The organism is Stenotrophomonas sp. PA-6-5C (assembly GCF_021605635.1).
Lineage (GTDB): Bacteria > Pseudomonadota > Gammaproteobacteria > Xanthomonadales > Xanthomonadaceae > Stenotrophomonas > Stenotrophomonas lactitubi.
Genome location: NZ_WKEE01000002.1, coordinates 1 through 57671, shown reverse-complemented (window position 1 = coordinate 57671; position 57671 = coordinate 1). Strand labels below are relative to the sequence as shown.

The 57671-nt window shown below is 67.1% G+C and carries 40 protein-coding genes and 2 pseudogenes (1 of these 42 running past the window's edge); 22 read left to right on the top strand and 20 right to left on the bottom strand.

Annotation, left to right across the window (positions count from 1 at the left end):
- The 4 genes from GIW57_RS01000 to GIW57_RS00985 all read right to left on the bottom strand — a co-directional run.
- On the bottom strand, positions 1 to 9376 hold the 5' portion of the coding sequence (locus tag GIW57_RS01000; protein WP_236508906.1) for a filamentous haemagglutinin family protein. 4247 nt of this gene lie to the left of the window's left edge; 9376 of the gene's 13623 nt are visible here — the first part of the coding sequence; it begins with the start codon at positions 9374 to 9376; its stop codon lies off the left edge, out of view.
- 268 nt (positions 9377 to 9644) lie between these two features.
- Positions 9645 to 10688: a DUF4880 domain-containing protein gene (locus tag GIW57_RS00995; protein ID WP_236508905.1), complete on the bottom strand. Its 1044-nt coding sequence runs from the start codon at positions 10686 to 10688 to the stop codon at positions 9645 to 9647.
- On the bottom strand, positions 10685 to 11215 hold the full coding sequence (locus GIW57_RS00990) for a sigma-70 family RNA polymerase sigma factor (protein ID WP_176022236.1): 531 nt from the start codon (positions 11213 to 11215) through the stop codon (positions 10685 to 10687). The genes GIW57_RS00995 and GIW57_RS00990 overlap by 4 nt, the downstream gene beginning before the upstream one ends.
- Positions 11212 to 11865, bottom strand: a complete 654-nt coding sequence (locus GIW57_RS00985; protein ID WP_236508904.1) for an STN domain-containing protein — start codon at positions 11863 to 11865, stop codon at positions 11212 to 11214. Before GIW57_RS00985 ends, GIW57_RS00990 begins: the two co-directional genes overlap by 4 nt.
- A gap of 176 nt (positions 11866 to 12041) precedes the next feature.
- Here GIW57_RS00985 and GIW57_RS00980 point away from each other — a divergent pair, with 176 nt between their 5' ends.
- Entirely contained in the window at positions 12042 to 12401 is a 360-nt protein-coding gene (locus GIW57_RS00980; protein ID WP_236508903.1) for a hypothetical protein, read from the top strand.
- Between the two features lie 103 nt (positions 12402 to 12504).
- Here GIW57_RS00980 and GIW57_RS00975 read toward each other — a convergent pair whose 3' ends face one another.
- The 8 genes and pseudogenes from GIW57_RS00975 to GIW57_RS00940 all read right to left on the bottom strand — a co-directional run bounded on the left by GIW57_RS00975 (position 12505) and on the right by GIW57_RS00940 (position 27277).
- Positions 12505 to 13134 carry a hypothetical protein gene (locus GIW57_RS00975; RefSeq protein ID WP_236508902.1) on the bottom strand — a complete coding sequence of 210 codons (630 nt, stop codon included), beginning with the start codon at positions 13132 to 13134 and terminating at the stop codon, positions 12505 to 12507.
- Positions 13135 to 13182: 48 nt separating this feature from the next.
- Positions 13183 to 13557, bottom strand: a complete 375-nt coding sequence (locus tag GIW57_RS00970) for a hypothetical protein (protein ID WP_236508901.1) — start codon at positions 13555 to 13557, stop codon at positions 13183 to 13185.
- Positions 13558 to 13616: 59 nt separating this feature from the next.
- Positions 13617 to 14003, bottom strand: coding sequence for a hypothetical protein (locus GIW57_RS00965; protein WP_236508900.1), 387 nt, complete (start codon positions 14001 to 14003; stop codon positions 13617 to 13619).
- Between the two features lie 640 nt (positions 14004 to 14643).
- Positions 14644 to 17958 (bottom strand): annotated as a pseudogene (locus tag GIW57_RS00960) (RHS repeat-associated core domain-containing protein); the annotation flags it as partial.
- A gap of 213 nt (positions 17959 to 18171) precedes the next feature.
- Positions 18172 to 18501 (bottom strand): annotated as a pseudogene (locus GIW57_RS00955) (DUF6531 domain-containing protein); the annotation flags it as partial.
- Positions 18502 to 19389: 888 nt separating this feature from the next.
- A complete protein-coding gene (locus GIW57_RS00950) occupies positions 19390 to 20745 on the bottom strand; it encodes a Gfo/Idh/MocA family oxidoreductase (protein ID WP_236508899.1) in 1356 nt (451 codons plus the stop codon).
- Between the two features lie 64 nt (positions 20746 to 20809).
- A complete protein-coding gene (locus GIW57_RS00945; protein ID WP_236508898.1) occupies positions 20810 to 23785 on the bottom strand; it encodes a TonB-dependent receptor in 2976 nt (991 codons plus the stop codon).
- 132 nt (positions 23786 to 23917) lie between these two features.
- The gene (locus GIW57_RS00940) at positions 23918 to 27277 is read right to left on the bottom strand and encodes a TIM-barrel domain-containing protein (RefSeq protein WP_236508897.1); all 3360 of its coding nucleotides are present in this window, start codon (positions 27275 to 27277) and stop codon (positions 23918 to 23920) included.
- A gap of 321 nt (positions 27278 to 27598) precedes the next feature.
- Here GIW57_RS00940 and GIW57_RS00935 point away from each other — a divergent pair, with 321 nt between their 5' ends.
- The 6 genes from GIW57_RS00935 to GIW57_RS00910 all read left to right on the top strand — a co-directional run bounded on the left by GIW57_RS00935 (position 27599) and on the right by GIW57_RS00910 (position 34909).
- Positions 27599 to 28753 carry an SIS domain-containing protein gene (locus GIW57_RS00935; RefSeq protein WP_236508896.1) on the top strand — a complete coding sequence of 385 codons (1155 nt, stop codon included), beginning with the start codon at positions 27599 to 27601 and terminating at the stop codon, positions 28751 to 28753.
- Positions 28746 to 29684, top strand: a complete 939-nt coding sequence (locus GIW57_RS00930; protein ID WP_236508895.1) for an ROK family protein — start codon at positions 28746 to 28748, stop codon at positions 29682 to 29684. The genes GIW57_RS00935 and GIW57_RS00930 overlap by 8 nt, the downstream gene beginning before the upstream one ends.
- Positions 29685 to 29701: 17 nt before the next feature.
- Positions 29702 to 31036, top strand: coding sequence for a D-tagatose-bisphosphate aldolase, class II, non-catalytic subunit (locus GIW57_RS00925; RefSeq protein WP_236508894.1), 1335 nt, complete (start codon positions 29702 to 29704; stop codon positions 31034 to 31036).
- 33 nt (positions 31037 to 31069) lie between these two features.
- Entirely contained in the window at positions 31070 to 31846 is a 777-nt protein-coding gene (locus GIW57_RS00920; protein WP_236508893.1) for a DeoR family transcriptional regulator, read from the top strand.
- A complete protein-coding gene (locus GIW57_RS00915) occupies positions 31843 to 32958 on the top strand; it encodes an amidohydrolase family protein (protein WP_236508892.1) in 1116 nt (371 codons plus the stop codon). The genes GIW57_RS00920 and GIW57_RS00915 overlap by 4 nt, the downstream gene beginning before the upstream one ends.
- 163 nt (positions 32959 to 33121) lie before the next feature.
- Positions 33122 to 34909, top strand: a complete 1788-nt coding sequence (locus tag GIW57_RS00910) for an MFS transporter (protein ID WP_236508891.1) — start codon at positions 33122 to 33124, stop codon at positions 34907 to 34909.
- 1 nt (position 34910) lies between these two features.
- On the opposite strand, the gene GIW57_RS00905 is transcribed toward GIW57_RS00910, so the two are convergent.
- Genes GIW57_RS00905 through GIW57_RS00895 form a run of 3 tightly spaced genes read right to left on the bottom strand, consistent with a single transcriptional unit; the run spans position 34911 to position 36710 of the window.
- A complete protein-coding gene (locus tag GIW57_RS00905; RefSeq protein ID WP_236508890.1) occupies positions 34911 to 35405 on the bottom strand; it encodes a hypothetical protein in 495 nt (164 codons plus the stop codon).
- Positions 35405 to 35956 carry an HdeD family acid-resistance protein gene (locus GIW57_RS00900; protein WP_100462082.1) on the bottom strand — a complete coding sequence of 184 codons (552 nt, stop codon included), beginning with the start codon at positions 35954 to 35956 and terminating at the stop codon, positions 35405 to 35407. Before GIW57_RS00900 ends, GIW57_RS00905 begins: the two co-directional genes overlap by 1 nt.
- A gap of 58 nt (positions 35957 to 36014) precedes the next feature.
- Positions 36015 to 36710: a ComF family protein gene (locus tag GIW57_RS00895; RefSeq protein ID WP_117311672.1), complete on the bottom strand. Its 696-nt coding sequence runs from the start codon at positions 36708 to 36710 to the stop codon at positions 36015 to 36017.
- 164 nt (positions 36711 to 36874) lie between these two features.
- On the opposite strand from GIW57_RS00895, the gene GIW57_RS00890 reads away from it, so the two are divergent.
- The 6 genes from GIW57_RS00890 to bioC all read left to right on the top strand — a co-directional run bounded on the left by GIW57_RS00890 (position 36875) and on the right by bioC (position 42521).
- On the top strand, positions 36875 to 37297 hold the full coding sequence (locus GIW57_RS00890; RefSeq protein WP_236508889.1) for an H-NS histone family protein: 423 nt from the start codon (positions 36875 to 36877) through the stop codon (positions 37295 to 37297).
- 385 nt (positions 37298 to 37682) lie between these two features.
- Complete coding sequence (bioB, locus tag GIW57_RS00885; RefSeq protein ID WP_236508888.1) at positions 37683 to 38726, top strand: biotin synthase BioB; 1044 nt, start codon at positions 37683 to 37685, stop codon at positions 38724 to 38726.
- A 67-nt stretch (positions 38727 to 38793) separates the two neighbouring features.
- Positions 38794 to 40017, top strand: a complete 1224-nt coding sequence (gene bioF, locus GIW57_RS00880; protein ID WP_236508887.1) for an 8-amino-7-oxononanoate synthase — start codon at positions 38794 to 38796, stop codon at positions 40015 to 40017.
- Positions 40018 to 40035: 18 nt separating this feature from the next.
- Positions 40036 to 40815 carry a pimeloyl-ACP methyl ester esterase BioH gene (bioH, locus tag GIW57_RS00875; RefSeq protein WP_236508886.1) on the top strand — a complete coding sequence of 260 codons (780 nt, stop codon included), beginning with the start codon at positions 40036 to 40038 and terminating at the stop codon, positions 40813 to 40815.
- A 29-nt stretch (positions 40816 to 40844) separates the two neighbouring features.
- The gene (locus GIW57_RS00870; RefSeq protein WP_236508885.1) at positions 40845 to 41624 is read left to right on the top strand and encodes an SDR family oxidoreductase; all 780 of its coding nucleotides are present in this window, start codon (positions 40845 to 40847) and stop codon (positions 41622 to 41624) included.
- A gap of 12 nt (positions 41625 to 41636) precedes the next feature.
- A complete protein-coding gene (bioC, locus tag GIW57_RS00865) occupies positions 41637 to 42521 on the top strand; it encodes a malonyl-ACP O-methyltransferase BioC (protein WP_100462075.1) in 885 nt (294 codons plus the stop codon).
- Positions 42522 to 42568: 47 nt separating this feature from the next.
- Here the strand turns inward: bioC and GIW57_RS00860 are convergent, their stop codons facing one another.
- Both GIW57_RS00860 and GIW57_RS00855 read right to left on the bottom strand, forming a co-directional pair.
- Positions 42569 to 43201: a YdcF family protein gene (locus GIW57_RS00860; RefSeq protein ID WP_099819815.1), complete on the bottom strand. Its 633-nt coding sequence runs from the start codon at positions 43199 to 43201 to the stop codon at positions 42569 to 42571.
- Complete coding sequence (locus GIW57_RS00855) at positions 43198 to 44160, bottom strand: pyridoxal-phosphate dependent enzyme (protein WP_100462074.1); 963 nt, start codon at positions 44158 to 44160, stop codon at positions 43198 to 43200. Before GIW57_RS00855 ends, GIW57_RS00860 begins: the two co-directional genes overlap by 4 nt.
- Positions 44161 to 44319: 159 nt before the next feature.
- On the opposite strand from GIW57_RS00855, the gene GIW57_RS00850 reads away from it, so the two are divergent.
- From GIW57_RS00850 to GIW57_RS00810, 9 genes are all read left to right on the top strand, one after another.
- Complete coding sequence (locus tag GIW57_RS00850; RefSeq protein WP_236508884.1) at positions 44320 to 44787, top strand: hypothetical protein; 468 nt, start codon at positions 44320 to 44322, stop codon at positions 44785 to 44787.
- 563 nt (positions 44788 to 45350) lie between these two features.
- Positions 45351 to 47240, top strand: coding sequence for a tRNA uridine-5-carboxymethylaminomethyl(34) synthesis enzyme MnmG (gene mnmG, locus GIW57_RS00845; protein WP_236508883.1), 1890 nt, complete (start codon positions 45351 to 45353; stop codon positions 47238 to 47240).
- Between the two features lie 176 nt (positions 47241 to 47416).
- A complete protein-coding gene (locus GIW57_RS00840) occupies positions 47417 to 47947 on the top strand; it encodes a gamma carbonic anhydrase family protein (RefSeq protein WP_099819819.1) in 531 nt (176 codons plus the stop codon).
- Between the two features lie 124 nt (positions 47948 to 48071).
- The gene (locus GIW57_RS00835) at positions 48072 to 48761 is read left to right on the top strand and encodes an RDD family protein (protein WP_236508882.1); all 690 of its coding nucleotides are present in this window, start codon (positions 48072 to 48074) and stop codon (positions 48759 to 48761) included.
- Positions 48758 to 49750: a stage II sporulation protein M gene (locus GIW57_RS00830; RefSeq protein WP_236508881.1), complete on the top strand. Its 993-nt coding sequence runs from the start codon at positions 48758 to 48760 to the stop codon at positions 49748 to 49750. The genes GIW57_RS00835 and GIW57_RS00830 overlap by 4 nt, the downstream gene beginning before the upstream one ends.
- Positions 49740 to 51365 carry a DUF4129 domain-containing protein gene (locus GIW57_RS00825; RefSeq protein WP_236508880.1) on the top strand — a complete coding sequence of 542 codons (1626 nt, stop codon included), beginning with the start codon at positions 49740 to 49742 and terminating at the stop codon, positions 51363 to 51365. The genes GIW57_RS00830 and GIW57_RS00825 overlap by 11 nt, the downstream gene beginning before the upstream one ends.
- Complete coding sequence (locus tag GIW57_RS00820) at positions 51362 to 52546, top strand: DUF4350 domain-containing protein (RefSeq protein ID WP_100462067.1); 1185 nt, start codon at positions 51362 to 51364, stop codon at positions 52544 to 52546. The genes GIW57_RS00825 and GIW57_RS00820 overlap by 4 nt, the downstream gene beginning before the upstream one ends.
- Positions 52543 to 53529, top strand: coding sequence for a MoxR family ATPase (locus tag GIW57_RS00815; protein ID WP_089237639.1), 987 nt, complete (start codon positions 52543 to 52545; stop codon positions 53527 to 53529). Before GIW57_RS00820 ends, GIW57_RS00815 begins: the two co-directional genes overlap by 4 nt.
- Positions 53526 to 54824 carry a DUF58 domain-containing protein gene (locus GIW57_RS00810; protein WP_236508879.1) on the top strand — a complete coding sequence of 433 codons (1299 nt, stop codon included), beginning with the start codon at positions 53526 to 53528 and terminating at the stop codon, positions 54822 to 54824. The genes GIW57_RS00815 and GIW57_RS00810 overlap by 4 nt, the downstream gene beginning before the upstream one ends.
- A 129-nt stretch (positions 54825 to 54953) precedes the next feature.
- Here the strand turns inward: GIW57_RS00810 and GIW57_RS00805 are convergent, their stop codons facing one another.
- From GIW57_RS00805 to GIW57_RS00795, 3 genes are read right to left on the bottom strand one after another with little or no spacing between them, the layout of a single operon-like run.
- On the bottom strand, positions 54954 to 55601 hold the full coding sequence (locus tag GIW57_RS00805; protein ID WP_236508878.1) for a hypothetical protein: 648 nt from the start codon (positions 55599 to 55601) through the stop codon (positions 54954 to 54956).
- Positions 55601 to 56779: a glutathionylspermidine synthase family protein gene (locus GIW57_RS00800; protein ID WP_236508877.1), complete on the bottom strand. Its 1179-nt coding sequence runs from the start codon at positions 56777 to 56779 to the stop codon at positions 55601 to 55603. The genes GIW57_RS00805 and GIW57_RS00800 overlap by 1 nt, the downstream gene beginning before the upstream one ends.
- Positions 56780 to 56786: 7 nt before the next feature.
- Complete coding sequence (locus GIW57_RS00795) at positions 56787 to 57356, bottom strand: DUF1190 domain-containing protein (protein ID WP_032976852.1); 570 nt, start codon at positions 57354 to 57356, stop codon at positions 56787 to 56789.
- Between the last annotated feature and the right edge of the window lie 315 nt (positions 57357 to 57671).

Here is a 57671-nt window from a genome sequence, read left to right as displayed (position 1 = left end):
GTGCCAGCGCCCAGATGCGGCCCTGGTTGCCGTCGGCATCGGTGGGCCGCAGGTTCACGGTGGTGGCACCACCGGGCAGCACCACCTCGGTGTCACTGGGGATGAGCGCACCCTTGGCCAGGCCCACGTCGGCCGCCAGCGTGACCAGATTGCCGAGCGGCGAGGCCGGCAGGGCCACGCCAGCCGGCCAGGTCATTGCGGCGATGCGGGCTTCCACCGGCAGGCGCAGGCCGGCCGACAGGCGCGCGCCCTGTGGCAGGATGACCGCATCGGCCAGCACGCTGCCCGCGGCGTACAGCAGCGCACCAGAGGCGTCGTGCACGGCCGCCCCCAGCACGGTGCCCTTGGCCAGCGGCAGCGGCAGCGCCAGGCTGGCCTCGGCCGGCAGCAGGGTGCCGGCCGCCATCGGCATCGCGGCAATCGGCAGGTCGTAGTTCAGCACCTTGCCGGAATTGAACACGGTGCCACTGGCCAGCGTCACCAGGCCGCCGTGCGGGACCACCACATCGCTGCCGAACAACTGGCGGCCAGCGGTGAGGTACCAGCCGCCATCATCGAAGGTACTGCCCAGGCGTCCGCCATCGAAGCCGTCGCTGATGCTGCCGAACACATCCAGGTCGCCCTGTGCGCGCAGCACCAGCGCACCGGCTTCACCGGAGCCGCGCACGCTGCTGCGCTGCGTGGTGGGATTGAGGCTGGCGTAGCGGTGCGCGGACAGGTCCAGGTCACCATCCACGTGCAGGTTGCCGTCAGGGTTGAGGGCAAGATTGGCGACCACTTCCACGCCGGGGCGCAGGTGGAACGCATCGCCATACGTGCGCAGGCCGGCCAAGCGGCCGTCGATCAGCGCACGGTTGCCCAGCGCGGCATCGATGAAGGCCGTGCTCTGCGCGTGCAGGCGATCCAGATAGGCCTGGTCGATGACCTGGTGACTTTCGCCGCTGGTGCTGGTTTCAGTGCCCACCGCCGCGCTGTTGTCGGTGATGAACGCATTGAGCTGGATGGCCTTGGCGCCGTCGATGCGGATCGCACCACTGGCGTCGATGGCCACATCGTTGCTTCCCACGCGCGGTGCATTCAATGCAACGGTGCCGTAGTCCCGGCTGCTGCCGTCCACGCGCAGATCCAGGTGGGCGCCGCCTGCGATGGCCAGCGTACCGCTGCCCGCGTCGATTTCGATGGTGGCGCGGTTGGGGGCTTCGATGGCCACGCCGTAGCTGTCGCGGCGCAGGGTGGTGGCGCTGGCGTCGAGCACCGCAGTGCTGCCCAGGCGAACCCCGTTACGGGCAGAGAGGCGGATGCTGCCCACCTGCTCACCGCTGGCGTCGATGGTGCCGTTGACGCTGAGCTGGCCGTTGTCCAGCGCGATGTCGACCTCGCGTGCCACTACCTCGTCACCGATCGCCAGATCGCCCTGGCCGATCCGGAAGCGGCGACCGCCGGTGATGCCGTCGCGGCTGAGTCGCATGTTGAGCCCGCTGAAATCGGCGATGGTCTGGCCGTGCAGGTCGATGCGGCCGGCGCTGTAGGGCACCTCGGTACCGCCGGCATCGTAGTGGCCGCTGCTGCTGCCGAGCAGACGCCCCGCCAGGTCGATGGCGCCCTGTGCAGCGCTCACGCCCAACGTACCGCCACGGTTGTTCTGTGCGGCCAGGTTGATCTGCGCGCCGGTGGCCTGCACCACATTGCCGCTGTCGCTATCGATGCGCACATCGCCGCCCCAGCTGTACTTGGCGGTGTCGAAGAAGTCGATGCGGCGACCGGCCAGGTCCAGCTGCGCGCCGTCGGCGAGGCGCACATCGCCCTGCGCAGACAGGCTCAGCTTGCCGCTGGGCAGCAGCACGGCGGTATCCAGCAGCAGGTTGCCGCCGCGGCTGTCGAGCGCGATCTCAGCGCCCAGCGCCGCAGCCAGCGTGGCGTTGTCCGGCGTGGCCGCCGCGCCGCTGCCGGTCACCTGCAGGTTGCCGCCGGCGCTGATCGTGTTGACCGAGCCGGCCGCGCCGGTCAGCAGCGGGGTACTGATGAACAGGTCGCCGCCGGTGCGTGCATACGCCTTGTCGGCAACATTCCAGGCGCCCTGCGTCTCGAACACCGCCAGGCTGCCCTTCTGGTTGGCGCTGACCTGCCTGCTGGCATTGAGACGCACGCTGGCAAAACCCAGCGCGAGGCGGTCCTGCGCACGCACGGTGTCCGGCTGGGTGCGCGGGCCGTAGCCGAAGACGATGTCACGCGCGTCCACCACCAGTTGTCCATGGCCGGTACCGGGGCCCTCGGCCACGATGCTGCCCGGCGGGGTCAGCGCACCGCTCCAGATCAGCGTATCGGTACGGATGCGGGCGACATCGCCGGCATCGCCATGGCCGTAGATGGCCGGAGTGCCCAGCACCAGCTGCTGCAGTGCGGATGTACCGGTGATCGGGTTGTAGGTGGACAGCGAGACATCGCCGTAGAAATTGACCGACTCGCGCGCGGTCAGCGACAGCGCTTCCAGCGCCGGTGCGCCCACGCTGGTATCGCCCAACAGAAGGCGGTCCAGCACGTCCTGGTTGAGGGTCATGCCGGCAGGCAGGGTGCCGCGCGCGGTGGCCTCGGCAATGGCCTGTGCGCTGCCGACGTTGATGCCGCCCACGGCCAGGGCCAGGTTGCGGGTGCCATAGCGCACCGCATCACCCAGTACGAAGCGGTTGTCCGTCGCGGTGGCAATGGTGCCTTCCGAGTACAGGCGGGTCTGGCCGCTGCAGGCGGTATCAGCCGCGCAGGCGCCAATCTCGATGCTGCCCGCGCCGTTGCCCTGGGTGTCGGGTGCTTCGGGGGCCAGCAGATTGATCTGGCCATTGGACACCGCCAGCAGCGCATTGCGCCCCGGCGAATAGATGTAGCCCTGGGTTGCGTCGTACGCTGCGGCGCCCTGCCCCAGCGTGTTGATACCAGCGCCCTGTTCCAGGGTGATGCCACCGGCCTGGCGGCCGGTCATCAGGAACACCTCGGCGGCCTGCAGCTGGGCACCGGCGCGCATCACGATGCTGTTGCTGATCGAGCCACCGTCCACGGTGATCACGTTGGCCGACTGCAGCGAGCCGGTGCCGGGGTTGGCATAGGTGCTGCGCAGCTGGCCCCCGATCTCCAGGCGCGCCGCACCGACCCGGTTCAATTCACTGGCGTGCACCGACACGCCGTTGAAGCCTTCGGTGGCGTGCATGCCATCGGCAAGGATTTCGTAGTTGGACGAATTGTTGAGCCGCGCCACCGAGCCCGTGCCGCCGGTGGCCGCAGCCTCCAGCACGTTCGCGTGGAACTGCAGCGCCGGCAGATCCACCGCACCGGCCAGGCTGGGCTGGGTAACGTTGAAGGTGACTGCCTTGGCGTCACGTTCCAGTAGCGGGCGCGGTGCGCCTTCGCGCGCGGCCTGCTGCAGGGCGAAGGTGGCGTAGCTGGTTTCGTTGTACTGCGAGTAGCTGCGCAGTGTGTCGGCCGCGGTGACCACCATCTGGGTCGGCAGGACATCCAGGCTGCCGGTGTTGGCGATGCCCAGTCGTCCCGAGGTGCTCCAGGAACCGTTGCGCAGCGCCTGGGTGGTTCCAAATGCGGTACCGCTGCCGGCCAGGCCATTGAGTTCCACGCGGAAGGCGCCGGGCAGCAACGCGTAGGTGGACGGCAACAGCGTATAGGTGCCGGCCGGCAGCCCGGGCACGCCGGCGCCCACAGTGATCTGGCGGCCGATGGTCGGGTCACCGGCGCCGCGTTCGCCGCCCACAGGGGCCTGCCCGGCCTGCACGCCGGGCACGATGGCGTAGACCATGTTGGTGGACAGGCCTGGCAGGGTGAATCCGTTCGGCCCCATCTGCACCAACGGATGCAGGCGCGCATCGGTGGAGCCGCCGCGGCCGGACAGGAACGCCGCACCGGTCAGTTCGCCGCCACCGGACAGGTCCAGCACCGCGCCGTCCTGCGCGTTCACCGCGTGCGCCCTGAACTCCACCTTCGGTTCGCTGCCGACGCCGCGGTAGTCCACGGCCGCGCCGTTGTAGTTGTAGGACAACCCGTCCACGGTGCCGCCATAGGGCATCACCAGGCCGTTGGCACTGACCGAGGTGACGCTGCCCGGTAGCAGGTTGACCACGCTGGTATAGCCGCTGCCATCGGCGCGGCCCAGGGTGATGTTGCCCAGCGGCGCACGCAGAACACCGCCCTGGTTGAGGGTGGATGCAGCGAACGTCATGTTGCCGAACACGCTGTAGGGCTGCGCCGGCAAGGCGGTGCCGACGCGTTGGATGTCCAGTACGCGGTCGGGATCGAAGTCGGTAGTCAACGCACCCCACTGGTTCACCATGCTGCGCAGACCAACGGTGACGTTGCCGCTGCCGTAGATCTGCGCGGCGGCCAGCGTGGTGTCGCCGGGCGAGTACAGATCGGCACCGCGCAGGCGCAGGTCGCCCTGGCTTTCGATGCGCACGCTGCCGAACGCATCGCGGGTGACCACCAGCGGATTGACCGCGTTCTGCACGATCTCGCCATTGGCACCGAAGCCGACCATGCCCACCACGTCGACCAGGTTGCCGGCCAGGGTGATGGCGGCCGACTCGGCCAGCGGCGCCACACCCAGCGAACCCGCGGCAGGGCTGAGGTTGCGCGAACCGGTAACCGGATTGGGCATCAGCGTGTTGTCTAGCTGGCCCCGCGCCGCGCCCGACAAACGCAGGTACGGCGCGTTGAGCTGCACGTGGCTGTCGCGTGCGGCAGTGCTGGACAGGCCCAGCGCGCTGGCGGTGAGGTACAACGCCTGGCGCATGTTCAGACTGACGTCGCCGTCGAAGTCGAGCAGGCCGTTGACGTACAGCGAGGCGGTATCGAAGCCACCGGCCCGGATCGCATCCACACCGTAGCGGGCGTGGCCGTAGGCCAGAGTCGGGTCGGCCTGGCCGGCCACCACGTCCGCGCCCAGCCCGCTGCCGCCGTAGGTCTGTTCAATCACCAGCTCGCGCGGGATGCGTACGCCGTCATCCACTTCGGCGCCCTTGCTGGTCCAGCGGTCCACCTGCGCATACACCGGGGTTTCCAGGTTCAGCGCCAGGGTGCCGCCGCGGGCGCCAGCGCCGCCGGCGGCCGCGCGCAGCTGCCCGTCCACGAACAGGCCGTTGCTGGCGCTCAGCGCGATCACGCCGCCGTTGCTGGCCACCGTGGTGGTGCCCACGCCCGGCAGGTCCAGCACCGCCTGCGCGCCGGAGGCCTCCAGGCGGGCGCCCTCGCGGACCACCACGAAGGCATCGATGGCCTGGATATCGCGCGACTCCAGATCATGGCGTGCGCCAATCTCCAGCGTGCCGCCGTCCAGCACCTGACCGTGGCGGCCACCGTTGGCAGCCACGCCGGTGTACGCCGCACCGGACACGTCCAGCACGGCCTGTTCGCCGATCCAGATCGAGCGCGCGTTGGGCATACCGTTCGGACGGTTGAGCAGGTTGCCCTCGCCCAGGTCGCCACCAAGCACGCTGATGCGGCCACCGTGCGCCTGCAAGGTGCCGCCCAGGGTGATCTGGGCATTGCCGGTCAGGGTGATCGATTGGCTCGGGTCCACGGCAATGTGGCTGCCCTTGCCCAGGATCAGGTCGGCTGCGTTCTGCGCCGTGCCGGCGGTCAACGCCAGCCCCGCGCCCTTGCGCAGGGTGACCTTGCCGGTGGCCGGCTGCTCCTGCTGCAAGGGCGGCAGCCACAGCGACAGCGCGCCCTCGGGGTCTTCACCGCTGGCCAATGCGCGCGCGGCCGCCATGTCCACCTGCAGCAGCGGCATCGCCACGTCCAGGCGCGCGCCATCGACAACGGTGATGCCATCGCGGCTGGCCACGTTGTAGTTGTTGAAGCCTGATTGGAACAGGTTGCCATCCAGCGCAAGGAACGACTGCACCGGCACCTCGCGCTGCCAGATGGTACCCACCGGAATCCGCGTGCCACCCGGCACGGTGATCGCGCCGGTGGCGATGCTGCCGGCGGTGTAACGCGAGGTCTGCGCTGGAATCGGCAGGCCATTGGGGAAGACGGCGGCCGGCAGCACGTAGCCGGCCGGCAGATCGGTGATGGTCCACAGCGTGCTGCCGGCCGGCAGCACCTGCCCGGCCGAGATCACCGCGCCGTTGTTGGCAAGCTGGACGGTGGCCGGCAACAGCCACGGCGCCTGGGTGGTGACCGGCTTGGAGCTGCTCACCTCCGGGCGTACGGTCACCGGCATCGGCTTGCCACCGGCCACATGGGTGACGGTGACCGAGAAGCTCAACGGAATCACATCGCCCGGCTGCAGCACGACATCGGCGGCCAGACGCACCGGCAGGGTGCTGGCCTGGCCAGCGGCCAGGTGTTCGACCGCGTCGGGCAGGTCGCCGCCGATGCTGATCAGCGTGCCGTTCTCGATGTTGAGCGCGCCGCCGCCTTTCACGCCATGCGCGCGCAGGCGGCCATCCAGCGAGAGCACGCCGCTGCCCATGTTCTGCCCGGCCGCCAGGGTGACGCTGCCGCCCTTGCCGCCGCGCACCTCGCCCTCGGCATCCACGGCCGCGCCGGAGGACACATCGATCAGGCTGTCCCTGCCCAACTGCACGTTGCCGGTGCTGCGCACGGACACGTTGCCGCCATCGACGTACGGCAGCCCGGCGATGGACGCCGGGTCCTGCCACTGGTTGGTCCACATGCCGCGCGCATCCAGGGTGACGCCATCGCCGACGATGACCTGGTGCACAGCGTCAGTGCCGGGACGGATGCTGATCGGCAGGTCCAGCCACGCGGTGCTCGAAGCCGGGCGCTGCACCACCATGTCGCCCAGGGCGATGCTGCCGCCGCGCGCGCTCAAGTTGGCGTTGATGCCAACGTCGCTGGCATGCAGGGCGATGCTGCCGCCGTGGGCCACGTTCAGCGCCTGGTCCACGCGGATGCCGCTGTGTGCGTACACCTCGATACCGCCAAAGGCCTGGGCGTTGAGCCAGGCTGCGTCCAGCCCGAGGGTGCCGGCATTGCCACCAGCGGCACCGTTGTCGATCACGACCTGCTCCACCACCGGGGCCGGGCTGTAGCGCTGCTGGCCGGTGTCCTTGTTGTAATAGGGCAGGTAGCTGCCCACCACCAGCTGGCCCTGCCGGGCAACGGCGGTCTGCGCCTGCTGGTAGCCATCCAGCACAGCGTCGCGGGCGCGTTGCTGGCGGTCGCCCTGGAAGGTGGTGGTGTCCACCGTGCCCTCCAGCTGCGCATCGTGCGTGGCCACGATCAGGCGCCCCGCATCGCGACCCACGGTGTAGCCGTTCTCCAGCCTGCGTTGCGGCGCGATCAGCGGGTTGTAGTAGTAGTCGGTGCTGCCCCAGCGCGCGTGGGTACTTTCAAAGCCACGGTACAGGCCACTGTAGAGAAGATCGCCGGGGGCGGTGGAGGCGTTGTACAGCTGCCCGTCGGCGCCCTTGAGATGGGTCTGGTTGACATAGCCGGTCTGCACGTCCAGCGCACCACCGGACAGGTTGATGCTGGAGCCGCGCACGGTGGCGAGGTTGCCACCGCTGAACTGCACCGTGCCGCCCTGCGCCGACCACTCGCCGATGCCATGCCCGGTGACCCCCAGATAGCCGCCCACTTCAAGCAGGCCACCAGCGGTGTACCAGCGGTCGGTCTCGTAGCCATTGGTGCCGGCTGGCACCAGCACCAGGTCGCGGCGGTCCAGCCAGATGTTCTTGCTGTTGAGGTTCTTTTCATCGCGGTTGAGCGGCGCGTCGCGCTGCTCGTTGCCTTGCACGTTGATCTGGACGTTGTTGGCTTCCATGGCGATCTTGACGCCCACGTAGCCGGCCACGTCGATACGCGCGCCCGCGCCCACCGTGCTGCTGCCCGCCGCATCGACGAACACCTGACCGCCGGTGGCCAGGGTCAGACTGCCGGCGTCGAAGTCGACCTTGCCACCGCTTCTGATCTGCACCAGCGACTGGTCGCGCCGATGGGCGATGCCATCGCCGATCTTGTCCGAGTCGCGTACCAGCGTTTCGCGCTGCACATCCAGTGCAGTGGTGGCGCTGTCATCGAGGATGATCGCCGTGGTGCTGCCCTCGCCCAGGGTCACCTGGCCGGTGGCATCGCTGGCCGCGGTCTGCAGATGCACGGTGCCACGCGTGTGCACCGAGGTGGTTGCCAACAACGTGCCCTGCTGGCGCACGTCGTGGCCGGCCAGGGTGATATCGCCGGTGCTGGCCTGCACCAGGCCAGTGTTGGTGACCACGCCAGCAGCCGCATCGGCCACCTTGCCGGCGGCGAGCGGCGCGTGCAGCACGGTCACTTCGTTGCCACGCGTGGTCGAGGCCTGGTTCTGGTCGGTGCCCATGCCCTTGCGGATCACGAACGCATCGCCCGCGGCCAGCGTCGTCTGCCCGTTGGCAGTGGTGATCTGGCCATGGTTGCTGACCTGGCGCCCAAGCAGCAGCACGTAGCCACCGCCTTCGGTCACCGTAGACGGGTTGTGCGTGGTGATCTGCGCACCGCGCTCGACCACCACGTCGCCGGTTGCCGCAGCATGCGCGAAGCTGTTGGCGGTGGTGGTCAGGTCATTGCCGAACGTAGGCACGAAGCCGCTGCCCTGCGCGTCGCTGTACAGACCTTTGCGGAACTGCGCGTCACTGATGTTGACCGCCGACGCAGCCAGGTTCTTGACGTTGACCTGGCTGCTGCCGTCGAACACCACACCGTTGCGGTTGACCAGCATCACCGTGCCTTGGCCCTGGATGCGGCCGAGGATCTGCGACGGGCGTGCTGATGGATCGTTGATGCGGTTGAGCAGCGACCAGCCGGCCTGCTGGTCGAAATCGACCACGGTGTTGCGGCCGACGTTGAAGGTTTCCCAGTTGAGGATGGCCTTGTCGGCGGTCTGCGCGATGCTGACCGTGGTGGTGCCGTCCTTGCTGCTCTGCACCGGCCCACTGGCGTTGAACCAGCCCTTGGTCAGCGCATCGTCATCGATCTTCAGGCCACCGTCGCCAAGGCCATCGCGCACCACGCTGCCGCGCAGCCGTGCCGCATCGCGCGCGCTCTGCTGCAGGCGCTGCTGCATGGCGATCGCCTGCGCGGCGGTGCCTAGATTGTCCAGCGAGGTCTGCAGCGTCTCGCGCGCCTTCTGTGCCTGCGCGTCGGTGCGCACCAGATTGGACGGCATGCCGTTGGGCAGGCGCCCGCTCTGCGCCGCGTTCTGTTGCTGCACACCCTTGTTGGCAAACCAGGCCGGGCTGAACGCCTGCTGCGCGGCAGCGCCGCCCACCATGCCGCCGGCCATCAGCAACAGGGTGATGGCCTGCGCCAGCGGCTGTACCTGCAACGACGTTGCCATCGCACGCACACCCGAGTCGTTCTGCTGCTTCACCATCACCGTCACCCGTCGCAAGATCGTTCGCTGATAAGGGCAAGCGCCTGTTGCCGCCGTGCAGCACTGCTGCGTCCCTGCCATCGGGACGCAGCGTGACCGCGACGTGCGTTGCGCTTGTTACGGTGGATAAGACCGGGCGAGGTGGCAGCGACTGAACCGCTGCAACAAAAATTTCATCTGCAGATGACGTGCCGTCGATAAACGCTGCGGATGTCATCGCAACGTCATGCATGCGTGTTTTCATCGCGCGCCCGCGCGGCTGGAATGCTCAGCCCAGCAGCACCACGTCGCCGGGCATGCTGACAACGCGTGCGCCGTAGGCATCGCGTACCAGGTCGATGAAGGTATCGATGCGTTGCAACGAAATACGGGCCTGCACCCGGCGCTGCGACAACGCACTGTCTGCGATGACGATGCGCCCGGTGCGGTAGCGGTTGATCTCTTCAACCACCTCCGACAGCGGCTGGTCGTCGAACATCAACCAGCCGTGTCGCCACGCATCGACGCGCTCGGTCGGCACCTGCCCTACCGAAGCAATGCGTGCGCCATCCAGTCGTGCCTGCCAGCCCTGCTGCAGTGCCACCGTCCGCGCGCCACGAACAAGCGCGGCAGCGCCAGCCAGGCAGGTCACCCGCACATCCATGCCCACGCAGCGCACGTTCACCCGCGCGCCCGGGTCCAGCATCACCCGCGCGCCCTCCACCTGGATCTCGAAACCGCGCCGTGCCCACGCGGGCAGCGCGAATTGCGCCTCGCCCTGGCTCAACTGCAGGCCGCGCACGTGGTCATCGGACCGTCGCAGACGGGTACGTGTCCCCATCGCCACCGTCACACCCTGGATCTCCAGCTCGCGGCGCTCGCCGGTGGCGGTGCGGTAGTCCGCGCCCAGTGCACCCAGCTCCGGCCACAGGCCCAGCGGCGAACTGGCCGCGAGCCAGCAGCCACCGGCCGCCGCCGCGACTGCGCCGCCCAGGAATGCCCTGCGCCCCATCCGTGTGCGGCTGCGTGGCCGAGCATGGCCGTCGGCGTGGGTCGCTGGCGGCAGGCTTGCAACCGGCGGCACCACATCGGTCGCAGGCGTCTGTTCTGCCTGCGCGCCCCCGGCCTGCAGCGCCGGACCCAGTGCCTTCCACAGCGCACGTGCCTGTGCAAATGCAGCCGCGTGGCGCGGGTCGAGCCCGCGCCACCGTCGGAAGGCATCGGCATCGGCTTCGCTGACAGCCGCGCCATGCAGGCGCAGCAGCCAGTCCTGTGCCTGTTGTTGTACGTCTGCCGGCAGTGCGGAGGCCACGTTCGTCTTCATATCAGTCATGACGGTTTTCCGGCGCCGGGACCGAACCGCTGCACCAACGGGCGGTCCAGCCGGCCCGCGCAGTGCTGCAGGGCCTTCTTCAGCTCCTTGCCGATCATCCGCGCCGATACCCCGTGCTGCAGGGCAATGGTCTCGATCGGCAGCTGCTCGATGCGCGCTGCCACCAGGATGGCGCGCTGGCGCTCGGGCAGCTCGCGCAGGGCCAGCTCCAGCTGCGCCATTTCCACCTGGCCGAACGTCACCGTGGCCGGATCCAGATGGTCGGCAGTCTCGTCCATCAGCGCATCCAGCTCGGTGCCGGTCAGCATCCGTGCGTGGGCTTGGCGCTGGTCGCTGGCGGCGTTGATCGACATGCGGAACAGATAGGCCACCGGACTGCGCTGCGGCACGATGTTGCCCATCCGCTCGACACGCAGCCAGGTCTCCTGCAACGCATCCAGCGCCAGATCATCAGAGCCCAGGCGGCGGCGCAGGCGCTTGCGGAAGGCTTCGTAGTGGTCGAGGAACAATCCCCGAAGTGCGGTCATCGTGCGCCCCTGCACGGCGGCGTGCGGCCCGCAGCGTGTGGCAGCAACAGCAGCGTCACCGGTTGCGGCAGGTCCACCGGCAGCCCTGGCATGGCCAGGTCATCCAATCGCCTGAGAATCGCCGCATCGCGACGTGGGTCGCCGCTGCTTTCCAGCACGTCGGCACGGCCCACCCGATGGCTGGCAGGGTCCACCCATAGTTGCAGTGCGACCCGATAACTGCCCGGCCGCGTCGCGCGCGCGCCGCACAGCGCTGCCTCCAGCGATTGCTGGATGACCCAAGCGGCACGGTGCTGGGGCGCAGCAGAAGCTGTTGCAGAGCGCGTGCCGGCATTCGCCGGGGCGGTGTCACCGGGTGGGGGGATCTCACCGGCTACCAGCGTGAACCCGCCGCCGTCGACAAAGCGTGGCGCCAAGCCCGTACCCCGCAGCAGCATCTGCAACGCCGGCAATGGCGCATGGCGTCCACTGACCGCCGTCGAGCGCAGACCGCCCAACATGCGGGCATCAATCAGTACCGCCACCCCTGTGGTCTCCCCATACAACTGCAACGCCTGTGGCAACGGTTGGGCTGGAATGTCGAACAGGTGGGTTGTCCCGTCGGGCGCAGCGCCCGCGCCGGCCCAGGCCAGCAGTGTCGGCGCCAGCATCCATGCGATGCACAACAGCCAGGCAACGCTGCGGATGCAGCGATTACGCCTTTCCGCCCGCATTGCCGGCCCCCCGTCCTGCGCTCCGGTGTCATCAAACTGCATGCAAGACACGCCAGCATCACAACGCCAAGCCGGTCACGTTAGGTCGGCTTCATTGCAGGATGGTGACACCCATGCATCCCTTCCGCTGGCTTGTTACAGGCATCTTTCTGCTGCTGCCGCCACACGCGTGGGGCGGACAGGCAAAGGCTGCGCCCGCGCTCACGCCCGCCGATGCTGCCTGCATCGAGCTGGAGGTCAATGGCGAACGCATTCCCGACTACGTCTGCATGAGCGAACGGTTGACGCCGCCGTCGCGCAAACCCGTGCCTGAGATACCGGCGTCCGAACAGCGGGTGCGGCAGGCTCCTACTGCGCTCGGCCTGGCCCATCGGGCTGCCACCCAGCAGAGGATGGGGAACAGCTTTGGAATTTCCACGCGGCCTCAGCGGCCGATGGCACCGCCTCCAGCACCGCCGACAACGCGGCCGTGAGGCGGGGAATGCGGTATCGCTGCCGGACGGAATGCTGACATCACGCGCCAGGCGCCAGCGCGGCTATGGACAGTGGCAGACCGCCGCTCGACTCTTCAGGACACTACAGCGCCGCCGAGCATCGATCGTACACGTTGGCGGGCTTCTCCCGCAGGCTCACGGCAACCACCCGGTGTTTTTGCTCGCCGCAGCCCCCCATGACCCCATACATGATGAGAAGTCCCTTGTCGTTGACGTAGCCGATGAACGTGCCATTGCCTTCATCCGAAGTGGCCCTGACGAGATAGATGCTCTCCTCGGGTGCTGGCTTCAGACCACTCAACGGCAGTGAACCGATCTTCCCTTCAACCTCTGAAGCCGATACCGCGACCAGTGCATTCTTCAACATCCACTCCGCAATGGCGGCTTCACTATCCGGATCAAGCGTGGAAATGCCGCCAGGCGGCAGAGTCGTTGAATTGCCAGGGAAGATCGCATCGGATGAAACATCTACCCAGTCCGATCTCCATTCAGTATGTTGAAACTGGCTGATACTGCAGCCTCCAAGCATTGGCAAGAGCAGCAACGTTGCGCGCAAGATGCCAGCCATCGGCATGGTGACGCGGTTCCTTGCTGGGGTAACCCGGATCTTCCCGCGCTTGCCGCGCCACAGACCGATCAGATATCCGCTGGTGGGTAGGCCCACCCCATCGGGATTACTGGCTGATGCCCGGGCACCGGACGCTTCACTCATACTGTTCCACTCCCGGCTTTCTCCAACCGCCCAGAGCCAGCGTTCGCCTCATGCTCGGACGTTCCCACTGATTTGATGGAGCACGAGCTGCCACGGCTGTGACATGAGGCATGCAATTTCGGCACCGATCGTCGCTTCGATGAGGACAATGCACCCCGTCCCATCGAGTTCATGCGGGTACGCAGGGTCCACTCCAAGCAGGGCGCACGCACGATCAAACTCGAATGATGCTTCGCGCTCAGTGAAGACACTCATGTCGAGAATGATGTTCTGCATCGAGAAGCCATCGATACTGAGGCGGACAATGTTATCGAAGATGACCTCATGCACATACCTTCCGCATTCCGTGGACAGAGAGAGGGAAAGACGGCGGCGATCTTCAATACGGAGTCCATCGACGTGCAGATCATGCAGACAGCTCATGCTCCGTCCATCTGGATTTTCAATGTTCAACAGGCGGGCCTATGTGCGACCGGAAAATTCTATCGACTCTTCACAATCCATTTAGGCCTCGCTTCAGAAACAATCGCAACCATCTTCTCGATGAAGTCCACCGGCTGCTCGTCCAACGTTCCTCCAACATTGAGCCGCCACCATAACTCGCGCAGGAATGGCCGCCGGTACCTCGACTCGAAACTCCAACCATCTTCGAGGACGACCTTGAACACTCCATAGAAGAGACCACGTGACCAAGAGATCCTCGGAACTGAAAAACCATCTCCCAGCAACTTCCCATCAATCATTAGAATGAGATTTCTACAATAGTCTGGCGTGCCATGCGCATCATTGAATTCGCATGACAAATAGGCCATTGGAACAAATCCATTATTAAACCGCCCCTGACCAACTACGCCTCGCACACGGTCCATGTTGGCATCCGCGCTAACTCGGGAGACAAGCAGGGTGCCATCCGGGGTGATTTTTGCAATTCTCACCCTGCCAACATGCCAATAGTCTAGAAGGCATATGCTTCCACCAGATGCCATCGTCAAACAATTAGTTGCAGCCACAGTCCCTCCCTGCCGCATTTGCAGCGCTGTTTGCCGCTTTAGCCGCTCCACCGCCGACCAATCCAGCAGTCCAAGGAAGACTCGTATTCCCGGATCGAGCAATGGCACGTGCGGCATCGCCACCATTCTTCACCAATATTTCCTGGGCTCCCGGATAACCAAACCTGCCACTGACCGCTGGCAGCAGCGTGTCCATTGGCCGGCCCCGGTAGTACGATTTCAAAGCATTCCTCGCTGCCACTGTCTGTTCCAAAGACAGCCCGGCTTTAGGGAGCTGTCCAACTTTGTATACATAACTGACCCTTCCCACAGGCACCGCCAATCCGGCAGCTATCCCTGTCCACTCTGCAGCCTGATAGCTGGTCGAGCATTTGTCCACGCTACCGATATTGGCCCAGTCTCTGAAGGCAGAAGTCAGGCCTCCACTTATACCGTCTCCCAGCCCGGCAGCGCCGTCAACCAGCCAATCCGGCAGATTGGGTAGGTCAGCTGCATTGAACAATCCCAATGGATCATTGGCACCCAGCGGATTGGAGCTCACGTAGGTAAACGTACTGATCCCACCATCAAGACCAATCGGATCACTCTGCGAGTAACGCCCCAACGCTGGCTCGTATTCCCGCTGGTAGTTGTAGAACAACCCACTCGCATCGGTCGCCTGCTGGCCCGGGAAGCGCAGCGCCAGATCAAACGCCACACCGTCCCCGTCCGGGTCATTGGCCGGTGCCTGCTCGCCAAACACCTCACTCTTGTTGCTCCACTCCCAGATCGCGACATCGCGCACGGGGTCGATCACCACACGCGGTGTACCCAGATGATCGGGCTGGATGTACGCCAGCTCCGGCACGCCCGTGGCTGTTGCCTGGATCAGCGCCACCGGGTAGTTGTCCAGCCAGATCGCCTGTTGCTGCGCCTGCCCGGTGGCCGAATAGTTGCCAACCCACCGCCCGTCTTCGTCATAGACCGTGACCTGCGCATTGCCACTGGCCGGCGCGCGCAGCACGCGCTCACCGCGATGGTTGTAGCCGTAACTCTCCACTACAGCAGCGCCCTGCTTCACCGCACTCATGCGGTTGGCATCGTTGTAGGCAAACGTCTTGCTGCCAATGCTGGTGGTGTTACCCGCGGCATCCTGGTTGCGCGCAGCTCCATCCACGGCAATCAGGCGATGGCTGTCAGCCGGATAGGTATAGCTTGCGGTCCCGACCGAGGTGGTCAGTGAGGTACGGTTGCCGGTGGCGTCGTAGCCATAGGTTTCAATCGGTGTGCCCGTCGCGCCATCCTGAGTCTGGGTCAGGCGGCCGAGTGTGTCGTAGGCGTATTTGGCCAGCACCTCGGAACCTGCACCGCTCTTCAGCTCGGTGATCGAACCGACGGGATCGTAGCCATAGCCCAGTGACAGACCGCCTGCCGCGGGGTCATGCACCGCCTGCGGGCGGTAGTCCAGATCCAGCGGGCGCTGCAGTTGGCGCCCATTGCCGTAGGTCCAGCCGGTCGCCGGCCCGAAGGCTGCATAGGTCACGTTGTTGACCACCACCTGCCGGGCCTGTCCCTGGCGAGTCAGCCCAATCTGGCTGATACGACCCAGGGCGTCGCGTGCGTAGTCCGCCACACTTCCGTCCGGGTAGGTCAATGCGGTCAGGCGACCAGATTTACTGTACGCATAGCGCAGTGTGCTGGCCACGCCATTGATCGTCTGCACCTTGCGGGTGACCTGGCCGAAGCGGTCATGGCAGTACACGGTGCTGCCATTGGCGTGCAGCACCTGACCCAGGCGACCCTTGGCGAAACGCTCGTCACTGGCACATACCGCTGGCGCGGTGTCGTAGTGATAGCCCACGTCCAGGTTGGGATCAGGATAGGCGATACCGACAAGCCGATTGAGCGCGTCGTAGCTGTAGGTGGCAGTCACGCCGCGCGCATCGGTGCGGGTCTTGCGATTGCCAGCAGCATCAACAGTGAAAGTAGCACTCCCACTGTCCGGACTGACCTGCCCGGTCAGATCACCAAAACCATTGTAGGCATACGTGGTATGCAGCCCCTTGGGATCGGTCACCTGGGTGACCTGATCCAACGCGTTGTAGCTGGAGCGGATTTCCGCAGCAACACCGCCCACATCCTGCAGGGTCTGCGCCAGCCGGTTCAGTGGATCGTACTGCTGGTTCGTCACCCGCTGCAGGGCATCGGTGACCGACTGCGGATTGCCATTGGCGTCGTACGCAAAGCCGGTGGCGTTGTTGCCGGCATCCTTCAGCGTGGTCAGCTGCCCGAGTGTGTTGTAGACACGGGCCAGCGTGCGGCGCAGCGTACCCCCTGCATCGACCGTGTTTTCCTGCAGACGGTTGCCGGCGTTGTCCAGGGTGTAGTGAATGGTGTTGCCGGCACTGTCGGCAATGTCCGTGAGCCGCTGGGCGGCGTCGTAGACATAGGTGACGCTGCTGCCGTCGGGCTCGGTGACCTGCTGCACGTGGCCGGTGGGCCAATAGCTCAGCTGGGTGCTTCGGTCTTCGGCAGTAGTGGCGCCACGCACGGTGATCGACGTCGGCCAGCCGCGGACGTGGTAGGTGTAATCGGTGACTACGCCGTTGGCGTCCTTCACCGACAGCTGGCGGCCGAACGCGTCGTAAGCCAAAACCTCGACCGTCTGACCGAGTCCATTGGTGACGCTGCGCAGGTCGCCCTTGCGGTAGGCGCAGGCCGCAGTGGCCGCACACCCGGCGTCGTCTGCGGTGTAGTACGCAAAGGTGCTGACATCGGTCACGTCGGTGCGCGAACCATCCACACTGCGCAACAGACCGACCAGCGGGCACCCCGGCCCCTCCGCCTCGCAATACGTTTGCGTGGTGACGCGGGTGTCCCCGGTCAGCGTGTCGCGCACGGTGATGGCGGTTGGTTGCAGGCGGGCATTGCGAGCGATGCGGATCTCACGGTTGCCGACGGTCTGCTGCACCAGCCGATTGCTGTTGGCAGCCACCCACGTCTCGCTGACCCGTTGCTCGGGGGTGCCGACCGCATCGGTCGTAGTAGTGACATCAACCATACCCAACGCAGGATCATTGATCTCACTGTAGGCATGATCCGTCCGCACACCCCGCCGATCGACCGCGGTCCCCAGGCGCCGCGCAGGATCGGTGTCCAAAGACCGGTAACCGAAGGTCTGCACGCCTTGCGCATCGGCAAGCTCTGTCACCTTTCGAGGAGGATCGGACGTGCCTCCGGGAGTGAGGGCATACACCGTCTGCTTTCCCAGCGCGTCGGTGACAGTCGTCGTTCCGTCAGCAGCGTACTCCAGGCGCACACCGTCAACCCCGGCACTCGCGGCGGGCGTGACAGCGGAGGGGGCAGCATGCGCAACGACCAACGCCCCACAAAGGCTGTAGACGGCAAGCACTCCCGTCGCACAACGGACAACATGATCAATTCTTCCCAACATCCCTGTTCTCTCCATGAAATGCCGGCCCACCCTCAGGCCAGGGCCCCGTTTGCCGAGGCACTCATTGACTGGCCGGCTGAACACACCAGATCAGTTGCAGCCGGCATCATGCCGGCTGCAGGTCACCCTGCCCTTCTCGTCATAGCCGAACCAGCTGAAGCGACGACCGTCCTCTGCCGTCACGCCGGTCAGGTGCCATGGAAAGCGCGAATCCTCATAGTGATACAGCCGCGACCGCCCATCCGCATAGGCAACGCTGGCGAGCTGGCCATTCTCGCCGTAGCTGTAGCTTGCGTATGGCGCACCGTTGATGGTCAGCGCGGCGATCTTCTCGTCGACTGCGTCGGCATAGGAGAATTCCACCTTACGGCCCGTCGAATGGCGGATCTCCTTCAACCGGCCGGCCCCGTCATGGCTGTAGATCAGCGTCGTGCCATCTTCGTATTCGCGTTGCTGGATGAGCCCGGTGCGCGAGAAGCGAAGCACTTCGCTACGTCTTTTGACGATCCAGCCGACGTTGTAGACGTACTCGGCACGGTCCCCACTGCCGTCGATAGCAAGATAAGAGCCGGACTTCTGCTCGAACGCGACATGGCTGCCGTCTTCATCGATGAGTCCCGCCACGCTGGGAGCACCCGCTGAAGGCAGGATGGCCATGCGTACATTATGGGTATGCGTCCAGTTGGGGCCAAAGCCGCCCCCGGCCGTCCTGGACTTTGAATGGTAGTGGCGTTCCATTCGTATCCACGGCAGAGCAAGCTCCGGCTCGCGTTGCACCTTCTCGCCGGTGGTTGGATCGCAGGGATTGCCTACACCATGGCAGAGCTCTGGCGTCTGCTTGGTGTAGTACGACGCGATAGCACGGAAGTTGTACTCCGTAGTGTCAGGCAACACACAGCCGGCGAGCTCGTCCCGCCACTTCATATTGGGAGAATTGGGACATTTCACGTCGCGACTTCGAGTGACGAATGACCTGTTTGTCAGGCACCCCCCGCGCTGAGTGCGCCAGGAAATGGTAACGCCCTTCGTCCACTCCTCACGAGTGCTGTTCGCCGGATCTTTGCCCACGCCCTCTTTGTAGACCCACTCCGGCGCTGGCACGGTTACCGGGCAGAGAGCCGCATTTCCAGAACGCATCACGCTCAAAATGGCCTCTTCACTGGGATAGCCCACGCCAGCGTACGAGTACTTCCAATCCCCTTTTTTGATCGGAGTGGGTTTTATCCCATAGACCGTGACGAGGTTCTCGCGCGTCATGGAATGCGCACGCACTCCCCAATTGACGGGCTCGACAATATTCCCGAAAGCCGACACCGCCGCTTCAACGGCCAGCTGCGCCTCGCGCTCGCTGGCATATTCCAGTGGCTGCACACCCCCGATCCTGTACCAGCGCAGCGTGGTTTCCTGTGCCCCCGCGCTTGCCGGGACAAATGCAAGTACAGCACTGACGCAGCCCATGATCGCGGCCGCAGCCCATCCATGATCCTTCATTGATCTTCTCATCCTTGATCGCACCAAAGCGCAGGCTACGCAATCGCCTTCCCGGGATTGCACTTGAGACACAGAGAAAATCAGATGGCTGACCACAGGTCAACCGCACGGCCAGACTTTCATCGCAGATTCACCAGAATCAGAATTTTCCTACAAGCCACCAGCGCCCAGTACACGCCAAGCAGCAGCCACCGGCATCGACTTTTCTGGCCAAGGCAATGCGCGAAAAGATGGGTCTGCGCCTGGAAAACAGCAACGCCGGGCATTGCCCGGCGTTGCATTCAAAACAGTCGAGCGTGGCTCGACTCTACACAGAGCGGATCAGTACTTGCCGTCAAACGCAAAAATCGGCTTGCGCTTCTGCCACAATCCCGCAGTGAAATCCGGGAACTCCAGCGTCTGGAAACTGTTGGCGATCGACTGCTCGCTCAACGGGGTAATCGCGCTCCATGTCACCGCATCGTAGATGTCGATCGGCATCGGTGCCTTGGCCTTCAGCGCTTCCACGAACGCATGGATCACGAACCAGTCCATGCCACCGTGACCTGCACTCGCAGCAGTGTCTGCATTCTGCTTCCACAGCGGATGCTCGTACTGGTCCTGGTACGTCTTGAACTCTTCCCACTGGTGCGGCGGGCTGCGGCCTTCGATGTGGATCGAATGGTTCACGTCCATCCACAGGCCCTTGGTGCCCTGCACGCGGAAGCCCATCGAATACGGGCGCGGCAGCGAAGTATCGTGCTGCAGCAGGATAGTCTCGCCGTTCTCGCAGGCCAGCGTGGTGGTGACGATGTCGCCGAGCTTGAACTTGACCTTGGTGCTCGGGTGGGTGGTGCCGCCACTCTTGGCCACGGTGTATTCGTGCAGGCCGCGCGCCTTGGTGGCGAACGCGTTGATGTGGGTGAAGCGGTTGCCGCGGTTGATGCCGGTATACATCGCGCATGGGCCGATGCCGTGGCTGGGGTACAGCTCGCCATTGCGCTCCACCGAATGCTCGGTGCGCCAGCGTGCTTCGCTCCAGCCCTTCGTGCCGAACTCCACGCCGCTGTCGTAGGGCTGGTTCGGGTCGCCGGAATTGAACTTCACCCCGCGCAGGTCGTGCTGGTAGCCAGCCTGCAGGTGTACCAGCTCGCCGAACAGGCCCTGCCGCACCATCTGCAGCGCGGCCATCACGTCGCGGCGGTAGCAGACGTTTTCCAGCAGCATGTACGGGGTGCCGGTGGACAGCTGTGTCTTCAGCACGTCCCAGTGATCCTGCAGGGTGATGCCGGCCACCACTTCACAGCCTACGGCCACGCCGGCCTGCATCGCGGCAATCGCCATCGGTGCGTGGTATTCCCACGGCGTGGCGATGATCACGCCGTCGATGCCCTTCTGTTCCAGCAGGCGCTTCCAGGCATTGCTGTCACGGTCCTGACCGTAGGTCTTTGGCGCAGGCTTGCCCGCCTTGCTGACCATCTCCACCGCGCGCCCGAGCATGATCGGCTCGATATCGCACAGGGCAACGACTTCCACGTCGTCGCGACGCACCAGTTCCTTCAGCAGCACCAGGCCACGCATGCCGGTGCCGATCACGGCCAGGCGTACCTTGCGGCCACGTGCCCATGCCGGGGTCTGCGGCAGCAGGCTGCTGGCGGCGACAGCGGCACTGGCCGCAATGAATTCCCTACGCTTCATGGCAAACACTCTCCTCTTGAAGGCGCGCCAGCCTTGGCCAGCGCGCCTGGTCACGCAAACGGAATTACTTGAACCGGTAGCCGATGGTCACACTGTAACCACGGCCGAAGATGGTGGCGTAGTCACTGGAGTCACCCAGGAAGCTGTTCGGATCGTAGAACGGCAGGCGGTTGAACAGGTTCTTGACGGTGAAGCTCAGGTTCCATGCATCGTCCGGGCGCCAGGTGACGCTCATGTTGGCGGTCCACCACGACGGTGCACCATCGCACTTGCTCTTCTGCAGTGCCAGGTAGCCGCCGGTGCAGGTCTCCTTGTTGTTGCTCACTTCGTCGACCTGGTCGGTGGCCCACTTGGTGCCGCCCACGTAGTTGACGAACATGCTGGTGGTGACCTGCTTGTAGGTCCAGTCAGCATTCAGCGTCGCACGCAGGCGCGGGTTGTTGTAGTAGCCCACCACGTCGCCGTAGAACCAGCCGTTCTGTTCATCCATGTAGAAGCGGTTGCGGTTGGCGATGGTCGCGGCCAGGCCGATGTTCAGCCCACCCCATTCACCCAGCGAGAAGCGGCTGCGCGCATCGATGTCGAAGCCATCGATCAGTGTCTTGCCGCGGTTCTTGTACTGGCCCACCACGCTGGCCACATTGCCCGCCGAGTAGCCCGGCAGCGTTCCCGGGCAGCTGACGCCGCTGGCCGGGTCGGCGCACATCGCCGACAGTACGGCCAGATTGGCGCGATCGCTGTCGGTGATCGGCGAACGCGACGACGAGATGATGTCTTCGGCGCGGCGGTAATCCGGGGCGACGATCTCGTTGTCGCGGTAGATGAACCAGTAGTCGGCCGACACCGACAGCCAGGTGGCCGGCTCATAGACGAAGCCCAGCGTGGCGATCTTCGCCTTCTCCGGCTTCAGGTTCTGGTTCGGCTGGGTCATGCGCGCCACGGTGCGGCTGCAGTCCACGTTGAGCAGGCTCTTGCCCAGGTCGACGTCACCGCCGCGCTGCGACTTCAGCAGCAGGTTGGCGATGGCGTTGGTCTCGGCACAGCGCAGTTCATCGCGGAAGCCGCCCAGCTGCGCGTACACGCCGCCGTTGCCGGACTCGGCCAGGCTGGGGGCGCGGAAGCCGGTGGAATAGGTACCACGCAGCATCAGCTGATCGAAGGCCTGGTACTTGAAGCCGATCTTCGGCGCGACGTTGGCGCTGAAGTTCGGGTACTTGTCCACGCGCACGGCGGCATCCAGCTCCAGCTTCTCGGTGATCGGCGCCACCGTTTCCGCGAACAGTGCATAGGTGTTGCGCGCGCCATCGAACCACGAGCCACCCTGCTGGGTGATCAGGCCGGCGGCGGCATCGGCGTTGCCGGGCGTATAGAAGGTTTCGCGGCTGGCGTTGAAGCCGAATGCGGCGCGCATGTCACCGGCCGGCAGCTTGAACAGCGGGCCTTCGATCTTGCCGTCCAGGGTATGCAGGCGCGTCCACGACTGGATGTCGAAGGTCGGGAACGCTTCGCGGATCAGTGCGCCGTTGGCCTCGCTGATCTCACCGAACTTGTACGCCGGATGATCGGAGATGATCACCCGGCCCGTGCCCGGGTCGATGCTGTACGGGCCGAAGGCCTTCTCGAAGCCCTTCACGTTGACGTTGATCGTCTGGTAGGTGGTCGAGTGCGTGCCGGCGGTGGCGAACGCGGTCTCCCAGTTCCAGTCACCGACGTTGCCACGCGCGCCGGTCAGCACGCGGTAGCTCTTGTCGGTGTTGCGCTGGCCGAAGTAGTTGGCACCGGCATCCTGCAGCAGGTACTGCAGGCCCACCACGCCACCCATCATGGCCTTCAGCTCGGGGCTGGCGTGGTTGTACTCGTTGTTCGGGCCCAGGAACGGATACAGGAACTGGTTGACGTTGTTGCCGGTATCACGCGAGAACCAGCTGGTCGGGTTGCCGGTGGTGGTGCCGTAGCTGCGCGGCGTACCGCCGTTGGCACGCAGGTCGATATCGGTATAGGTGGCCTCGGCGAAGATCTCGGTGCTGTCGCCCACCAGGAAGGTGCCGTTGAGGTAGGCGGTGTTGCGCTCGGACTTGGCGCCCGCGTCGATCTCGTTGTTCATCCAGGTTTCCCAGACGCAACGCGGGCCGGCGGCTTCACCCTGCAGTACGTTCTGGCAGCCCGGCGCGGCTTCCTGCACGCGGCGGCCGGTGACCGGATCGAAGGCGAAGTAGCTGCCCGGGTTGAACTGGCCCGGCTTGCTGCCCACGCCCAAGCGCAGGTTGTTCAGGTAGTTGGGGTTGTTGACGTAGTACTGGTCCGGGCGCTTGTCATAGAAGTCGGCCAGCGGAATCGCGTCGCGGCGGTACATGTTCACCGCGCCGTAGATGTTGAAGCGGTTCTCGGTGAGGTCACCGAAGCCGGCGGTGATGCTGGCCTGGCGCTCGCCGTAGGAATCGATGCGCGAGGAGGTATCGTTGGTGAAGCTGATCTCCGCGCCCTGGAAGTTGCGCTTGGTGATCACGTTGATCACGCCGGCCACTGCGTCGGTGCCGTACACGGCCGAGGCGCCGTCGGTCAGCACTTCCATGCGTTCGATGGCGGCGGCGGGAATCGCATCGATGTTGACGAACTGGGTCTGGAAGCCTGCTGGCGCGCCGTAGTACGACAGGCGACGGCCATTCAACAGCACCAGCGTGCCCTGTGCGCCGAGGCCACGCAGGTTGGCCTGCGATGCGCCGTCCGAGCCGGTGAACAGCGAGCGCGCATCCTGCTGCGCTGGCCGTGCGGCCGGCAGGTTGTCGAGCACCTGCAGCAGCGTGCGCGCACCCATGTTCTGGATGTCCTGCTTGCTGATCACCTGCACCGGCGAGGCGGTTTCAACGTCGGTGCGGCGGATGTTGGAGCCGGTGACCTCGATGCGGGCCAGGTCGGTGGCCTTGTCCTTGCTCTCCTGGGCGAAGGCAGGAACGGCGACCGACAGCAGCACGCCGGCGATGGCCAGCGACAGCGGTGCGATCGAGCGACAGGGGGGGCGGTGGTGGCGGGCGGGCAACATCGGGGTTCTCTCCTGGCAGGGGTGCGGCGCGAATGGTGGATCGGCGGGCAAAACGCTCCCGGGCCACGGCCCCCACAGTCGTGGTGAAGCCGTAGTCGGAATGGGCGGGGGAGGAGCGGTGTTACGTGGCGGTCATGGGGCGACGATGCTGGCGGAGTCGCCCTCCTGGCCGATCAGTACGGCGTTGGCCCAGTTGGCGCAGACCTGGGCGGGTTGGCTGCCCTGCGCACCCAGCGTGCGCAGGCTCAGGGTGGAAAGGCCACGGATATCCAGCTCCGGCTTGACCACGCCGGGCGCCTTCACCAGGCCGCTGTCATACAGCAGATGGTTGTCACCCCAGACCTGGAACTGCAGGCCACCGGCCGTGCGGCAGGCGTCGTCGATACCGAGGTCGGCACGCAGCAGGCGCCAACCACCCTGCAGGCGCAGGTCGATGCGGCTGTTGGCGGCTACGCCGAGGCCACGGCGGAACTGCAGGCCGTTCATGCGCATGCCGGCGTCGCCAGTGAACGCCTTGTCGGCGCGCACCTGGCTGGCCAGCGCGGCCGGCACCGGCAGCTCGGAGAGATAGCGCTGCCGGGCCGGTCGCTCCGGTTCCTGGTGTTCGAGGATGTGGAAGGTGGACAGGGCAATCGGGCCGACGTCGCGCGGTTGCAGCGCATCGAAGGCACGCGCACTGCCCCGCGCAGCAGTCACCATCGGATCGGTACTGCTGGCGCCATCACCTTCGGGGTTCTGCACGCTCAGCACGCGGAAGCGCAGCAGGCGACCGGCGTGCGCCGGGAAGTCGATGCGCTGCACGCCTTCCTTCAGCTGCAGGTGGCCGCGGGCGATCGGTTCGCCCCACACGCCATTGCTGTCACCCAGGTACACCTCGTAGTCGCGCACCTGGCCGTGCTTCCAGTTCTTGTCGTTGCGCGGTGCGATGTCGATGCCGTCGATCATCCTGCGTTCGCCGAAGCCGATCACCCACTCATGGGCACCGGTGCGCACGGCCTGGTTGCGCACGCTGCGGAACCACGTGGCCGGATCATCGTCGAAGGCATTTTCCAGCGCATGGCCGGGTTCTTCGGCCGGTCGGTTGACCACCAGCAGGCTGTCGGCCGGCAGTTCGCGGCCCAGCACCGGTGCGGCCGGGTAGGCATCGTCAGTGGCCGCTGCGGCGACGGCGAAGTCCAGCTGCAGCTGCAGCGGCTGGCGGATGTCCTGCGCTGCGGTGCGTACGTGCAGGGTGCCGCGACGCTCCTTGGCGTCGAAGTACCAGCCCTCGTTGGCGCTGTTGAACGCGGTCGCATCGGCCAGCGCAGGCAGGGTACGGCCGGCGGACTGCACTGCACGCGGCGCCTGCCGGCTGAGCACGCGCAGGCCATAGCGGCGCTGCGCCAGCTGGCCGTTGTACTGGCCCTGCACCGCATCGATCTGCACCTGCACCGGGCCACTGCCCTGCGCCGGCGCCTGCACGGTGATCTTCTGCGTGCTCGACTCGCCCTGCTGATAGCGGCGCGTGTTGCCATCGTCTTCGTACAGCGTGTACTGCGAATCGCCCTGCGGGTACAGGTCGAAGGTCACCTCATCAAGTGGTTTCTCGCCGTCGAACAGCATCGACGGGTACATCGGCAGGATCGCACCGGCACGCACGAACACCGGCAGCGTGGCCAGGTCCACCTGACGGTCCAGCTGGCGGCCATCGGCGGTGGCCTGCACGCGGCGGCCATCCCAGTAGTCGATCCACCCACCGGCGGGCAGGTGGATGTCGCGGCGCCAGCCACGGCTGGCGGCCTGGCTGCGGTACACCGGCGCGACCAGCAGGTCGCGGCCGAGCAGGAACTGGTACTTGTAGGTTTCATCCTGCGCGTGCGGATCGCGCGGGTTGTCCCACATCAGGCCACGTACCGGCGGTGCACCGGTCTGCGCGGCCTCGTGCACCAGCCCGTACATGTACGGGGTCAGGCGCATCTTCAACTTCAGGTAATCGCGGTTGATGCTGCGGTAGGGCTCGTCGTACCACCACGGGTGCTTGCGTGCGTTGGACGACCAGCCGCTCATGCCCATCAGCACGGGCGTGAACGCCTTCCACTGCAGGTCGCGGGTGAAGGTCTCGGCGCTGCCGCCGAAGATCGCGTCCACATCGCCACTGGCATAGGCCATGCCGGACAGGCCTGAACCCACCAGGGTCGGCACATGCCAGCGGATGTAATCCCAGCTGCTGCTCTGGTCGCCGGTCCAGGCCACGGCATAGCGCTGGATGCCGGCCCAGCCCATCACCGTCCACAGGAACGGGCGCGAATCGGAATTGTCGAGGATGCCGTTGAATGCCTGGCGGTTGGCATCCATCGCGAACTGGTAACCCTTGCCGGTCCAGGCCACGTCCAGCTTCTGCACGCGGCTGCCGGCCTTGCCCACTTCCCAGGCGATCTTGTCGACGCCGTTCTCGGTCCACAGGCCGGTGCGGAAGCCATACCCGGCCAGGCCCTTCACGGTTTCCGGCAACTGCTTGTAGCCGCAGCCGTAGCCATCGTTGGGCAGGATCCAGCCGCCGGGCATGTCGTTGGCGCGGTACTGCTTGGCCACGCTGTCGATCACATCGGGGGTGGTGCCGGTCGGGCCGTCGCTCCAACCTTCGGGCACGGTACCGGGCTTCCTGCTGTTGTCGCCGTCGTTGTAGCAATCGGCATCGCCGTAGGACAGCGCCCAGCGCGCCACCATGTTCGGGCGACCGGTCAACTGGGTGTAGCGCTCGATCAGCTTCGGCAGATCGGCGCCAACGAAGTAGTACGCATCGAAGCGGTCTTCGCGATGCAGCAGGGTGGCCTGGTCGCTCTGTCGCAGGTCGTAGCTGCCATCGCTCCATGTGTTGCGCAGCATGCCCCAGCCACGGCTGCTCAGCAGCATCGGTGCCGGGCTCGGGCGATCGCCCTCTTCCCAGCCGCCGGAGTACGAGACTTCCAGCTCGCGGCCCTTGAACTGGTAGCGGCCGTTCTGCTGGCCACCACCGTAATAGCCTTCATCGGCCTGCGAAGACAACACCTGCACGCTCTGCGCGGCATCCAGGTCCAACGGCTGCAGTTCCTGCCACAGCGCGGTGGGCTGGCCGTTGTCCAGGCGCTCCAGGCGCAGGCGCAGCGGCTGCCGCTGCACATGCAGCACCAGTGCGGCGGTACGCACGCGGATCTCCTGCGCGTCTTCTTCCAGCTGCGCCTGCACGTTGGCCTTGGGCTGCGGCAGCACGATCGGCGCGGCCTTGTCGCCGGCCCCGGTCAGCTTGCCGTTGCGGCCGGCCTGCACGCGGATGATGTCGGTGGCCGGCAGTTCGATGCGGATGCGCGTGCCGTTGTCGGTCTGCAGGTCCCAGCCACTTACACCGTCGGTGCTGGCACTGGCGCTGACCGAGCGCAGGTTGCCGACCGGTGCGGCCTGGGCCGACAGGGACGCCGACAGCAATGCCGGCAACAGGGCCAGCAGCAGTGGCGAACGACGAACGCAGATTTCCACACGGACTCCCAACCCGTTCACCGGGCGTTTCGAAAGCGGTTGGGCCGACTCTAGGGCAGCGATTCGAAAGATGTCAACAAATTGAAAGGAAAAAGGAAGATATATTTATATGAAACGAAAGTTGTTGCGCCGCAATACTTTGTGTAAGCGCTTGCAGCCCCCTGTTAAGCATTGTGCGATACGGCATCCGGCGGCTTCTTTCGTTTCCAGCGGCCTGCCGCGCTGGGAAAGTCGGGACGGCAATATCTTTCCTTTTACTTTCGGTATTTGACATTTCGAAAGAAAACGCAGATGGTGCGCTGGCCCAACTGGAACCTCCGAATGGACGTCACCCTGCTTTCCGATGTGTCCGCCTGGCAGCGCCGCGGCGGAGCCGATACCGCTACCGAAATCGCCCAGCAGCCGGCGCTGTGGGAAGCCCTTGCACAGGATCTGTCGCGTGCCCGCGACCGCCTGCAGGCCTTCCTCGGCGACAGCCTCAATGACCCGAACCAGCGCGTGCTGTTCACCGGCGCCGGCAGTTCCGGCTTCATCGCCGAAATGGTGGCCGATGCCATCAACGCGCAGTGGCCAGCCGATGTGCGCGTGGTGCATACCACCAGCCTGCTCACCCACCCGGCGCTGTACCTGCAGCGCGACCGTCCGACCCTGCTGGTGTCGTTCGGCCGCAGCGGCTCCAGCCCCGAAAGCGTTGCCGCCGTCGATCGCGTGCGCAGCGACGTGGATGATGCGCGCTTCCTCGACATCACCTGCAATGCCGATGGCGAACTGGCACGTCGCGGCGCCGGCCGTGCCGACACCTGCACCCTGTTGATGCCCTCGGCCAGCTGCGACCGCGCCTTCGCCATGACCAGCAGCCTGACCTGCATGCTGCTGGCCGCACTGACCGTGTTCGACCGTTCGCCGTGGGATGCACGCATCGCGCGCCTGAAGCAGATTGCCGGTCTCGCCCGCGAAGGCCAGGCGCAGTGGGACGCACCGGTGGCCGCGCTGGCGCAGCGCCCGTTCAACCGGGTGATCTACCTTGGCAGCGGCCCGCTGGAAGCGCTCGCACGCGAAGCCGCATTGAAGGTGCTGGAGCTGACCGCCGGCCGCGTGCTGGCGCTGGCCAACACCCCGCTCGGCTTCCGCCACGGCCCGAAATCCACGCTGGACGGCAGCACCCTGGTGGTCGTGCTGCGCAGCGGGCAGCCGCTGGCGCGCCGCTATGAACAGGATCTGCTGGAAGAACTGCGCCGTGACGGCGTGGCGGGCGAGGTGCTGTCGATCGGCCCGCATTCGGATATCGGCGCGGACGATGACTACACCCTCACCGTGCCGGCACTGGATGACCCGTGGCTTGCGCCGGTGTGGCTGGGCTTTGCGCAACTGTACGCGCTGCAGCGTTCGGCCGCACTTGGCCTGACCCCGGACAATCCGTTCCCGGACGGCACCGTCAACCGCGTGGTCAAGGGTGTCACCATCCACCATGGCTGAGCTGATCGCCAACGCCTGCTACGGCATCGACATCGGTGGCACCAAGATAGAACTGGTGGTGTGCGATGCGGCGATGCAGGTCACCTGGCGGCGCCGGGTGGCCACTCCGCAGGGTGACTACGACGGCTTCCTGCAGGCGGTGGTGACACTGGTCGCTGAAGCCGATGCCGCGCTGGGTCGCAGCGATGCGGCCATCGGCATTGCCCTGCCCGGCGTGCGTGATCGTCGCAGCGGTCGCCAGCTCAGCGCGAATGTTCCTGCGCTGACCGGCCAATGCGTGGCGGCCGATCTGCAGGCACGCCTGCAGCGCCCGCTGCATTTCGGCAACGACCTGCAGTGTTTCGCGCTCTCTGAAGCGCATGGCGGCGCCGCCGATGGCTACCCCAGCATGTTCGGCGCCATCCTCGGCACCGGCGCCGGTGGCGGCTTCTGCCTGCAGGGGCGCCTGCTGTCCGGCTTCAACGGCCTGGCCGGCGAATGGGGACACTGGAGCGTGCCGGGCCACCTGCTGCAGCGCCATGGCCTGCCATTGATCGATTGCGCCTGCGGCCTGCAGGGCTGCGTGGAACGCTACGTGTCCGGTAGTGGCCTGGCGATGATCGAGCGCCACCTCGGTGGCAGCGCTGCCGATGCCAGCGTGGTGATCGCCCTGGCCGAAGCCGGCGATACACGTGCACGGCAGGCGCTGGACATCCATCGCGACCTGCTCGGCCACAGCCTCGCCGCACTGGTGCTGGCCCTGGACCCGCACGTGATCGTGCTCGGCGGTGGTCTTTCCCAGTACGCACCGCTGTACCAGCTGCTGCCTGCGGCCATCGCCGCGCATCTGTTCAACGGCGTGCAGGTGCCACCCATCGTGCCACCGCGCTTCGGTGATGCCGGTGGCGCACGCGGTGCCGCCCTGCTGGCCTGCCAACCCTCGTTTTCCTGATTGACCGGAGCTTGACCATGTCCCCGTTGCAGACCCTGCTTGCCTCCCACCGCGCCGGTGCCAACGTCGGCCTGTACAGCGTCTGCTGCAGCAACGAACAGGTGCTGCGTGCGGCCATGCACGTGGCGTTGGCGCACGATACCGTGCTGCTGATCGAAGCCACCTCCAACCAGGTCGACCAGTTCGGCGGCTACACCGGCATGACCCCGCCGCAGTACCGCGACTACGTCGGCGCGCTGGCCGATGAAGAAGGCTTCCCGCGCGAGCGGCTGATTCTCGGCGGCGACCACCTCGGCCCGAATGCCTGGCAGAAGCGCCCGGCTGCCGAAGCGATGACCCATGCACGCGTGCTGATCGAGGCCTACGTCGCCGCTGGTTTCCACAAGATCCACCTGGACTGCAGCATGTCCTGCGCCGATGACCCGGTGCCGCTGCCCGATGCCATCGTCGCTGCGCGTTCGGCCGAGCTGGCTGAAATCGCCGAGCGCACCGCCGCCGAACACGGCCTGCCGCCGCCGGTCTATGTGATCGGCACCGAAGTGCCGATTCCCGGTGGCGAAGCCTCGCTGGCCGGCGGCCTGCAGGTGACCACTCCGGCCGCAGCCGCACAGACCCTGGCCATCCACCAGCAGGCCTTCGATACCCCGCAGCTGCGTGATGCGTGGCAGCGTGTGCTGGCAATGGTGGTTCAGCCGGGCGTGGACTTCGACCACAGCAGCGTGCACGAGTACGACGCTGCCGCCGCCAGTGAACTGGCCGACTTCCTCGAACAGCAACCGCGCATCGTGTTTGAAGCGCATTCCACCGACTACCAGCGCGAAAGTGGCCTGCATGCCCTGGTGCGCGACCATTTCGCCATCCTCAAGGTCGGACCCGCGGCCACCTTCGCCTACCGCGAAGCGCTGTTCGCGCTGGCTGCCATCGAAGCCGAGCTGCTGCCGGCCGCGCAATGCTCGCGCCTACCGCAGGTGCTGGACGAGGTGATGGTGGCGCAGCCGAAGTCCTGGCAGTCCTACTACCAGGGCGATGAAGCGACCCTGCGCCTGCTGCGCAGCTATTCCTTCAGCGACCGCTGCCGCTACTACTGGGGTGAGCCGGCGCTGCTGCAGGCCGTGCAGACCCTGTTCGCCAACCTGGAACAGCACGCACCGCCGCTGGTGCTGCTCAGCCAGTATCTGCCGGAGCAGTACCGCGCCGTGCGCGAGGGCACCCTGGCCAATACGCCTACCGCCCTGGTGCAGCATCGCATCGGCTTGTGCCTGGGCGAATACGCCCGCGCCTGCAGCGCCAACCGGGCCGGATCCCGCAAGCAAAACGCAAGTCCGGCTGCCGCCGCACTTGCGAACGGCTAATCTCTACCTTTCCCTGCGAAACCGAGAATGGCCATGCGCAACACCCGCTCCCGCCGGCAACAGATCCTGCAGCTGCTGATCGAGCACGGCTCGGTGCAGGTGGCCGATCTGGTCGAGCGCTTCAGCGTGTCGGCGGTGACCATCCGTGCCGACCTGACCCACTTCGAAGCGCAGGGGCTGGCCACGCGTACCCACGGCGGTGCCACCCTGGTGCGAACGCCGCCGCAGGAACAGGACATCCATGAAAAGGATGCGCTGAACCTGCCGCTGAAGGACTCGATCGGCACCGCAGCCGCGCGCCTGGTGCAGGCCGGTGACAACATCATCATCGACTCCGGCTCGACCACGATGACGTTGGCCCGCCACCTGCGCGACCACCGCGATGTGACGGTGATGACCAATGGCCTGAACATTGCCTGGGAACTGGCCAACGCCGCCGGCATCACCGTGCTGCTGACCGGTGGCCTGCTGCGCCAGCAATCGCTGTCGCTGCAGGGCAGCCAGGCCGAAGCCAGCCTCAACTCCTACAGTTTCGACACGCTGTTCCTGGGCGTGGATGGCCTGGACCTGCAGTTCGGCCTGACCACCCACGACGAAGCCGAAGCCCGCCTCAACCACCGCATGGTCGAACGCGCGCGGCGCATCGTGGTGCTCACCGACGCCTCCAAGTTCGGCCGCGTCAGCCTGCACCGCATCGCCCGCCTCGATCAGATCCACGCCATCATCACCGACGCCGGCATCGACGAGGCAACCCGCGAAGGGCTGCAGCGGCTGGGCATCGAAGTGATCATCGCCGAGCCACCCGCATGACCGACACCCGCTCCCTGCACGGCCGCATCCTCACCCCGTTGGGCTGGCGTCGCGGCCAGGTCCAGTTCGATTCGCACGTGCGCCAGCTGCAGGTGGACGACCACAGCGGCGGCGATGACCCGCAGCTGCCGGTGATCCTGCCCGGTTTCATCGACCTGCACGTACATGGCGCGGCCGGCGTCGACCTGATGCAGGGCGGCGATGTGGCCCGCACCATCGCCCGCACCCATGCGCGCTTCGGCACCACCACGCTGCTGGCGACCACCATGACCGCCGGCCTGGACGAGATCGAGTACGCGCTGCAGGGCGTTGCGGCAACGATGGCCGCGCCCGATGCCGACGCGTCCTGCATCGCCGGCGTGCACCTGGAAGGCCCCTTCATCAGCCCGCAGCGGCTGGGCGCACAGCCCAACCGCACGATCGAGGCGACCATGGCGCTGGTGCAGCAGCTGCACGCACTGGCACCGATCCGGGTGATGACGCTGGCGCCCGAGATCGGCGAGCACACTGCACTGATTCCCGCACTGTCCGCACTCGGTATCCGCGTGCAGCTTGGCCATAGCGCCGGCACCTATGAGGAAGGTGTGGCCGCATTGCAGGCGGGTGCTTCCGGCTTCACCCACCTATTCAACGGCATGACCGGCGTCGACCACTACCGGCCTGGCATCGCCGCGGCTGCCTTGGCGCACGCACAGTACGCCGAGATCATTCCCGACCTGCAGCACATCCACCCGGGCGTGATCCGGCTGGCCGCACGCGCGATTCCACGCCTGTACGCGGTGACCGATGCAACCGCCGCCACTGGCATGCCCGATGGCGAGTACGCGCTGGGCGAGCAACGCGTGCACAAGTGCGGCGGCTGCGTGCGCCTGGCCACCGGCTCGCTGGCCGGCAGCGCGCTGACCATGGACCAGGCGCTGCGCAATCTGGTGCAGGTGGGATTGGATCTGGCTGACGCGTCGCAGCGCGTGTCCACCTTCCCCGCCGACTACCTGGGCTTGAGCGATCGCGGCCGCATTGCGCCCGACGCCCGTGCCGACCTGGTGGTGCTGGATGCGGAACTGCGCCTGCAGCAGGTCGTGGTCGGTGGCCGCGTGATCGATTTGAATTGACGCACCCGATGCGGCCTGGATGCCGCGCAGGCTCCCTGTAGAGCCGAGCCATGCTCGGCTCACCGCGCGCGAGGCGCGGCACGGGTACCTCGATATCGGAACGGAAAGCAGCCGAGCATGGCTCGGCTCTACAGAAAGCACTCCGCCCCTTGGGAACCTGTCGATGACCGCAAGCACCGCCCCGCGCTGGCCCGTACGCTACCTGCTGTTCATCGGCGGCCTCGGCGGCCTGCTGTACGGCATCGACATCGGCATCATCGCCGGCGCCCTGCCTTACCTTGAAGCCACCGCCAGCCACGCCTGGCAGCTCAGCAGCCAGCAGCTCGGTTTCGTCGTCGCCGCGGTGCTGCTGGGCAGCGTGCTGTCCTCGCTGTTCGCCGGCATGATCGCCGACCTCATCGGCCGTCGCGGTGCGATGCTGCTGGCCGGCATCCTGTTCACCGCCAGCATCCCGATCATGGCGCTTGCGTCGGGCTACACCCCGCTGCTGCTGGGGCGCCTGCTGCAGGGTGTCAGCGGTGGCCTGATCGGCGTGGTCATCCCGCTGTACCTGGCCGAAGTGCTCAGCCCCGAGCGGCGCGGTCGCGGCGCGGCGATGTTCCAGCTGCTGCTGACCGTCGGCCTGGTGCTGGCCGCGTTGATCGGCCTGTACCACGCGCATGCCGTGGACGCCGCCGCGGAAGCGGTGCGCTCGCTGCCGGTCGCGCAGCAGGCGCAGGAACTGTTCACGGTGAAGGACCACGCCTGGCGCACCATCTTCTGGACCTGCCTGGCACCGGGCCTGCTGTTCTGCGCCGGCATTTTCTGGCTGTCCGAATCGCCGCGTTGGCTGGTGCGCCGTGGCCGCATCGATGATGCCCGCCGCAGCCTGCAACGCGTGCTGCCCGCTGCCGACGTCGAGCCCACGCTGGCGCAGATCCAGGCGCCGGAGTCGAGCAGCAGCAGCGGCAAGCGCGACCCGCTGCTCAGCCGTCGCTACGTGGTGCCGTTCGTGTTGGCCTGCGTGGTGCTGGCCTGCACCCAGGCCACCGGCATCAACTCGGTGCTGGCCTATGCGGTGAACATCCTCAACCAGGCAGGCCTGTCCGGCTCGGTCGCCAACGGCGCCGACGTGGCGATCAAGCTGCTCAACGCGGTGATGACCGTGGTCGCGCTGCTGCTGGTCGACCGCAAGGGCCGCAAGTTCCTGCTGATGCTGGGCAGCGGCGGCATCTGCGTTGCCTTGCTGGCCGCAGCAACGCTGTTCTTCCAGGCCGAACGAGGCCGCGCCGACGTACAGCCGCAGCTGCAGGCCGCGGTAAGTGGCGACGGCCTGCAACTGGTGCTCGACGACGCGCAGTGGCAGCGTCTTGCCGGTGGCGTCGACCGCGAGGGCCGGCCGCTGCAGCTGACCGTGTCCTACGCCTATGGCGACTTCACCAACGTGCGCGCCCTGCGCAGTGACAACCTGATCGACCGCGAGCTGCGCATCGAACGCGCCGGCACCGTGCAGCCGGACAGCGTCATCGGCGCGTTCTTCCGCACGTTGCACCTGAATCCGTTCGCCGACCCGGCCAGTGGCGCGCAGGCACCCCTGCGCATCGAGCAGGCACGCATCGGCCCGATCCCGCCACCCGCGCATGGCTGGGCCGTCGCTGCCTGCATCCTGGTGTTCGTGGCGTTCTTCGCGGTTGGCCCCGGCGTGTGCGTGTGGCTGGCGCTGTCCGAGCTGATGCCCAACCGCATCCGCTCCAACGGCATGAGCATCGCGCTGCTGATCAACCAGTTCGTGTCCACCACCATCGCCGCGATCTTCCTGCCGACGGTGGGGCACTACGGCTACGCCAGCATGTTCCTGTTCTGGGCCGGCTGCACGTTCGTGTTCTTCCTGGTGGCCGCGTTGTGGCTGCCGGAAACCAAGGGGCGCTCGCTGGAAGAGATCGAAGCCGGCTTTGCAGGAAAGCAGCGCTGATTCAGCGCTGCTGTGACGGCGCAGGGCCGCCGTGGACGATGTAGCGCGCCATGTCGTGCACTTCGGCCACGCTCATGTCCGTGCCAACCACCTGCATGGACTCGCCAAAAGGGCCCCCTATGGTGGCCACGGACAGCACGTGGTCATCGACGGTAAGGGCGACCTGCTTGCCCACCAGGGCCTCGGTCGCGTGCAGCAACCGGCCGGCGGACTCCTTGCGGAACGTCAGTTCGAGCACGGGCTGGTGGGCGGCGTCCAGCTCCGCTCGCACGTCGAGGATATCGGCACTGGTGAGCATCGGCGGCTCTTTCACGGCAATGCTGCGCCCTTGCCACTGCAGGGTAGCGCGGCCATCGGGATCGACCACACGCATCTGCACCTGCACGCCCTGCCGCGGCGGATGCCGTGTCTCCGCCGGAAGCAGCCGGTTGCAGCCCACCAGCAGCAACACCGCGAGGCCGCTGCCGAGCAGCGCCCATCTGCTCCAGCCCCGCATCAACGCAGCTTCCTCAGCTTGAACGCCACCAGCACCTGCAGCACGCCGTACAGCAGGCTGCCGATGCCGATCCACAACGTGGTTACCGCCACGCCGGCATACGGATTGGCCGCGAACAGCAGGCCCAGCACGATGGCCAGCACACCGCTGAGGATCAGCAGCCACTCACCCTGGATCTGCTTGCGTACGCGAATGGCGAAGACGATGCGGTAGATGCCCGCCACCAGCAGCCATGCCGCCAGGAACAGCACAAGCACGCTGGCAGTGGCGAGCGGATTGATCACGGCCAGGATGCCGAAGCCCAGCGAGGCGACCACGTACAGCAGCAGCCAGCCGCGCGAGGCGCCGCTGGCACCGGTGATCAGCGCCAGCAGGCTGATGACGCCTTCGACGATGGCCATCACACCCAGCGTCCACGCCAGCGCGATGGCCGCCGACATCGGCCAGCCGATCGCGATGATGCCGAAGCCCAGCGCGACCAGACCGTACAGCAGCAGGATCCACCAGCTGCGTCCAACGGCGGACAACAGGGGAGACAAGGGGGAATTCATGACCACTCCTTCGATCCGGGTAGGTGATCATCCTAGCCCCTGGGAATGAAACGGGCGATCACGGCACCCGCGCGCAGACCCATGCACGTACTTCTTCAGCCCCCACCAGCCGCAGCGTTTCTGCAATCTCCAGCACGGTACTGCCGGTGGTCATCACGTCGTCGACGATGGTCAGCCGCGCCGGCACGGCGCCGCGCACATCGAAGGCGTCGAACAGGTTGTCGCGGCGCTGCTCGGCGCTGCGTTCGGACTGCGGTGCGGTATGGCGACGACGATACAGCCCGCGCCACATTGGCAGGCGCAGCAGCCGGCACAACTCGGCTGCCTGATCGTACCCGCGCTGGCGCAGTCGCTTTCCGTGCAATGGCACGGGTACCAGTGGCGCGCACGACCATGGCGGCGGGTTGCGCAGCATCAACTGCGCAAGCAGGCGTCCGGCAGCCAGGTCCTGGTGGAATTTGTAGCGGACCAGCAGCTGGTCGACCGGCGGCAGGTACAACAGACTGGCGTGGGTAGCGGTCTGCGACGGCGGCTCGTCACGGCAGGTGCCACAGATGGGCAGGGCTTCGTCCGGTAGCGGCAGCGCGCAGCGAAGGCAGGCGCGGCCCGCCCACGGTAGATCGGCGAGACAGGCGACGCAGAGGTCCAGGGTGTCGTGGCCGGGCTCGCTGCAGACCAGGCAGCGCAGGGGCAGCAGCAGGCGAAAGGCGGCCTGCAACGGTTCGCCAAGCGTAAAGGTTGTTGGGATGCGCATGCCGCAGCTTCACCCCGCAGGTGGATGCTGCCCATCGGCGAAGCAAGCACATGCGCGTAGGTGAACGGCGCGCTCCGCGCCTGGCCATTTGCGGCCGGCAGTGGCGGGTTGGGTGAATCGTCCGCTGCTTGACAGGCTGCCGCGATGTCAGGACCCTTCGCGGCATGAAAATCGACGTCGAACACCTGAGCCTGCGCGAACTGAACACCCTTGTGACTGCGGCCGAGCAGCGGCGGGCGCTGGTCGCCAGCCGCCGCCCGGCGGCCGTTGTCCGACGCAAGCTGATCGCCTTCGCCGCGCAATGCGGCTACACGATCGAGGAACTGATCGGCACCGCGCCCGCCGAGACCACGGCGCCGGCCCGCAAACGGGGCACGCGGCGCAAGCTGGGCAAGGTGGCGCCCAAGTACCGCGATCCGGACAACAAGCGCAACACCTGGTCCGGCCGTGGCCGGATGCCGCGCTGGCTTGCCGAGAAGACCCGGCATGGCCGCAGCCCTGCCGATTTCCTGATTCCCGGCCTCGGCCGGTCGGACGCCAGCAAGACCCGCACGATCGGCCAGCGAACCGTCTTCAAGCAAAGCTGACCCGGCACACTTCGCTGCAGCGCTCGACCAGCGCACACACCCTGCGTAGATCACACCTGGAATTCCCGGCTGACGGCCGGGGTCCAGCGACATCGCTGTGCCCACGACACGGGCAACGTTGCGGAACTGACCGTCACACCGGAAAAGCTGCTGCTGATCGATCCACGCGATGTCCTTATCGGTCAGCGCCGCGATGCGATGCCGCTCTTCTTCGCGATGCGTGTCCATGCGGATTCTCACCGCCCGGGCGTCGCGGCGAACGTGGCGCCATCGCCTTTGATCCGGGCGATGGCGCACTGTAAACTGCCGTTTCGTTACCTGGGTTGACAGTGTTTGCGGCCCCACCCAGACTGCGCCCTCGCTCCAGCCCTTCCAAGGTCCCGCCATGGCAACCGCCATCCGCCACGACTGGCACCACGACGAACTGCAGGTGCTGTTCGACCTGCCCTTTCCGGAACTGCTGTTCCGCGCCGCCACCGTCCACCGCGAGCACTTCGACCCGGCCCAGGTGCAGGTCTCCACGCTGCTGTCGGTGAAGACCGGTGGCTGCCCGGAAGACTGCGCGTACTGCCCGCAGGCGCAGCGCTACAGCACCGGGGTCAACGCGCAGAAGCTGATGGACACCGACGCGGTGCTGGCCAAGGCACGCCAGGCGAAGGCGGCCGGTGCCTCGCGTTTCTGCATGGGTGCGGCCTGGCGTTCGCCGAAGGACCGTGACATCCCGAAGGTGGCTGCGATGATCGCCGGAGTGAAGGCGCTGGGCCTGGAAACCTGCGCCACGCTGGGCATGCTCAGTGGCGAACAGGCGCGCGCGTTGAAGGACGCCGGCCTGGACTACTACAACCACAACCTCGACACCGCGCCGGACTACTACGACTCGATCATCCACACCCGGCAGTACCAGGATCGCCTGGATACGCTGGGCCATGTGCGCGATGCGGGGCTGAAGACCTGCTGCGGCGGCATTGTCGGCATGGGCGAAACGCGCGCGCAGCGCGTCGGCCTGCTGCTGGCGCTGGCCACCTTGCCGGCGCATCCCGATTCGGTGCCGATCAACAAGCTGGTGCAGGTCGCCGGCACGCCGCTGCATGGCAGTGCCGAGCTGGACCCGTTCGAGTTCGTGCGCATGATCGCCGTGGCGCGCATCGCCATGCCGCGTTCGATGGTGCGGCTGTCGGCCGGCCGCGAGGCGATGAGCGACGAACTGCAGGCGCTGTGCTTCCTGGCCGGCGCCAACTCCATCTTCTATGGCGACACGCTGCTGACCACCGGCAACCCGGAGAGCGAGCGCGACATGGCCCTGTTCGCACGGTTGGGGCTGCAGCCGATGGCGGTGCAGGTGGACGCCGACGGTCACGACCATGGTGGCACCGTGCATGCCGATATCAGCGCCGATGCCCCCGGCTGCGGCTGCGCCCACGCGGCCTGAGCCGGCGGCCAAGCAGGCGCCGCGGCAACGCGCTACCCTAGCCGCCCCGTCGCCGCATCCAGCCGCCATGGCACGCCCCGACCTGACCGCCCGCCTCCAAGCCCAGCGCGCGTTGCGCGATGCACAAGGCCGTCGCCGCCCACGGCGCACGGTCACCCGTCGCGATGGTGTGCGCCTGGAAGTCGATGGGCGCTGGCTGACCGGTTTCTGCAGCAACGATTACCTGGGCCTGGCCCAGCAGTTCAGCGTGGTCAACGCACTGCAGGACGCCGCCGCGCGTGAAGGGACCGGTGCCGGGGCTTCGCACCTGGTCTGCGGCCACCACGCGCTGCATGACGCATTGGAACGCGAAGTGGCCGAGTGGCTCGGTTACCCGCGTGCGCTGCTGTTCGGCAGTGGCTTCGCCGCCAACCTGGCCGTGCAGCAGGCGCTGCTGAGCGAAGAGAACGATGTCTGCGTGCAGGACAAGCTCAACCACGCCAGTCTGCTCGATGCCACGCGGCTGGCCGGCGCGCGCCTGCGCCGCTACCCGCACCTGGATGCGGAAGGTGCGATGCGCCAGCTCAAGCATGCGCCCGAGGGCGCAGCGATGCTGGCCACCGATGGTGTCTTCAGCATGGATGGCGATATCGCGCCGCTGCGTGCACTGTCGCTGGTCGCGCGCCTGCAGCAGGCGTTGTTCTACGTGGACGATGCGCATGGCGTGGGCGTGCTTGGCGATGGCCGTGGCGCGGTCGCCACAGCCGGCCTGGGCGTGGACGATGTGCCGCTGCAGCTGGTCACCCTGGGCAAGGCGCTCGGCGGTTCCGGCGCGCTGGTGCTCGGCCGCGAAGACCTGATCGAGCATCTGGCCGAAACCGCACGCCCCTACATCTACACCACCGCCATGGCGCCGGCATTGGCGGCATCCGCGCTGGAGGCGGTGCGGCTGGCCCGCCGCGATCATTGGCGGCGCGCGAAGCTGGCCGATCTGATTGCACTGTTCCGCGGCGAAGCGCGACGTCACGGGCTGGATCTGATGGCATCGGAAACGCCGATCCAGCCGCTGTTGTGTGGCGACGACCACACCGCCGTGGCGATGTCGCAGGCGCTGGAACAGGCCGGCTGGCTGGTCGGCGCGATCCGCCCACCGACCGTGCCGGAGGGCAAGGCGCGCCTGCGCGTCACCTTGTCCGCGCTGCACACCACCGAACAGGTGCGCGGTCTGGTCGAGGCCATCGCCGTTGCACGCGACCGCGTGGCCTTTGCCACGCGCGAAGTGCTGCCGCCGTCGTTGCCGGCGCTGGCCTGAGTGATCGTGTAGTTCCCCATGCATATCGAAGTGACCGGCCATGGGCCGGACCTGGTACTGATCCACGGCTGGGCCCTGCAGGGCGGCGTGTTTGCGCCGCTGGTGCAGCGTCTGGCCGATCGGTTCACGCTGCATCTGGTCGACCTGCCCGGCCACGGCCACAGCCGAGACGACAGCACGCCGCTGCGTCTGCCGTTCGTGGTCAACGCCATTGCCGCGGCCACGCCGCCGGCGGTGTGGTGCGGTTGGTCACTGGGCGGCCTGTTCGCGCTGCACGCGGCGGCCACGCTGCCGAAGGTGCGTGGTCTGGCGATGATCGCTGCCACACCGCGCTTCGTACGCGCTGATGACTGGCCGCACGCCGTGGAGCCGTCGGTGTTCGAGCAGTTCGGTCGTGACCTGGCCCAGGACTTCAGTGGCACCCTGGAACGTTTCCTGGCACTGGACGTGATGGGTTCGGCGCATGCCCGCGAGGAACTGCGCCCCCTGCGCCAGCGCCTGGTCGAACGCGGGGCGCCTACCGAACGCGCATTGCGCGAGGGCCTGCAGCTGCTGGAGAACACCGACCTGCGCGGCGCCCTGCCCACACTGGGCAAGCCCAGCCTGTGGATTGCCGGCCAGCGCGACCGCCTGGTCTCGCCGGCCGCGATGCAGGCCGCTGCCGCGCTGGCGCCGGGCGGGCAGTCGCTGACCGTCGCCCACGGCGGCCACGCCCCCTTCCTCGGCCATGCCGATGACGTTGCAGCCGCCCTGCAACACTTCGTTGCCGGCCTGTCACCGGCCGATGGCGGACAATGAGCCTCCCGACGCTTCTGCAGGACTGACGCATGGATCTGGGCATTTCCGGCCGCTGGGCACTGGTCTGCGGCGCCAGCAAGGGGCTTGGCCTGGGCTGCGCGCGTGCGCTGGTGCGCGAAGGCGTGAACGTGGTCATCGTCGCCCGCGGTGACGCTGCGCTGCAGGCCGCGGCTGCGGAACTGCGCGCGCTGCCCGGTGCCGCTGAAGTGCGCGCGATTGCTGCCGACGTCACCACCGAGGCGGGCCGCGCCCACGCGCTGGCCGCCTGCCCGCAGGTCGACATCCTGGTGACCAACGCCGGTGGCCCGCCGCCGGGCGACTTCCGCACGTTCGAGCGCGACGACTGGATCGCCGCGCTGGACGCCAACATGCTGGCGCCGATCGCGCTGATCCGCGCCACCGTGGACGCGATGATCGAACGCGGCTTCGGCCGCATCGTCAACATCACCTCGTCATCGGTGAAAGCACCCATCGACACGCTGGCGCTGTCCAACGGCGCGCGCAGCGGCCTGACCGGCTTCGTCGCCGGGCTGGCGCGGCGCACCGTCGCCCACAACGTCACCATCAACAATCTGCTGCCCGGCCAGTTCGATACCGACCGCCTGCGCGCCAACTTCGCCCACGCCGCCGGCCAGAACGGGGACGTGCAGGCGGTGGCCGAACGCCGCCGCCAGCAGATCCCCGCTGGCCGCTTCGGTACGCCGGACGAATTCGGCGCCGCCTGCGCCTTCCTGTGCAGTGCACAGGCGGGCTACCTCACCGGACAGAACCTGCTGATCGACGGCGGCGCCTACCCCGGTACGTTCTAAGAGACTTTCGCAATGCCGTCCCACTTCGATGCCCGCCATGTCCGCCGCGCCTTCGCCCGCGCCGCCACCAGCTACGACGCTGCCGCCGCCCTGCAGCGCGAGGTGCAGTCGCGGCTGCTGGAATCGCTGGATTACCTGGAGGCGCGCAAGCCGGAGGTGGTGCTGGATATCGGCGCCGGCACCGGTCATGCCAGCGCGCTGATGAAGAAGCGCTGGCCGAAGGCACAGGTGATCGCGCTGGACGTGGCGCTGCCGATGCTGGACCAGGCCAAGCGCCAGGCCGGCTGGTGGAAGCCGTTCCAACGCCTGGCCGCCGATGCCACGGCGCTGCCGTTGGCCGACAACAGCGTGGATGTGATCTTCAGCAACCTGTGCCTGCAGTGGGTGGATGACCTGCCGGCGGTGTTCGCCGGTTTCCGCCGCGTGCTCAAGCCCGGTGGGCTGCTGCTGTGTTCGACCTTCGGGCCGGACACGCTGGTCGAACTCAATGAGGCCTTCGCCGCCGCCGATGACCGGCCGCATGTCAGCCGCTTCGCGCAGATCGCCCAGTTCGGCGATGCGCTGATGATGGCCGGCTTCCGCGACCCGGTACTGGACCGCGACCTGTTCACCCTCACCTACGACGACCTGCCTTCGTTGATGCGCGAGCTGCGCGCGATGGGCGCGACCAACGCACGCGTCGATCGCCGCCATACGTTGACCGGTCGCGGTCGGTTTGCGGCGGCCGCGGCGGCGTACGAACCGATGCGCCGTGACGATGGCAAGCTGCCCAGCAGCTGGGAAGTGATTTACGCCCATGCCTGGGCACCGGACCCGGGCGCGCCGATCCGCGAAGGTGGGCATGACATTGCTTCCGTGCCGGTGTCGGCGATTCCGATCCGGCGCAAGCAGACCTGATTCGAAGGCGCCGCCGGGCATGGCCCGGCGAGCGCAGCGGCAGCCGCTCAGGTATTGGCCGGTGAACTCAGCGGCGGCCGCACCAGATCGCGGTGGAAGAAGTAGATCTCCTGCACCAGGAAGCGCCAGCTGGTATGGAAGCTGCGGAAGCGCGTGCTCGGCGTGGACGATGCCAACGCCTGGATGCCCAGCGCCTTGCTCAGGCGCAGCGCGCGCGCCATGTGCAGCGGGTCGCTGACAATGATCACCGAATGCAGCTTGCGCTGGTCCATCAGCCGCTTGGCCTCGACCAGGTTCTGCACGGTATTGCGCGAGGCGGTCTCGATGAGGATCGCGTCATCGGGAATGCCGTGTTTGAGCGCGTAGCGCCGCGCCACCTGCGATTCCGAGAAGCGCGCGCCGGTGCCGCCATAACCACCGGTGAAGATCAGCAGTGGCGCGTAGCCGGCGTCGTACAGATCCAGGCCATGGCGGATGCGCTCTTCAAATACCGGCGACGGCTTTGAATCATAGGCGGCCGCGCCGAGCACGATGATCGCGTCCGCCTTGGCGGCCTGGTCGCGTTCGCCGACCCAGACGATCCAGGCGGTCACACCCAGCAGCCAGATCACCAGCAGTACGAACAACCGCCACAACCAACCGAGCAGGCCGGTACGTTCGCGATGGCGGCCGCGGCTCACGGCGCTCCCCAACGCAGGGCAGGCAGATCGACATTGCCGCCGGACAGCACCAACCCCACGCGCAGGCCAGCGAAGCGCGCAGGCTGCGCAAGCACCGCCGCCAGCACGATCGCCGAGGACGGCTCGACCACCTGCTTGAGCACGTCCCACAGCAGACGCATCGCCGCCACGGTCGCGGCATCATCAACCACGATGACCTCGGCACCTGCGGCCTGCAGCAACGCGAAGTTGGGCGCACCGATCAGCGTGCGCAGTCCATCGCAGATCGTGTCCGGAGCAAATGCCTCCTGTCGCTTGCCGGCCGCCAGCGAACGGGCGGTGTCGTCGGCGCCGGCCGGCTCGGCCAGCACCAGCCGGGTGCCCGGGCTGGCGTGCTGCAGGGCCAACGCGGTGCCACTGGCCAGGCCACCGCCGCCCACCGGCACCACCAGCACGTCGAACGGACCCTCGCTGTGCAGCAGCTCCAGCGCGGCCGTGCCCTGCCCGGCCATCACAGCCGGGTTGGTGTACGGGTGAACCAGCGTCGCACCGGTATCGGCCTGCACCTTCGCGCAGGTGGCCTCACGGTCGGCGATGGTCGGCGGGCAACGCCAGAGTGTGGCGCCATGCCGGGCAATGTTGGCCAGCTTGGCGGCCACCGCCCCTTCGGGCACCACCACATGGCAGGGAATGCCCCGCGTGCGGGCAGCCAGCGCCAAGGCGGCGCCGTGATTGCCGGAGGAATGGGTCACCACGCCGGCACTGGCGTGATCGGCATCCAGCGACCACACCGCATTGCAGGCACCGCGGAACTTGAACGCGCCGCCCCGCTGCAGGTGCTCGGCCTTGAACGCCAGTTGCGCACCGGCCAGTGCGTCCAGCGTGCGCGAGCGCAGCACCGGGGTCACGCTGGCATGGGGCGCGATCCGCGCGGCGGCGGCAAGGACGTCATCAGCGCGGGGCAACAGTGAATCGCTCATGACGCAAGATTAACGTATGCCTCCGCGCTGGCGAGGGCGCCATCGGTCATGCCAGCATGCTGGCGTACACCGCCATTCATCCTGGCCGGCGGAGTTAAGGGCTGATTCAACGCCGGCGGCTGAAGCTGCCTGCATACCCGTCCTCTGGGGGGACCCATCATGAAAACGCGCCTGATGCTTGCCGGTGGCCTGTTGCTGGCCCTGACCGGTTGCACCACTTACGACTATGTCGGTGGCCGCAGCGGTGGTTACTACCACGGTGCGCCGTCGGTGGAGTACCGCTACCCCTACGGCTACCCGGCCGACTATGGCTATCCGTATTACGGCGGCGGTGGCTATTACGGCTACGGCGGCCCGTACTACCAGCGGCCGATCTACCGCCCGCCGCACCACAACCACCGCCCGCCACCGCGTCCCGGCAATGGCGGCGAGAACCGTCCGCCACCGCCGCCGCGCCAGAACAATGGCGGCTCGCCGTGGCGCAACATGGATTCGATGCGTCGGCCGTCGCAGCCCCCGCAGCGTGTCGAGCGCCCCTCGCCGCCGCCGCAGGCACGACCGGCTCCGGCTCCGCGTGCGCCGAGGATGAACAGTTCCCCCTGGCGCGCGATGGATCGTGAGAGATAGCGCACAGTTGACGCTTGTTCCATCTTGCATTTCACACGGTCCAAGCCTCAATCTACGCAGGTGGTGACGGCCCGCGTCACAAAGTGACAAAAACGTTAAGGGCACGTCCCAAACAGCTCTGCGTCGATATCCGACAGGAACATCTGGATCCCCCCTGTTCCGGCCCTGTCGGATGTCGGCACCTTTGAAGACGAACGGCCCCGCATTGCGGGGCCGTTTGTTGTTCCGGGACACCAAGGCGCGCGGGACGGTAGATCCACGCCATGCGTGGATGACGCTTCCCCGGAAGCCTCAAAAAAAAACAGGGCCGGACAGTCCCCCGACTGCCGGCCCCTCTGCTTCCCCACCGTGCGCCTGTACCGGCCCCTGTTCCAATTCCGGTCACCAGCGCCTGCGGCGCCAGCCACGGTGGGTGCTGTTGGGTTATCTGCAAATATCCTGCCAACTTTAGGGTTGATTTCGACGCCAGCCGACCGGCGCCGGCGTCCCTGCCCCGATTGGCGCTAAAATCGCCACCCCGGCACGCCCCCCCGGCTGCGCCCGCCCCTTGCTGAACAGCCTCCATGATCGATTCCTTCCATCGTTACGACGTCATCGTCATCGGCGGTGGCCACGCCGGCACCGAGGCCGCGCTGGCTGCGGCCCGTACCGGCGTGCGCACCCTGCTGCTGACCCACAACATCGAAACGGTGGGGGCGATGAGCTGCAACCCGGCCATCGGTGGCATCGGCAAGGGCCATCTGGTCAAGGAAATCGACGCCCTCGGCGGGGCGATGGCGCATGCCGCCGACCGTGCCGGCATCCAGTGGCGCACGCTCAATGCGTCCAAGGGCCCGGCCGTGCGTGCCACCCGCTGCCAGGCCGACCGCAACCTGTACCGCATGGCGATCCGCGCCATCGTCGAGGGCCAGGCCAACCTGACCGTGTTCCAGGCGGCCGTGGATGACCTGGTCATCGAGGGCGACGCCGTGCGCGGGGTCATCACCCAGACCGGCCTGCGTTTCGACGCCGAGGCCGTGGTGCTGACCGCCGGCACCTTCTTGGCCGGCAAGATCCACGTCGGCCCGACCCAGTACGCTGCCGGCCGCATGGGCGACCCGCCGGCCACCACGCTGGCCGCGCGCCTGCGCGAGCGGCCGTTCCAGGTGGACCGCCTGAAGACCGGCACGCCGCCGCGCATCGACGGCCGTTCGCTGGACTACAGCGTGATGGACGAGCAGCCCGGCGACACGCCGCGCCCGGTGATGTCCTTCCTTGGTTCGGTGGATGAGCATCCGCAACAGGTCAGCTGCTGGATCACCCACACCAGCGAGCAGACCCACCAGATCATCCGCGACGCCCTGCACCGCTCGCCGCTGTACAGCGGCCAGATCGAAGGCATCGGCCCGCGCTACTGCCCGTCCATCGAAGACAAGGTGGTGCGCTTCGCCGAGAAGGCCAGCCACCAGATCTTCGTCGAGCCGGAAGGCCTGGGCATCGTCGAGATCTATCCCAACGGTATTTCCACCTCGCTGCCGTTCGACGTGCAGCTGGAGATGGTGCGCAGCATCCGCGGTTTCGCCAACGCGCACATCACCCGACCTGGTTACGCCATCGAATACGACTTCTTCGATCCGCGCGGGCTGAAGGCCTCGCTGGAAACCAAGCTGGTCAACGGCCTGTTCTTCGCCGGCCAGATCAACGGCACCACCGGTTACGAAGAAGCTGCCGCGCAGGGCCTGCTGGCCGGCCTCAATGCCGCTCGCCAGGTGCGTGGCCTGGAGGGCTGGTGCCCGCGTCGCGATGAAGCCTACCTCGGCGTGCTGGTCGATGACCTGATCACCCACGGCACCAACGAGCCGTACCGCATGTTCACCAGCCGCGCCGAATACCGCCTGCAGCTGCGCGAAGACAACGCCGACCAGCGCCTGACGCCGGCCGGCCGCGACATGGGCCTGGTCGATGATCGTCGCTGGAGTGCCTTCGAAACCAAGCAGGCCGCAGTGGTTGCAGAACGCACGCGGCTGGGCGCGCTGTGGGCGACGCCGGCCAATGCGCTGGGCCGCGAAGTACAGGAAACGCTGGGCGTTGCGGTCAGCCGCGAAACCAACGTGCTGGACCTGATCAAGCGCCCGGAACTGGATTACGCGCAGCTGATGCAGGTGCCCTCGCTCGGCCCGGCCGTGGCCGATGGCAAGGTGGCCGAACAGGTGGAGATCGGGGTGAAGTACGCCGGCTACCTGGATCGCCAGCGCGAGGAGATCGAGCGCCAGCAGCGGCATGAAGCAACCCCGATTGCCGGCGATTTCGACTACGCCATCGTGCGCGGGCTGTCGGCCGAAGCACTGCAGAAGCTGGAGCGCGTTCGTCCGCAGACCATCGGCCAGGCACAGCGCATTCCCGGCATGACCCCGGCGGCTATCTCGCTGCTGCTGGTACACCTGGAACGCGCGCGGCGCGGACGCGTGGCGTAACGCGGGATCGGCAAATGCCATCCACGCATGGCGTGGATCTACTTGCGGTCCGCTCTGGTAGGTGTCGACCTTGGTCGACACGGATGCATGAAGCATCCCGGTCGCGGTAGGCGCGCGCGGGGTCGGCATCGGCAGAGCGCGTATCATCGTCGTGTCAGCCCCACCTGGAGACACCGATGACCCCGCTGCGCCCTTTCCGCGACAAGATGCCGGTACTCGGCCAGCGCGTGTATGTCGATCCGGCCTGCACCATCATCGGTGATGTCGAACTGGCCGACGACGTGTCGGTCTGGCCGGGCACGGTCATCCGCGGCGACGTCAATTTCGTCCGCATTGGTGCGCGCACCAATGTGCAGGACGGCACCATCATCCACGTCAGCCACCACAGTCCGTACAACAAGGCCGGCTACCCGACCCTGATCGGTGAAGGCGTGACCGTCGGCCATGGCTGCATCATCCACGCCTGCAGCATCGGCGATTACAGCCTGATCGGCATGGGCGCGTGCATCCTCGACGGTGCCCGGGTCGAGCGCCATGGCTTCGTCGGTGCCGGTGCGGTGGTCGGCCCCGGCAAGGTGGTGGGCGAAGGCGAACTGTGGGTGGGCAACCCCGCCCGTCCGGCGCGCACGCTCAGCGACAAGGAGATCGAGTCGCTGCACTATTCGGCCGACCACTACGTGCGGCTGAAGGACGAGTACCTGGGCTGAGCCCGCATCGCCAATGGCCGGGCTCTGCTAAAGTCTGGGCCCGACCAGGAACCGTCGAGACCCCCATGCCCGTGGCTGCACGCCGGAGAGGACTCCAGCGCCCACTTCGGCGGCCATCGCGCTGATGGCCGCGCCGATGCTCGATACCTACCGCGAGGTGGTAACGCCGGAAGGCGTGCCGCTGCAGTTGCCTGCGGCCGGACCGATGCCGCGTGCCCTGGCCTGGCTGGTCGACCTGGCCGTCCGCTTCGGCGCGCTGACCGCGCTGTCCATTCCGCTGGCCCTGCTCGATGAGTTCGGCCGCGGCCTGTACATGGCGCTGATGTTCCTGCTGATGTGGGCCTACCCCATCGTCTGCGAAGCGCTGTGGGGCCGCACCCTCGGCAAGCGCGTGCTGGGCCTGCGGGTGCTGGCACAGGATGGCGCACCGGTGGGCTGGATGGCATCGATCACCCGCAACCTGCTGCGCACCGTGGACATGCTGCCCTTCGGCTACGCGCTGGGCCTGATCAGCAGCCTGTTCGATCCGCATGGCCGCCGCCTGGGCGATCTGGTTGCCGGCACGATGGTGGTGCATTCGCCACCGCACTACCTGCCGCCGCCGGCCACCATCGACAGCGTGCTGCCCCCACCACAACCGCTGCGGCCTGAAGAACAGGCGGCGGTGATGGCCTTCGCCGAGCGCGCGCCACGCCTGTCTCCCGCGCGCCAGCAGGAGCTGGCCGGCATCGCCGAGCCATTGACCAGTGCGTCCGGCCAGGTCGGCGTGCTGCGCCTGTATGCGATGGCCAACTGGTTGCTGGGACGACGATGAAGCAGGAACAGTTCGTCGCCCGCCATCAACAGGAATGGCATGACCTGGAGCAGTGGCTGCAGCATCGCGCCGGTGCTTCGCGTCGGCGCCGGCGCAAGCCGGGCGCAGAGGAGGCCGGCGATGTCAGCTTCCCGCAGCGTTACCGACGGCTGTGCCAGCAGCTGGCGCTGGCCCGCGAACGCGGCTACAGCCCGCAGCTGGTGCAGCGCCTGCAGCAGCTGATGCAGCACGGCCATGGCGTGCTGTACCGCACGCCACCCACCCGCTGGCGGCGCGCGCTGGAATTTCTGGTCGCCGATTTCCCGCTGCTGGTACGCAGCCAGGCGCGCAGCATGTGGGCGGCGCTGGCGATGTTCGCGGTGCCGGCGCTGGCCTGCTTCGTGCTGGTGCAGGTGTACCCGGACAGCATCCACCTGCTGATGGACAACGGCCAGATCGCCCAGATGGAGCGCATGTACGATCCATCCGCCGAGCGCCTGGGCCGCGACAGCGGCACCGACTGGATGATGTTCGGCTACTACATCATGAACAACATCAGCATCGCTCTGCGCACCTTCGCCAGCGGCCTGCTGGCGGGGTTGGGCACGCTGCTGGTGCTGGTGTTCAACGGCATCACCATCGGCTCGGTGGCGGGCCATCTGCAGCACATCGGCCACGGTGGCCCGTTCTGGCGCTTCGTGGCCGGCCACGGCGCGTTCGAGCTGACCGCGATCGTGATCGCTGGCGGTGCCGGCCTGCAGCTGGGCATGAAACTGCTGGCTCCCGGGCGGCGTCGCCGTCTGGATGCGCTGGTTGAAGGGGGGCGCATCGGCGCGCGGCTGTGCCTGGGCGTGGCCTTCATGCTGCTGCTGGCAGCGTTCGTGGAAGCGTTCTGGTCGTCCATCGCCGAAATCCCGGCCGCCGTGAAGTTCAGCGTGGCCGGTGTGCTGTGGGCCGGCGTGCTGCTGTGGCTGTGGCGCGGTGGACGCGGAGGCAGTCATGCGGATTGACCACCTGGACGTGGTGCTGCGCGCACGCAGCAGCTGGGAAGCAATGGAGCTGGGCACCGCGCTGGCCCGCCGCCATGCACGCGGCGTGTGGGGCAGCTGGCTGCTGGCCAGTGCGCCGTTGTTCCTGCTGTTCAATGCGCTGGCCTGGTGGCTGGATGCCTTCGGCTGGGCCTGGCTGGCGATGTGGTGGTGCAAGCCCTTGTTCGAGCGCGCGCCGCTGTACGTACTCTCGCGCGGCATCTTCGGCGAGCGGGTGGGTCCGCGCGCTGCGCTGCGCGCACAGCGGCAGTGGGGTGGCAGCGGCTTGTGGGGCTACCTGGGCTGGCGCCGTTTCAGCGGCCTGCGCAGCCTGTGCCTGCCGGTCAATCTGCTGGAGGGTAATGCGCCCGCCCAGCGCGGCGCTCGCCGGCGCGCAGTCGCTGCCGGCGCTGCGGGCCCTGCGCTGGTGCTGGCGATGATCTGCCTGGCATTCGAGCTGGTGCTGGTGGTGGGCGCGATCGCCACCATCTTCATCTTCATCCCGCTGGAACTGCTGCCCGAATCCTGGCGCGCGGCGTGGGCGATGGTCAGCGTGGAAGCACCTGCGTGGGCCAAGCTTGGCCTCAACCTGCTGTTCTGGCTGGCAGCGGCGCTGATCGGACCGTTCTACGTGGGCGCCGGCTTCGGCCTGTACTTGAACCGCCGCACGCAGATGGAAGCCTGGGACGTGGAAATCGCCCTGCGCCGCCTGCGCGAACGCTTGCTGCCAGTTGCCTCTTCATTGGTGCTGCTGCTGTGCCTGGCGCTGCCGTTGGCGCCCGCGCATGCGCAGGACGCCGACACGCCGGACGCCGGGCAGACCGCTGCGGCCAGCGGCGATGAAGACGAGGATGCGGAAGAAACCGAGGACGTGGCCACTGCGGAAAACGATCCGGCCAATACACCGGCGGTGATCTTCGGCGACAAGGCGGTGGATACCGCCGGCTTCCGCCAGGCCGTGAACCGCGCTTACGAAGATCCGTTGCAGCGGCCGACGCGGCAGGTCAGCCGATGGAAGCCGATCGAAGACGCCGCCGAAAAGAAGAAAGACAAGAAGGATCTGCAGAAGGACACCGGCAGCGACGCAGACCGCAAGGCGCGCAGGAGCGGCCAGCTGTGGCTGGCCCGGATCGCCGAATGGGGCCTGTGGGGGTTGCTGGGCGTCCTGCTGCTGGTGCTGCTGTTGACCGCGCGGCTGTGGCTGCCGTGGTTGCGCGGTTCCGGCCGCCGCAAAGAAAAGCAGGCACCGCAGATCACCGAAGAACAGGTGGAAATGCCGGTGGTGCTGCCGCCGGATGTGGCGACCCAAGCCGGCCTGCTGTGGGACCAGGGACGACCGCGGCAGGCGCTGGCCCTGTTGTATCGCGCCAGCGTACGCACGCTGGTCGAGCGCACCGGCATCGCCTTGCCGCCTGGTGCGACCGAAGCACAGTGCCTGCGTGCCTCGCGGCGTCTGACCGACAGCACCGACCGTGAACTGTTCGCGCGCATCGTGCGCATGTGGCAGTACGCCGCCTACGGTGGGCGCCTGCCCAGCCGCAGCGATTTCGACGCGTTGGCCAGCACGCTGCGCCAGCAGTACGGATGGCAGGCATGAATCCGCGCCTGTTCTGGTCATTGCTGCTGGGCGCGCTGGTCCTGTTCGGGGTACCGCTGACGATCCTGTTCCTGCGCACGCACGAAAAGGTGACCGAGACCGTCGTGCTGCCGCCGCAGGGCGAAGCCAGCTACAACCCGCTGTATGTGCTGGGCCAGGCCCTGCGCGCCGACGGCATCGAGGTGCAGTCCCGGCAGCGGTTGGACCTGGCACAGATGCCACTGGCCGCCACCGATACGCTGGTGCTGCTGCAGGACACCGCCGACATGCCGCCGCGCACTGCGCAGACCCTGCTGGATTGGGTGGATACCGGCGGCCATCTGCTGCTGCGCACGCAGCCTCCGGCTGAGGACGATGCCGGCAGCACGCAGGGTCCCTTGCTGGACAGGATCGGCGTGGACAGCCTGTTCCATGAAAGCGACTGCCAGCCCTTCCACGTGGTCGATGATCCCAGCCATGTCGAGTTCTGCGGCGGTCGGCGCTTCAGCCTGGGCTTCCAGGCCAACGCCACGGCCGAGCGCCGTTGGGGCGGAACCCAAGGGCTGGTATTCGCGCGTCTGCCGCACGGCAAGGGCCGCATCGACGTGCTGGCCGACATGGACGTCATGCGTGGTGAAGGACCGAACGCATCAACGCGCCGCCGCACAGTCGACGCCGTCGCCCGCGATGGCCTGCATGACCTCTCCCATCGCGACCTGACACGCTACCTGCTCGACCCCAACTATGGGCGCGGCACAGTCTGGCTGGTATACGGCAGCCGCCCGCCTTCACTGGGCGCGCGCATCTTCTACCAGGGCTGGCCGCTGTGGGTGCCGCTGCTGCTGGCGATCCTCGGCTGGCTGTGGTCGCGCGCGCAACGCTTCGGCAGTGCCCTGCCCGCTCCGGTGATCGAGCGCCGTTCGCTGCTGGAACACGTCCGCGCCAGTGGCGAACTGCTGCTGCGCTTCGGTCATGGTGCGCGCCTTTACCAGGCCGTGCAGGCGTTGTTCCTGCATCGCCTGCGCCTGCGTGCACCCGTGGCTGCGGCACTCGACGGTGCTGCGCGTGACCAGGCCATCGCCGCGGTGCTGCAATGGCCGGTCAGTCGTGTCACCAGCGCCCTCACGCCGCCTTCGCCGCATGATTCCTCCGCCCTGCGCGAGCGCATCCGCTTGCTGCTCCAGATGAGATCCCTGCTATGACCGATGCACCTGAACTTCCGGCGGCCGCCACCGCCCGCCTGATCGAACGCGTCGACGCCATCCGCCAGGCCGTCGGCCACGCCTTCATCGGCCAGGCCGATGTGCTCGACCAGATCCTGGTCGCCCTGCTGGCCGGAGGCCACGTGCTGATCGAAGGCGTGCCCGGCCTCGGCAAGACCCTGCTGGTGCGCGCGCTGGCGCAGGCGCTGGAACTGGACTATGGCCGCGTGCAGTTCACCCCCGACCTGATGCCCAGCGACGTCAGCGGGCATGCGGTGTACGACCCGAAGAGCGAGAGCTTCAAGATCCGCCGCGGCCCGGTGTTCACCAACCTGCTGCTGGCCGATGAAATCAATCGTGCCCCGGCCAAGACCCAGTCCGCGCTGCTGGAAGTGATGCAGGAAGGCCAGGTCACCATCGAAGGCAAGGCCTTCACCCTGGCGCCGCCGTTCATGGCGCTGGCCACGCAGAACCCGCTGGAACAGGAAGGCACCTATCCGCTGCCGGAAGCGCAGCTGGACCGCTTCCTGCTGAAGGTGCTGATCGACTATCCGCAGCTGGAAGACGAGAAGCGCATGGTCGCGGCGATCACCAGCGGCCGTGCCGCCAGCGATTTCGACCTGAGCCAGGTGCCGCGCGTACTCGGTGCCGGTGAACTGCTGGCATTGCAGCAGGCCACCGCGGCAATCACCGTCGATGACGAAGTGATCGACTACGCGGTGCGCATCGTGGCCGCCACCCGCCAGTGGCCGGGCATCGCCGTTGGCGCCGGCCCGCGCGGCAGCATCGCCCTGGTACGCGCCTCGCGCGCGCAGGCGGTGCTGGCCGGGCGTGATTTCGTCACCCCCGATGATGTGCGCGACATCGCCCGCCCTGCCCTGCGCCACCGCATCGCACTGGCACCGGAGCTGCAGATCGAAGGCCAGGATGCCGACGACGTGCTGGGTGCGCTGCTGGCCAAGGTCGAAGCGCCGCGCCGATGAGGCCTGCGCCGCTGCTGCTGGCGTTGCTGTTGGCCTGGGCTGTGCTGGGCGGCGTGGTGCTGGGCGGCCTGCTGCCGCGCTGGAGCTGGGCGCTGGCCGGCGCATTGATTGCGGTGCTGGCACTGGTCGATCTGTGGCGACAACAGCGACGGCCGTCGCCCAGCGTCGAACGCGACGTGCCCGAGGCGCTGGCACTGGGCGTGCGTCGCGAGATCGGCCTGCGCCTGCACAGCGAACAGGCCATGCACGTGCACGTGTTCGACCTGGTGCCGGGCGGTTGGCCGCTGGAATCGCTGCCACAGCGCGTGCCGTTGCGGGCCGGCCATGTCAGCTCGCTGCACTACCACGTGCAGCCGCAGCAGCGCGGTCGCTTTGCCTTCGAGGGCGTGCAGCTGCGCATCCGCTCGCCGTGGCGATTGTGGTGGCAGCAACGCACGCTGCCACCGGCGCTGGAGGTACGGGTCTATCCCAACTTCGTGCCGCTCACCCGCTTCGCACTGTTCAGTGCCGACCAGGCCTCGCGCCTGGTCGGTGCCCATGTGAAACGGCGGCGTGGTGAGGGCACCGACTTCCACCAGATGCGCGAGTACCGCATCGGCGACAGCCTGCGCCAGCTCGACTGGAAGGCCACCGCGCGCGCGCGCAAGCTGATCTCGCGCGAGTACCAGGACGAGAAGAACCAGCAGCTGCTGCTGATGCTCGACAGCGGCCGCCGCATGCTGGCCAGCGAAGGCGGGCTCTCGCATTTCGACCATGCCTTGAACGCCTCGCTGGTGGTGGCTTACCTGGCGCTGCGCCAGGGCGATGCCGCCGGCCTGTTCGCGGTGGGCGGCGAGCGCCGCTGGGTGGCACCGCAACGCGGCATGGGCACGGTGCAGCACCTGTTGCGCGCCAGCTACGACCTGCAGCCGCAGGCGGTGGCCACCGATTACCTGGCGGCCGCCACCGAAGTATCACTGCGCCAGCGTCGACGCGCGCTGGTGATGCTGGTCAGCAACGTGCGCGATGAAGACATCGAAGACCTGCTTGCTGCCGTGCGCCTGCTGCAGCGCCGTCACCTGGTGTGCGTGGCCAGCCTGCGCGAGCGCGAGCTGGATGCCGCGCTGGAGGGCGAGGTGCATACGGTCGAGGATGCCGCGCAGGCCGGTGCCGCCGCCCTGTACCTGCAGCAGCGCGCGCAGGCGCATGACGCGCTGCGTGCCGAACGGGTGATGGTGCTGGACGTGACCGCCGATGCACTGCCCGCCGCGCTGGTGGAACGCTACCTGGCGGTGAAGCGCGAAGGGTTGCTGTAACCGGTAATGCCGGCCGCTGGCGGGCGGATCACCGTGGGCACCGGGCATGGCCCGGCGCTACCGACGCATAGCCTTGGTAGGTGCCAACCTTGGTTGGCACACCATCAACGGCGCCGACCAAGGCCGGCACTACCCCTGCAGCAAGCGCTTCTGCAACCGCTCCACCGCGCGCTGCAGCAGCACACGATGCCGCGCCAATTTCATCCACTGCGGCAGCCGCGAGAACATCGAGCGATGATGCCCTTTGGTTTCACGCAGTGTCGCGACGGCGTAATGATGAAGCGCCTGCAGATGCTCGGCGTTGTAGGCCCAAAGCAGACCTGCGCGGGTCGGCTCGACCAGATGCAGCGGAAGGCCGAAGTGCGGATCAGCCGGCTCGGCATCGCGCAGCGGGGTGGCCGACACGTCGACATCGCTGCTGCGCCCACATTGCCCACATCGCGCGGGAAAGGTGGCCGGCAAACGAACACCCGACGCGATCCGGCGATGCACGTACAGCCATTGGTGCCCGCAGTACCCGCACGGCCGACGCCCCTGCATGCACACCGCGCCCACCCAGTCGCCACTGTCCAGCGCAACGCTGCAGCCGGTGCAGCGGAAACGCACCGTCCAACGGTAGGGCTGCCAGCTCGCCAGCACCCAGCCCGGCGTATCGCAGCGGTGGCAGCGCACCGCGATGCGGTCGGCGAACGCATTCAGGCCCCGACCATCGTCGAAATGACGGCCCGGCACGGAAGCAGGACGCCCGCGCCGACCGGGCGGGCGTTGCACCGCCATCAGACGTAGATCCGCGTCGGCGCCTCATCGACGATCGCGTGCGGCACGAAGCGCGCACTGTCGCGGGTGATCGCGCTGTCGTCTTCGCGGATGCCGATGCCGCAGGCATGGTCGCCGATCACCCAGCTGCCGATCAGCGGGTAACCGCCTTCGAAGCGGGTGAGCGGATGCGCACGCTGGAGGATCGCCGGGCCGTCGTAGGGGCCATCACTACGCTGCGTGCTGCCGTCGGCCAGGTGCATCTCGATGTTGGCGCCTTCGCGCGAGAACAGCGGCTTGCGCACCCAGCCCGAGGCCAGCGCGCTGCCGTCATCGAAATGTGCTTCCAGCAGGTTCGGATGGCCAACGTTGCGCTGCCACAGCAGCGGCAGGATGCCCTTGTTGCTGAGCACCGCCTTCCATGCCGGTTCCAGCAGCTGCACGCCCGACCCCGGCAGCGCACGACCGAATTCCTCGGCCATCAGGTCTTCCAGCGGGTACAGCTTGAACAGCGTGCCGATCACCGTATCGTCCAGCGCGGTGAAGCGCCCATCTTCGGACAGGCCGATGTCCTCGATGGCGATGGCCTGCCCGTGCAGGCCCGTCTGCGAAGCGCAGTCGCGCAGGTAATCGACCGTACCGCGGTCTTCGTCCGAGCTGCCCACCGCACTGAAGTACAGCGGCGGCGGCAGCTGCGTGGCCAGTTCGCCGAAGCGTTCGACCAAGGCTTCATGGATCGAATTGAACTGGTCGGCGTGCTGCGGCAGGCGGCCGGCGTTGCGCTGGTCCTCCAGCCACTGCCACTGGAAGAAGCTGGCTTCGAACAGCGAGGTCGGCGTGTCGTAATTCAGTTCGTACAGCTTGGCCGGACCGGTGCCGTCGTAGGCCAGGTCCAGGCGCCCGTACAGGTGCGGCTGGCGCTGGCGCCAGCTGTCGGCGATCCAGTCGCGGTAATGCGCCGGGATCGCCAACTGGTCCATCAGGCGCTCGCTGCCGATGACATCGCCGACCAGATCCATCGCCATCGCATGCAGCTCGGCGCTGGGATCTTCGATGTCCTGTTCGATCTGGCGCAGGGTGAAGGCGTAATACGCGCTTTCATCCCAGTACGGCTGGCCGTCGATGGTGTGGAAGCGGAAACCGGCTTCCTCCGCGCGCGCCCGCCACTGGGCGCGCTCGGCAATACGGATACGTTGCATGGATTGATCAGCCGCCGACGCTGCTGCCGCTACGGCGCGCACTGGTGCTGCCGAAGCCGCTGCGGCTGGCGGTCACCGCACGGTTCGGTTCGCTGCTGACCGGGGCCAGCCCGGCCTTGCCCGCACCGATGCCGCTGGCGGTGTTCAGGCCGCCGCTGCCACCCGGCGCAGGACGCGCCCAGCCGGCACTCTTGTCCTGGTAGGCCGGCGCCGAAGCAGGCGCCTGCGGGGCCAGGCCACCGCGGTTGCTCAGCATCTGCGACATGAAGAAGCCCATCATCATCGGGCCGATGAACGACGTACCGGCCGAGGTGTGCTGCTGCACGCACTGCTCAGGCTTGTAGTCCTGTTCGCAGGCTTCCTTGGTCGCGTACTTCGGCGCCGCATCGGCAGACTTCTTCTGCGCCTCGGCAAACGCATTGCGGCAGGCAGAAGGATCAGCGGTAGCCGTGGTGCAGGCCTCCACCGAGGTATACAGGCCTTCCTGCACCTGCACCTGCTCTTCCTTCTGGCAGGCAGTGAACAGCAGCGGCGCAGCGCTCATCAGCAGCAGCGCGGTGGTGCGGGAACGTTTCATGGCCTCATGCCTTCAAGTCGGAACAATGCCCCATCATGCCAAATCCCGGCCAACAACCGGAATCGGCAAAGTGGGAAAGATGAACGGAATTTCATTTTCGTCGTTCCTCCCGAGTTCCCTCCACGCATGGCGTGGATCCACGTGTCGACCAAGGTCGACACCCACCAACAGCAGGAATCGGGTCAGAGCCCGTTGCGCAGCGACGGGATCCGACCCCGTCAGATCGCGGACAACTGTCGAAGGCGGGGTGGGTCCGGTTGCGGGGGCGTGAGCGCCATGGATGGCGCGACCGAGCCTACATGGACGTATTCACGG

What these genes read in the sequence shown, in the direction of transcription:
- GIW57_RS00995 (WP_236508905.1), bottom strand. Translation starts at nt 10,688, where the DNA reads ATGACTGATATGAAGACGAACGTGGCCTCCGCACTGCCGGCAGACGTA.
- GIW57_RS00990 (WP_176022236.1), bottom strand. Translation starts at nt 11,215, where the DNA reads ATGACCGCACTTCGGGGATTGTTCCTCGACCACTACGAAGCCTTCCGC.
- GIW57_RS00985 (WP_236508904.1), bottom strand. Translation starts at nt 11,865, where the DNA reads ATGCTGGCGCCGACACTGCTGGCCTGGGCCGGCGCGGGCGCTGCGCCC.
- GIW57_RS00980 (WP_236508903.1), top strand. Translation starts at nt 12,042, where the DNA reads ATGCATCCCTTCCGCTGGCTTGTTACAGGCATCTTTCTGCTGCTGCCG.
- GIW57_RS00975 (WP_236508902.1), bottom strand. Translation starts at nt 13,134, where the DNA reads ATGAGTGAAGCGTCCGGTGCCCGGGCATCAGCCAGTAATCCCGATGGG.
- GIW57_RS00970 (WP_236508901.1), bottom strand. Translation starts at nt 13,557, where the DNA reads ATGAGCTGTCTGCATGATCTGCACGTCGATGGACTCCGTATTGAAGAT.
- GIW57_RS00965 (WP_236508900.1), bottom strand. Translation starts at nt 14,003, where the DNA reads ATGGACCGTGTGCGAGGCGTAGTTGGTCAGGGGCGGTTTAATAATGGA.
- GIW57_RS00950 (WP_236508899.1), bottom strand. Translation starts at nt 20,745, where the DNA reads ATGAAGCGTAGGGAATTCATTGCGGCCAGTGCCGCTGTCGCCGCCAGC.
- GIW57_RS00945 (WP_236508898.1), bottom strand. Translation starts at nt 23,785, where the DNA reads ATGTTGCCCGCCCGCCACCACCGCCCCCCCTGTCGCTCGATCGCACCG.
- GIW57_RS00935 (WP_236508896.1), top strand. Translation starts at nt 27,599, where the DNA reads ATGGACGTCACCCTGCTTTCCGATGTGTCCGCCTGGCAGCGCCGCGGC.
- GIW57_RS00930 (WP_236508895.1), top strand. Translation starts at nt 28,746, where the DNA reads ATGGCTGAGCTGATCGCCAACGCCTGCTACGGCATCGACATCGGTGGC.
- GIW57_RS00925 (WP_236508894.1), top strand. Translation starts at nt 29,702, where the DNA reads ATGTCCCCGTTGCAGACCCTGCTTGCCTCCCACCGCGCCGGTGCCAAC.
- GIW57_RS00920 (WP_236508893.1), top strand. Translation starts at nt 31,070, where the DNA reads ATGCGCAACACCCGCTCCCGCCGGCAACAGATCCTGCAGCTGCTGATC.
- GIW57_RS00915 (WP_236508892.1), top strand. Translation starts at nt 31,843, where the DNA reads ATGACCGACACCCGCTCCCTGCACGGCCGCATCCTCACCCCGTTGGGC.
- GIW57_RS00910 (WP_236508891.1), top strand. Translation starts at nt 33,122, where the DNA reads ATGACCGCAAGCACCGCCCCGCGCTGGCCCGTACGCTACCTGCTGTTC.
- GIW57_RS00905 (WP_236508890.1), bottom strand. Translation starts at nt 35,405, where the DNA reads ATGCGGGGCTGGAGCAGATGGGCGCTGCTCGGCAGCGGCCTCGCGGTG.
- GIW57_RS00900 (WP_100462082.1), bottom strand. Translation starts at nt 35,956, where the DNA reads ATGAATTCCCCCTTGTCTCCCCTGTTGTCCGCCGTTGGACGCAGCTGG.
- GIW57_RS00895 (WP_117311672.1), bottom strand. Translation starts at nt 36,710, where the DNA reads ATGCGCATCCCAACAACCTTTACGCTTGGCGAACCGTTGCAGGCCGCC.
- GIW57_RS00890 (WP_236508889.1), top strand. Translation starts at nt 36,875, where the DNA reads ATGAAAATCGACGTCGAACACCTGAGCCTGCGCGAACTGAACACCCTT.
- bioB (WP_236508888.1), top strand. Translation starts at nt 37,683, where the DNA reads ATGGCAACCGCCATCCGCCACGACTGGCACCACGACGAACTGCAGGTG.
- bioF (WP_236508887.1), top strand. Translation starts at nt 38,794, where the DNA reads ATGGCACGCCCCGACCTGACCGCCCGCCTCCAAGCCCAGCGCGCGTTG.
- bioH (WP_236508886.1), top strand. Translation starts at nt 40,036, where the DNA reads ATGCATATCGAAGTGACCGGCCATGGGCCGGACCTGGTACTGATCCAC.
- GIW57_RS00870 (WP_236508885.1), top strand. Translation starts at nt 40,845, where the DNA reads ATGGATCTGGGCATTTCCGGCCGCTGGGCACTGGTCTGCGGCGCCAGC.
- bioC (WP_100462075.1), top strand. Translation starts at nt 41,637, where the DNA reads ATGCCGTCCCACTTCGATGCCCGCCATGTCCGCCGCGCCTTCGCCCGC.
- GIW57_RS00855 (WP_100462074.1), bottom strand. Translation starts at nt 44,160, where the DNA reads ATGAGCGATTCACTGTTGCCCCGCGCTGATGACGTCCTTGCCGCCGCC.
- GIW57_RS00850 (WP_236508884.1), top strand. Translation starts at nt 44,320, where the DNA reads ATGAAAACGCGCCTGATGCTTGCCGGTGGCCTGTTGCTGGCCCTGACC.
- mnmG (WP_236508883.1), top strand. Translation starts at nt 45,351, where the DNA reads ATGATCGATTCCTTCCATCGTTACGACGTCATCGTCATCGGCGGTGGC.
- GIW57_RS00840 (WP_099819819.1), top strand. Translation starts at nt 47,417, where the DNA reads ATGACCCCGCTGCGCCCTTTCCGCGACAAGATGCCGGTACTCGGCCAG.
- GIW57_RS00835 (WP_236508882.1), top strand. Translation starts at nt 48,072, where the DNA reads ATGGCCGCGCCGATGCTCGATACCTACCGCGAGGTGGTAACGCCGGAA.
- GIW57_RS00830 (WP_236508881.1), top strand. Translation starts at nt 48,758, where the DNA reads ATGAAGCAGGAACAGTTCGTCGCCCGCCATCAACAGGAATGGCATGAC.
- GIW57_RS00825 (WP_236508880.1), top strand. Translation starts at nt 49,740, where the DNA reads ATGCGGATTGACCACCTGGACGTGGTGCTGCGCGCACGCAGCAGCTGG.
- GIW57_RS00820 (WP_100462067.1), top strand. Translation starts at nt 51,362, where the DNA reads ATGAATCCGCGCCTGTTCTGGTCATTGCTGCTGGGCGCGCTGGTCCTG.
- GIW57_RS00815 (WP_089237639.1), top strand. Translation starts at nt 52,543, where the DNA reads ATGACCGATGCACCTGAACTTCCGGCGGCCGCCACCGCCCGCCTGATC.
- GIW57_RS00810 (WP_236508879.1), top strand. Translation starts at nt 53,526, where the DNA reads ATGAGGCCTGCGCCGCTGCTGCTGGCGTTGCTGTTGGCCTGGGCTGTG.
- GIW57_RS00805 (WP_236508878.1), bottom strand. Translation starts at nt 55,601, where the DNA reads ATGGCGGTGCAACGCCCGCCCGGTCGGCGCGGGCGTCCTGCTTCCGTG.
- GIW57_RS00800 (WP_236508877.1), bottom strand. Translation starts at nt 56,779, where the DNA reads ATGCAACGTATCCGTATTGCCGAGCGCGCCCAGTGGCGGGCGCGCGCG.
- GIW57_RS00795 (WP_032976852.1), bottom strand. Translation starts at nt 57,356, where the DNA reads ATGAAACGTTCCCGCACCACCGCGCTGCTGCTGATGAGCGCTGCGCCG.